Consider the following 54,427-nt stretch of genomic DNA (forward strand, 5'->3'; position numbering starts at 1 on the left):
GTGCCGTGCGACGTCTGCCACGGCAAGCGCTACAACCGCGAGACGCTGGAAATCCGCTACCGCGGCCGCAACATCAGCGAAGTGCTGGACCTGACGGTCGAACAGGCGCTGGAATATTTCGAATCGGTGCCCGCCATTGCGCGCAAGCTGCACACGCTGATCGATGTGGGCCTGTCGTACATCCGGCTGGGGCAAAGCGCTACCACGCTGTCCGGCGGCGAGGCGCAACGGGTCAAGCTGTCGCTGGAACTGTCGCGCCGCAGCACGAGCCGCACCCTGTACATCCTGGACGAGCCGACCACCGGCCTGCACTTCCATGACATCGAGCTCTTGCTCAAGGTCCTCAACCAACTGGTCGACAGCGGCAATACGGTACTGATCATCGAGCACAACCTCGACGTCATCAAGACCGCCGACTGGCTGGTGGATATGGGGCCGGAAGGCGGCGACGGCGGCGGACGCGTGGTCGCGCAGGGCACGCCCGAGCAGGTGGCGGCCAGCCCCGACAGCCACACCGGCCACTACCTGGGGCGGGTATTGCGCAACGGCAAACGGCGCTAGACTAGGTGTGAACTGTCAATAGGTTGTATTCGTCCAGGTTGAGTCTGGAGATGGGTACAGCGCGCCCGATGCCTTGGTGGGGTCGATGCCAGTTGTAGTGGTGTAGCCAGGATTTCATGGCATCGGCTCGGTGTTGGGAGTTCTGGTAGGTGTGAGCGTAAGCCCACTCACGCAAGGCCGACTGGATGAAGCGTTCGGCCTTGCCATTGGTCTGTGGGCGGTAAGGTCGGGTAAAGCGGTGCTTGATGCCCAGCTCATGGCACAGCGCGGCGAAGGCGCGGCTGCGAAAGGCCGAGCCATTGTCGGTGAGCAAGCGCTGGATGGTCACGCCCAGGCGCTGGTAGTAGGCCACTGCGTCCTTGAGGAACTGGACGGCGCTGGGGAAGCGCTCGTCGGGGTGGATGTCGGTGAAGGCCACGCGGGCGTGGTCATCGATGGCCACGAAGACGAAGTCCCAGCCGGCCCCCTCAACGGTATCGCGTCGGTTGCCCGTGACCCGGTGGCCAGGGCGCTGGATACGTCCCAGCTTCTTGATGTCGATGTGCAGCAGATCGCCGGGGGCCTGATGCTCGTAGCGCACCACCGGCTCGGCCGGCTCCAGGTCGGCCAGGTGCGACAGACCGGCGCGGGCCAGGACGCGGCTGACGGTGCTGGCTGACACGCCCAGCGCCTGGGCGATGCGCGCTTGGGTCAGCCGCTTGCGGCGCAGCTCCACGATAGCCAGCGCCTTGGCCGGCGCAATCGCTCGGGGCGAGACCGTCGGGCGCGAGGACGCATCGGCCAAGCCCGCCTGGCCCTGAGCCAGGAAGCGGCCCAGCCATTTGCGCACAGTCGGCGCGGTGACCCCATAGGCGCGGGCCGCTTCAGGCACACAAACTTGATGGGCGATCAATTGCTGGACCATTTCGAGTCGACGTAGGAAGGTCAATCGGGCATGCTTATGGGTGTTCATCCGGCCGGGCTCCTTGAGTGAACTGGGGAGTTGGCGATTTCCAGTTTCTCAAATCCGGTTCGGATGAACCATGCATACAACCTATTGAATCTTCACAACTAGGGCGGCACGGACGCGAACCGCCCGCCCCCCTATCTTGCCGCCAGGCCGCCATGTATACCCTGCTGATCGCCAACAAGAACTACTCGTCCTGGTCCCTGCGCGCCTGGCTGGCGCTGCGCCAGGCCGGCATTCCGTTTGAAGAGCAGAAGCTGGGCCTGCTGACCGAGGCCTTCACGCAACGGCTGCAAGCCATAACGCCGGCCGGCCTGGTGCCGGTGTTGCTCGACGGCGATTTCGCGGTCTGGGATTCACTGGCCATCTGCGAGTACGTGGCCGAACGCCATCCCGACGCGCAGCTGTGGCCGGCCGACCGGCGCGCGCGCGCCCGCGCGCGGTCGCTCGCGGCGCAGATGCACAGCGGGTTTGGCGCCTTGCGCCAGACCATGCCCATGAATATCGAGGCCCGGCTGCCGGGCATCGACCTGAGCGCGGCGCAGGCCGATATTTCGCGTGTGCAGGCCATCTGGCACGACACGCGCGCCGAATTCGGCCAGTCGGGCCCGTTCCTGTTCGGTCGTTTCTCGATTGCCGACGCGTTCTACGCCCCCGTGGTCTCGCGCTTCCAGACCTACGGCGTGGCCGCCGCCGGCGCGGTGCGCGACTACATGGAGGCCGTGCAGGCCCTGCCGGCCATGCAGGCCTGGACCCGCGACGCGCTGGCCGAAGCCACCTTCGTCGCCGACGACGAACCGTACCGCACGCACCGCTGAGCCGCGCTACGCGGACGAAAAAATCCGCCGGCCCCGTTGCCGTCAGCAGATGCCCCTGGACTGCCGCGGAGCCGGCGAATAAAAGCACGGCGAAGTGCTGGCCCTATCCTAGCCCGGCGAGCCCTCGGCCCGCACCCCCCATTTGGGGTAGGCCGCATGGGCGAGGCAGCCCCTCAGCCCATTTCGAACAGCCGCCGATGCTCGCGGATCGCGTAGCGATCGGTCATGCCGGCGATGTAATCCGAGATGGCGCGCGCCTGGTCCTGCGGCTGCTCGCGCCGGTAGTCCGGCGGCAACAGGCGCGGATCGCCCAGGAAGGCCTGGAACAGCTCACGCACGATGCGCTGGGCCTTGGTGGTCATGCGCACCACGCGGTAGTGGCGGTACAGGTTGTCGAACAGGAATTTCTTCAGCTCGTCGGCCTCGCGCCGCACCGCCGCCGAGAACCCCGCCAGCGGCGGCGCCCGGCGCACGTCGTCGGCGCTGGCCGGCGCATGGTCGCGGATGCGCGCCAGCGAGGTGGCGGTCAGGTCGACGATGAGCGTATTGATCATGCGCCGGATCGTCTCCGAGGTGGCGCGGCGCGGCGCCAATTGGGGATAACGGCGCGCCACCTCGGCGTAGTGGCGCGCGAAAATGCCCACCTCCTGCAGCTGCTCCAGGGTGATCAGCCCGGAGCGCAGCCCGTCGTCGACGTCATGATTGTTGTAGGCCACCTCGTCGGCCAGATTGGCCAGCTGGGCCTCCAGCGACGGCTGGGTGCGGTCGAGAAAGCGCTCGCCCACCGCCCCCAGCTGGCGCGCATGCGTGGCCGAGCAATGCTTCAGGATGCCTTCGCGGGTCTCGAAGCACAGGTTCAGGCCGTTGAACTCGGCGTAGCGCTCTTCCAGTTCGTCGACCACGCGCAGGCTCTGCAGATTGTGCTCGAAGCCGCCCGCCTGCGGCGCCAGCTCGCGCATGCAGGCGTTGAGCTCGTCCTGCCCGGCATGGCCGAACGGCGTGTGCCCCAGATCATGCGCCAGCGCGATGGCCTCGGTGAGATCCTCCGAAACCCGCAGGCTGCGCGCCAGCGTGCGCGCGATCTGGGCCACTTCCAGGCTGTGGGTCAGGCGGGTGCGGAACAGGTCGCCTTCGTGGTTGACGAAGACCTGGGTCTTGTATTCCAGGCGCCGGAACGCATTGGAATGGATGATGCGATCCCGGTCGCGCTGGAACTCGGTGCGGTTCTCTGGCGGCGGCTCGCTGTGCCTGCGCCCGCGCGTTTTTGACGGGTCGGATGCATAAGAAGCCAATTCGTTCATAAGCACTACCGTCCCGTCCTTGTTCATCGCGTGGTTCGTTCCAGCGCGGTCCGCACGTCCGCCTCCGGCGCCGCCCGGCTCAAGGCCTGGCCTATGCGCGGCATCAGCACGAAACGGATCTCGCCGCCTTCGGTCTTCTTGTCCACCTGCATCAGCGCCAGCCAGCGCTCGGCGCCCAGGTCCGGCGCCACCGTGGGGCAGCCGATCTCGCGCACCAGATCGCGCACCCGCTGCACATCGGCGGCGGGAAAGCCCGCTGCCAGGGTGGACAGCTCGGCCGCCTGCACCATGCCGCAGCCCACGGCCTCGCCGTGCAGCCACTCGCCGTAACCCAGGCCGGACTCGATCGCATGGCCGAAGGTATGCCCCAGGTTGAGAATGGCGCGCAGGCCGGACTCGCGCTCATCCTGCCCCACCACCTGCGCCTTGAGCTCGCACGAGCGCCGGATCGCATAGGCCAGCGCCCTGGGCTCCAGCGCGCGCAAGGCGCCGACGTTGTCCTCGCACCACTGCCAGAAACCGGCATCCAGGATCAGGCCGTACTTGATCACCTCGGCCAGTCCCGCGGACACTTCCCGCGCCGGCAGCGTGCCCAGCACCTCGGTATCGATCTCCACCGCCACCGGCTGGTAGAAGGCGCCGATCATGTTCTTGCCCAGCGGGTGGTTGACCGCGGTCTTGCCGCCCACCGACGAATCCACCTGCGCCAGCAAGGTGGTCGGCACCTGCACGAAGCGGATCCCGCGCATGTATACGGCGGCCGCGAAACCCGTCATGTCGCCGATCACCCCTCCGCCCAGCGCCACCAGCACGGCGCGCCGGTCCAGGCGGTTTTCCAGCAGGGCGTCGAAAATCAGGTTCAGGGTCTGCCAATCCTTGTGCGCCTCGCCATCGGGCAACTCGATGCGCAGCACCCGCTTGCCGGTGCGCGCCAGGGCCGCCTCGACGCGCGCGCCGTACAGGCCCGCCACGGTCGGGTTGGTGACCACGGCGATGGCCGTCGCGTCGGCCGGAATCGACGCGTCCAGCGCATCCAGGCGTCCGGGGCCGATATGGATGGGATAACTGCCACCGGGCGTGGCGACCTCGACAACGTCCATTATTTCTTCTCGTAGGCTTGCAGCTTGGGCAGCAGGGACTTCACCAGCGTGGCGATGGGCATGCTGCCGGTATCGATGACCAGATCGGCCACCTCGTTATACAGCGGTTCGCGCGCCACCATCAGCTCGCGCAGGGTAGCGCGCGGATCGGCGGTGGCCAGCAAGGGGCGGTTGCGATCGCGGCTGGTACGCCGGAACAGCTCTTCCACGCTGGCGCGCAGGTAGATCACGATGCCGCGCTCGCGCAGGGCCTGCCGGTTCTCCGCGGCCAGCACCGCGCCCCCGCCGGTGGCAAGAATTATCTGCCGGCGTTGGGTACACTCTTGCAATGCGGCAGCTTCCCGCCGGCGAAACCCGGCTTCGCCTTCGATTTCGAAGATGACCGGAACCCGCACGCCGCAACGCGCCTCCAACTCATGGTCGAGATCGATGAATTCGCGCCTCAGCGCACGCGCCAGGCCTCGCCCTATGGTGGTCTTGCCGGCGCCCATCATCCCCACCAGAAAGATCGGCAGGTCGTGCGGCAGGAACGCCGCCGGCTCGTCACCGGCGCAGGCTACAGGGTGGGCGGCCTCCTGGTCGCCCGGTTGCGGGTCGTTGGCGGACGCCGCGCATAAATTAGCGGAAGCATTCATGCCGGCATTATCCCATCGCTGTCAGTTGCCCGCTTACCACACTGAACGATTCTGTTACAGAAACTGCCATGGCCCCAATTGGGACAATGGGAGATAACCGTACAATCGCCGCGATGAGCAAGCGCCAGAATTCAACCAAGCAGGACAAGCCCGCCAAGAGCGGTTCAGCGATTTTGCGGTTCTTCCTGAAGGCCGGCATCTTCTTTGGCGGCCTGGCCCTGTGCGGCGTACTGCTGGCCGGCATGGCCCTGGCGCTGGCCTGGCCCAACCTGCCCGATCTGCACGCCATGACCGACTATCGGCCGCGCGTGCCGCTGCGCGTCTATACGGCCGACCGGGTGCTGATCGGCGAATTCGGCGAAGAGCGCCGCAACGTGCTGCGCTTCAACGAAATCCCCGATGTCATGAAGTCGGCGGTGCTGGCCGCCGAGGACGATCGTTTCTACCAGCACGGCGGGATCGACTGGATGGGCGTCATCCGCGCCGGCCTGACCAACCTGATCAGCATGTCGAAGTCGCAAGGCGCGAGCACCATCACCATGCAGGTGGCGCGCAACTTCTACCTGTCGTCCGAGAAGACCTATTCGCGCAAGTTCTACGAACTGCTGCTCACCTTCAAGATCGAATCGCAGCTCACCAAGGACCAGATCCTCGAGCTGTACATGAACCAGATCTACCTGGGCCATCGCGCCTACGGCTTCGCCGCCGCCTCGCGCACCTATTTCGGCAAGCCGCTGTCGCAGGTCACGCCGTCCGAGGCCGCCATGCTGGCCGGCATTCCCAAGGCGCCGTCGCGCTTCAACCCGATTTCCAACCGCCCGCGCGCCGAACTGCGCCAGCGCTATGTGCTGGGCCGCATGTATTCGCTGGGCTACCTGACCGAGCCCGAATACAAGGAAGCGATGGCGCAGCCCATCGTGATCAAGTCGGCCGAAGGCACGCCGGCCGGCGGCTACGCCATCCATGGCGAATACGTCGCCGAACTGGCGCGCCAGCTGCTCTACAACGTGTACCAGGACAACCTGTATTCGCGCGGCATCAACATCTACACCACCGTCCAGTCGAAGGACCAGGAATCGGCCTATCGCGCGGTGCGCGACGGCGTGCTCGAATACACGCGGCGCGCGCCCTACCCCGGCCCCGAGGAACAGCTGGACATGCCGGCCGGCGTCGAGAACGACCCGCAGGCGCTGGACGAATTCCTCGATGGCGTGTTCGACAAGTTCTCCGACAGCGGCGACCTGCTGACCGCCGTCGTGCTGTCGGCCAGCCCCACCGAGATCAAGCTGGTGCGCAGCTCGCGCGAAGTCATCTCCATCACCGACAAGAAGGCGCTGGGCGTGGTGGCGCGGGCGCTGACGGACAAGGCCAAGCCCGAGATGCGCCTGAAGCGCGGCTCGGTCGTCTACATCCACAAATACAACGACAACTGGGAAGTCATCAACATGCCGGCGGTGCAGGCCGCGTTCGTGGCGCTGTCGCCGCAGGACGGCGCCATCCGCGCCATGGTCGGCGGCTTCGACTTCTACCGCGGCAACTTCAACCGCGTGACGCAGGCATGGCGCCAGCCCGGCTCGAACATCAAGCCGTTCATCTATGCCGCCTCGCTCGAGCGCGGCCTGACGCCGGCCACCCAGATCTCCGACCAGCCGTTCGAACTGTCCGCGGCGCAGACCGGCTCCAAGGCCTGGCATCCGAAGAACTACGGCAACCAGTACGAGCCCATGCTGACCATGCGCCAGGGCCTGTACAAGTCGAAGAACATGGTGTCCATCCGCATCCTGCAGGCCATCGGGCCGCAGTACGCCCAGGACTACCTCACCCGCTTCGGTTTCGACAAGGCGCGCCAGCCCGCCGTGCTGCCGCTGGCGCTGGGCGCCGGCTCGGTCACGCCCTTGCAGCTGGCCGGCGCCTATGCGGTGTTCGCCAACGGCGGCTACCGCATCACGCCCTACCTGATCGATCGCGTCACCGACAGCTCCGGCAAGGTCCTGATGCAATCGCGTCCGGTCATCGCCGGCGATGCGGCCGCGCGCGCCATCGACGCGCGCACCGCCTTCGTCATGGACGATATGCTGCGTGGCGTGGCCACCAGCGGCACCGCCGCCCGCGCCCGCGCCACGCTCAAGCGCAGCGACGTCGCCGGCAAGACCGGCACCACCAACGAATCGGTCGACGCCTGGTTCTCGGGCTATACGCCCAGCCTGGTGGCCACCGCATGGCTGGGCTTCGACCAGCCCAAATCGCTGGGCTCGCGCGAGACCGGCGGCGGCGTGGCCATGCCGATCTGGCTCGACTACATGAAGGATGCGCTCAAGGGCGTGCCCGAAGAGAAGCAGCGGCCGCGTCCCGATGGCCTGCTGGTGGAGAACGGCGAGCTCTATTTCAGCGAGTTCCCGCCCGGCCAGGCGGTGGCGCGCCTGGGCTTGCCCCAGGCCGGCGACGCGCTGGGCGACTTCCTGAACGGGCTGACCGGCGGCAACGACAATTCGATCCGCGTGGCGCCCGGCGTGGGCACGCAAGGGTCGCAGCCCTGGAGCCAGAACATCCCGTTCTGACTCGTTGGCGGCCGGGCCGGGACGCAAGCGTCCCGGCCCGGCTTACACTGATGCAGTCAGAGGCGCACCGAAACCGGCACGCCGGCGGCCTCGGAACAGATCTGCGACAGGGCATCGGGCAGGCGCGGACCCCCACGGGTATCGTTCCAGTGCTGGCCATCGTAGCGATAGTGGAAACCACCGCTGCGCGCGGCGACCCACAGCTCCTGCATGGCGGCCTGCACATTGACGACGACCTGGGTGCCGTCTTCGAACACCAGCGTCAGCACATTGCCGCTGCGGGTGGCTTCGATATCGACATCCAGGCCTGCGGCCCAATCGTCCGCCTGGCTTTCGATACTGTCGAGCACCTGGTCGACCAACGCAAGAAATTCGGTTTCCGTCATAATCCAACCTGCAACAATTATGGAGTTCCCTGTGTTCCATTCGGCACATAACCGTCTGGCTCTACGCATTGTAGCCACGCTGGCCCTCGGCGGGCTGCTTGCCGCCTGCGGCTACAAGGGTCCCCTGTATCTGCCGCCGCCCGAGCCCGGCCAGCCCGCGCCCACGGGGCAGCAAACGCCGCCCTCCTCCATCCCCCCTGCTCCGTCCCTGCCATGACCGCCGTTTCCGTCCAGCCCGACCTGGCTGGCTCGCCCCATTTCCGCTACCAGAACGGCGTGCTGCACGCCGAAGACGTGCCGCTCGACAGCCTGGCCGCCCAGTTGGGCACGCCGCTGTACGTCTATTCCCGCGCCGCGCTGCGCTCGGCCTGGGAGACCTATCGCGACGCCATCGGCGAGCGCCCGGTGCTGGTGTGCTTCGGCATGAAGGCCAACTCCAACCTGGCCGTGCTGAAGGAATTCGCACGCCTGGGCGCCGGCTTCGACATCGTGTCCGGCGGCGAGCTGGCGCGCGTGCTGGCCGTGGGCGGCGACCCCGCCAAGGTCGTGTTCTCCGGCGTGGGCAAGCAGGCCTGGGAAATGCGCGCCGCGCTCGAAGCCGACGTGAAGTGCTTCAACGTCGAGTCCGAGGCCGAACTCGAGCGCCTGTCCGACGTCGCCGTCTCCATGGGCCGGCGCGCGCGCGTATCGCTGCGCGTCAACCCCGACGTCGACGCCCAGACCCATCCCTACATCTCGACGGGCCTGAAGGAAAACAAGTTCGGCATCGCCATCGAGTCCGCGCCGGCGGCATACCGGCTGGCGGCTCGCCTGCCCGGCGTCGAAGTGGTTGGCGTCGATTGCCATATCGGCTCGCAGCTCACCGACATCAGCCCGTACTTCGACGCACTGGAAAAGCTGCTGGACCTGATCGAGCAGCTGGCCGAGAACGGCATCGCCATCAAGCACCTGGACCTCGGCGGCGGCCTGGGCATCCGCTACACGGACGAAATCCCGCCCTCGCCCAAGGCCTTGCTCGACCGGGTGTTCGAGCGCATCAACGCGCGCGGCCTGGGGCACCTGCATATCGTGCTGGAACCCGGCCGCTCGCTGGTCGGCAATGCCGGCGTGCTGCTGACCACGGTGCAATACCTCAAGCACGCCGAGGCGCGCAACTTCGCCATTGTCGACGCGGCCATGAACGACCTGCTGCGCCCGGCCCTGTACGAGGCCTACCACGGCGTGCAGCCGGTCACGCCGCGGGCCGACAAGCGGATCGAGTACGACGTCGTCGGGCCGGTCTGCGAAAGCGCCGACTGGCTGGCGCGCGGCCGCGCCCTGGCGATCCAGGCCGGCGACGTGCTGGCGGTGGAGTCGGCCGGCGCCTACAGCATGGTCATGGCCAGCAACTACAACACCCGGGTGCGCGCGGCCGAAGTCATGGTCGACGGCAACCGCCACTACATCGTGCGCCAGCGCGAAACGCTGGAGTCGCTGTACCAGGGCGAGTCCACGCTGCCCTGACGCACCCGCAAGGCCTGCCAAAGACAATGCCCCGCATCTGCGGGGCATTGTCTTTGAAGGGCGGCGCGGCTCAGAGCTCGCCGTACGAGTGCAGGCCCGACAGGAACATGTTCACGCCCAGGAAGGCGAAACCGGTGATCAGCAGGCCCACCAGGGACCAATACGCCGCCATGGTGCCGCGCAGGCCCTTGATCAGGCGCATATGGAGCCAGGCGGCGTAGTTCAGCCACACGATCAGCGCCCAGGTTTCCTTGGGGTCCCACTGCCAGTAGGCGCCCCAGGCGTCGGCGGCCCACAGCGCCCCCAGCACGGTTGCCACGGTGAAGAACGCGAACCCGATCGCGATGGCCCGATACATGATGTCGTCGAGCACTTCGAGCGACGGCAATGCCTGCGCGATGCGCGCGCGGGCCAGCAGAATGCCGCCCACGATCACCACGCCCGCGCCGCAATAGATCATCCAGGTGGCGGACAGGCCCTCGGTGCGGAAGACGATGGGCTCGACGCACAGGGCCACGCCCAGCACGAACAGCGGCGCCAGCTTCAGCCACGACGTGGTCTGGCCATACTGCTTGACGAGGTAGGCGAAGCCCACCATGGCCGCCAGCGAGAACGTGCCGTAGCCGATGAAGTTGGCAGGCACGTGCAGCTTCATCCACCAGCTCTTGAGCGCCGGCACCAAGGGCTGGATCTGGCCGGCGTCGCGCGTGAACGAGTACCACAGCAGGAAGATCGTGGCCGACGTGATGACCAGCAGGACGAACCCGCCCAGCGCCCGCGTGGCGTACTTGCGCTCGTAGTAAAGGTAGAAAAGCGCCGTGATCAGCGCGAACAGCACGAACACTTCATACAGGTTGCTGACCGGGATATGGCCCAGGTCGGGCCCCATCAGGTGGCCTTCGCGCCAGCGCACCAGCAGGCCGGTCGTGCCGGCGAAGACCGCGCCCCACGTCAGTGCCGTACCCAGCCAGGCTGCCGTCGGGCTCAGGATCCCGATCCAGTAGCACAGCATCGCCAGCACGAACAGCGCGCTCATCCACAGAATGGCCGATTGCGACGACAGCAGGTATTTGAGGAAGAACACCTGCTCGGCGCGCGCCAGGTCGTTCTGGTACAGCAGGAGCGCCAGCCCGGCGGCCAGCGCACAGGCGATCATCAGGTGGCGCAGCGGCCGCCACAGCCACCCCAGCCAGGCCAGCGCCGGCACGGTGCCACAGAGGATCAGCTTCTCGTAGTAATCCATGGCGCCGCTGAAGCGGGTCAGGGCAAAGCCCGCCCCCGCCGCCAGCAGCAGGAAGAACGCGATATCGGTCCAGTCGGGCCGGCCGCGCTGCGCGCGCCCGTCGCCCGTCGGGGAAAAACCGCTCGTCCAGGCCGCGGCGGAATTGCTGGTGGTGGTAGACATGAAAACCCCTTACGGCTTGCTCTGCCGCAATAATGCCTCGCGCAGGCGATCGAACTCTTGATTGAAGTCCAGTGTACGCTTCTGCGAGGTCATGGCTGCCTCGATGCTGCTGCCGGCGCCATCGGCGGGCTTGACCCACACCCATACCCGCCTGTCGCGAATATAGAACATGGCGAAAATGCCCAGGATAAGCAGTACGCAGCCCAGATACACGGCATTCTTGCCGGGCGTGCGGGCCACCTGGAAAACGCTGCCCTGGCGCTCCTGGAAGTCGGTCAGGCTGAACATGACCGGCGCCGGATAGAACGCCAGGTCCGACAGCGCCGCCACCGCCACGCGCGACCATTGCGCCGCCTCGTCGGCCTGCGGGCCGCTTTGCGGCAGTGCCGGCAGGCCGGCCCGGGCGCGGGCGATATCGCGCAGCTCCGCCACGCTGGCGCCCACCAGGCGCACCACGATGCCCGCGGCGCGCTCCAGGTCGTCGGGCGCCGTATTGGCCTGCAGGAAGTCCGCAATGGCCTGCAGGCCGCCTTCGGCGAAGGTGGCCAGGGCCCGCTGCGCCGCGGTCTCCAGGGGCTGGCGATCGGTGCCGCTGGGCGCGTTGCGCTCGGCGAAGCGACGGGCCGCCTCCTGGCGCGCCGCCGGATCGGCCAGCGCCGCGCGCAGGCGCATGAATTCGGCCAGCGAACCCTGGTCATCGGCCGGAATGCGCAGGTACTGGAAATCGTCGGCCGGGTTGTTGCGCACCGCGCTCAGGAATACCGGCACGCCATCGAGCACGACCGGCAGCATGTAATTCTGGAACTCGTGCGCCTGGCCCGCGTCGTCGATCAGCTTGTAGTCGATGCGCGGCCCCACATTGCGCAGGTTTTCGTTCTTCTTGCCCGCGGCGCTGCCGGCCACCGACGCCACGTGCTCGCGCAGGCTGAGATTCTGCGCGCCCGGCTGCCCGCCCGAGAAATCCTCGACGTTGATCACGCGCAGAGCGGTGAACTCGATTTTCATGCTTTTGGGCTGGTCGCCGATACGTGCGCCGATCTCCGACGTCTGGCCCACCACGCCGTCCACCTTGAACGGCGTATCGCCCGCGCCCACCAGCGGATAGCCGGTCAGGCTGACCGAACTGCCGCCGTCATCGAAACTGCTCTGATAGACGGTCACGCCCTTGTAGCGCAGCGGCTCATTGACCTCGATGGTCTGGTCGAACATCTCGCCGGTCTCGGGGTCCGTGACCTCGACCAGGCTGAGGAAGCGGCTGGGCATGCCGGTGGAGTAGTAATCGACCGTGAACTTCTTCAGCCGCAGCGAGAACGGCAGCGGCTGCACCAGCGACCGGTCGTTGACCGCGATGGTGGCCAGGCTCGCGTTGCTGCCCTCCGGAACCCAGAGATTGGCCCGGTAGCTGGGGTTGTTGACCGACAGCAGGGCGCTGTCCGGAATGTCTGCGCGCGCCATTTCGCCGTTGATGGCGATCGGCTGCTTGCCGTCGAACAATACCTGCAGCCGCACCGGCGCCTCGCTGTCGAGCAGGCCGCCGATGCAGATGATGACCATCGCCGAGTGCGCGAAGATGTAGCCCAGGCGGTTGGCGCTGCCTTTCTTGGCCGCCAGCATGATGCCGTCGCCATCGCGGCGCTCGCGCACGGCGTAGCCGAACTGGCCCAGCAGGCCGGTCACGCCCTGTGCCGTCTCGCTGACCGGCTGCGCCACCTCGGTCTGGACGCGGTGCGGGAAGGCCCGCAGGCTGCTGGCGCGCACGTGCTCGCGGAACGAGCGCGCCTCCCGCAGCATCTTGAGGGTATTGCGGATCAGGCACACCGAGGTGGACACCACCAGGAACGTCATGATCAGCAGGAACCACCAGCTGTTGTAGACGTGCCAGATGGAGAACTTGTCGAACACCTCGAACCAGAACGGCCCGAACTGGTCCACGTACACATTGCTGGGACGGTTCTGGGCCAGTACCGTCCCCACGATGCTGGCGATGCAGATAAACATCAGCAGGCTGACGGCGAAACGCATCGAGCCCAGCAGTTCGAAGACGTCGCCGGCCAGGCTGCGCAAGGTATGGCGGGAGGAGGGGGCTGTGGAAGTGGCGTTCATGAAAAAAGGGGGGCCGCGCAATCGGCTTCCCCCCCCCCTCATAGACAACGGGCTCGGCAAACTTGTTCCGGCGCCCGGTTAAATTCTGGCGCGGCACCTGGCCGCGCCCGTCTCAGGCCCGGTCAGCGCAAGCCCGCGGCGTAATCGGCGACAGCCTTGATATCGGCGTCGGACATACGGTCCGCGATGTCGTGCATGGGCACGCTATTGCCACGCTCGCCGCTGCGGAACAGCTTGAGCTGTTCTTCGATGTACGACGAAAACTGTCCCGACAGGCGGGGATACTGGCCCGGAATGCCCGCGCCGGTGGCGCCGTGACAGGCCGCACAGGCCGGCACGTTGCGATCGGCCAGACCGCCGCGCCAGATCTTCTGGCCCAATTCGACCAGATTTTCGTGGCCAGCGGTAGCCGGCTCCTTGAGCGGCTGCTGCGACAGATACAGGGCGACGTTCTGCATGTCCTGCGCCGTCAGGGGCTGGGCCATGGCGGTCATGGGCGTGGGATTGCCTCCCGGCCCCATGCGCAGCGGCAGCTTCTCGCCTTCCTTGACCTTGAATTCCGTCAGTTGCTTGACCAGGTATTCGTGCGGCTGGGCCGCCAGGTTCGGGTTGGCCGGTATGGTGCTGCTACCTGCCGCGCCGTGACAGGACGCACAGGCGATGACGCCACGCGACGCATCGCCCTGATCGTACAGCTGGGCGCCCTTGGCGGCGTCCGGCTTGGCCGGGCCCGCAGCGCCATCGGCGGCGAAACTCATGGAGTGAACCGATGCACCCAGCACCAGTCCGCTTGCTACCAACATCCGGGACAGCACACGCTTCATGAAATCCTCGACGATCGGACTCGATCAAGGCGCCTAAAGCGCCCTCCCATGCCTGCCCGCGCGGCTGCGAGAGTGGACGAAAACGTCTCCGCCCCATCCAGCCCTGGCATCGACGCCGGCCAGCGTCCTCGAACGCAAAAAAGCCAGCCCCGCGCGCGGAGACTAATGTTGCAAACGCCGGATTATACAATAGGGATCGAAACCAACCGTATCGGACTCCACCGTGTCCCTCCTACATCGCGCCTCTTTTTACATTTCGGCAGCCCGTCTGGACCAGTTGCCGCCTGCCGGCGCGCCCGAAGTCTGCTTCGTCGGCCGCTCCAACGCCGGCAAATCCTCGGCCATCAACGTGCTGTGCAACCAGCGGCGCCTGGCGTTTTCGAGCAAGACGCCCGGCCGCACGCGGCTGATCAACATGTTCGGCCTGCCCGATCCCCTCGCACCCGGCGAACAGCTGGGCTTCCTGGTCGACCTGCCCGGCTATGGCTATGCCTCGGTCGCCCATCGCGAGAAGGAAAAATGGGCCGACATCCTGGGCGGCTATTTGCGCGACCGGGCATCGCTGGCCGGCATCGTCCTGCTCATCGACATTCGCCGCGGCGTCACCGACCTCGATCGCCGCCTGACCAATTTCATCGCACCCACCGGCAGGCCAGTGCTGGCCTTGCTGACCAAGGCAGACAAGCTGCCATACGGGCAACGCATGCGCACGGTATTCGCCGTGCGCAAGGACCTGGCCGATATCGGCGCCCTGCATATGGTGCCGTTTTCATCGACCGAACGCATCGGCCTCGAAGAGGCCGGCGCCCACATCGAGAACTGGATCTCTCCCAAGGTAGTGCCATGAAACCGCAGATCATTTCCGCCGCATTCCCGGTATCCCGCCCCCGCCGCCTGCGCCGCGACGATTTCACGCGCCGCCTGGTACGCGAGAACACGCTCACCGCCAACGATCTGATTTACCCGGTCTTCGTGACCGAAGGCAAAGGCATACAGCAGGCCGTGCCCTCGCTGCCCGGCGTGGTGCGCTACTCGCTCGACACGCTGCTGCCCGTGGCCGAGCAATGCGTCAAGCTGGGCATCCCGGTGCTGTCGCTGTTTCCGGCCATCGAGCCGGCCCTCAAGACGCCCGACGGCATCGAGGCGGCCAATCCCGAAGGCCTGATCCCGCGCGTGGTGGGCGAGCTGAAAAAGCGCTTTCCCGAACTCGGCGTGCTCACCGACGTCGCCCTCGACCCGTATACCAGCCACGGGCAGGATGGCGTGATCGACCCCGCCGGCTACGTGCTGAACGAGCCCACCGTCGAAATCCTCATCAAGCAGGCCCTGGTGCAGGCCGCCGCCGGTGTGGACATCGTCGCGCCCAGCGACATGATGGACGGCCGCATCGGCGCGATACGCCAGGCGCTGGAAGACCAGCAGCATATCCACACCCGCATCATGGCCTATTCGGCCAAGTACGCCAGCGCCTTCTACGGCCCGTTCCGCGACGCGGTCGGCTCGGCCAGCAACCTGGGCAAGTCCGACAAAATGGCTTACCAGATGGACCCGGGCAACATCGACGAAGCGCTGCGCGAAGTCGCCGCCGACCTGCAGGAAGGCGCGGACATGGTGATGGTCAAGCCCGGCATGCCCTACCTGGACGTGGTGCGCCGGGTCAAGGACGCGTTCCGCGTGCCGACCTTCGCCTACCAGGTCAGCGGCGAATACGCCATGATCAAGGCCGCCGCCGCCAATGGCTGGCTCGACCACGACAAGGTCATGATGGAGGCCTTGCTCGGCTTCAAGCGTGCCGGCGCCGACGGCGTGCTGACCTACTTCGCCCTCGAGGCCGCCACGCTGCTGCAGCAGCAGCGCTAGGCTCGCCTGGCCCGGGCCGGCCGCGCATCCGCCTGCCCCGCCGCCGGGGCGGGCGCGGTGCGCAGGCCCAGCCAGGTACCCGACAACACGCAGGCCAGTCCGGCGAAGTGCAGCGCCGTAATGCGTTCGCCCAGGAACACCGCGGCGGCCAGCAGCCCGAAGATGGGCAGCCAGTTCACGAACATGGCGGCCCGGCTCATGCCCAGGCGGGCAATGCCGGCATTCCACAGCAGATTGGACACCCCCGACGCAATGACGCTGGAAAACAGCACCACCAGCCATGGCCAGGGCTCGAGCGTCCACGACGACGCCAGGTAGGTAGCGGGCGAGAACGCCGCATGGGCGCTGAGCGTGACCGCGCCTACCAGGTACATGTACCAGAGGATGGTCAGGGGATCGAGGGCGCGGGATACGCGCTGGATGATCAGGCCGCCGATGACGAACACGATCACCGCGCACAGGGCCAGCACGTCGCCCCGGCCAACGCTGGCCAGCACGCCGTCGCCGCCGGCCACCACCAGGGCCACGCCGCCCAGCCCCAGCGCCGCGCCCCCGATGCGCGAGGCGGTCAGGCGCTCGCGGTAGAAAAAAGCCGCCAGCACCACCGAGAACAAGGGGCTGGTCGCCATGATCAACGTCGCATTGGCTGCCGGCGTCAGGCGCAGGGCGTTCACCAGCAGGATCTGGTGCGCGTACACCACCAGCAGCCCGGCGCAGGCCAGCCAGCCGAACTGCCGCAACGAAAGGCGCGGCACGCCATGCAGGCGCCACAGCAGGATCGCCGACACCGCCACGAAGGCCACCACGATGCGCACCGCGGCCACTACCTGCACGTCCATGTGGAACGTCAGGTATTTCACGGCGACGAGATTGACGCCCCAGGCGGCCATGACCAGCAGCAACTGCAGATACACACGGCCGACATTGGCCGGGGACGCGATGGCGGTGGACACGTAATGGGATGAAGGGTGGGAGGCTACCGGATCCCGCCGGCGCGGCTGGTATGGGCAACATCGTACCAGCCTCTCGCCCACGCCATCGCCTCGGGCGCGCCCGAGGCGATACGAAGCAACGTCAGGAGCCTGCTTGCGCCGGGCCCGGCGCGCCGGACCTGTCCGCCACCTGCTCCAGCACGCCGGCAAAGCGCCGCGCGTCCTGGAAACCCACGACCCGGATGTCTTCGATCAGCTTGCCGCCGGGTTCGAAGAACATGATGCCTGGCGGGCCGAACAGGCGGAAGCGCTTGAGCAAGGCGCGGTCATCGGCATTGTTCTTGGTGACGTCAGCCTGCACCAGCAGCATCTGCGACATGCGTGCGGCCACCGTGGGATCGCTGAAGGTGAAGTGCTCCATCTCGCGGCACGACACGCACCAGTCGGCATAGAAATCCAGCATGACGGGCTGCGTGCTCCGGGCCAGCAAGGCATCGAGTTCGGCGTTGCTGCGCACGCGCACGAAACGCGTCTTGTCCACGGCCGCCGGCCCGGCGGCGGCAACGGCCCCGCCCGCCGGCGCGCGCGCCGCCAGGTGCGACAGCGGCGCCAGCACATCGCGTCCGCCGCTCAGGGCGCCGATCAGCCAGGCCGCGCCGGCCAGCGCCAGCAGCAGGCCCAGCCCCTTGGCGAACATGCGCGGCGCGCCCGAACCCGCCGGCAGCGCATCGAAGGCGCGCAACATCACCGCGCCCACCACCGCCAGGAACGACCAGCCCAGCATCTGCACCCAGGTGGGCACCACCGGGATCAGCATCCACCAAGCCGTGCCCAGCAAAAGCATCCCGAACACCCGCTTGACGCTTTCCATCCAGGGGCCGGTACGGGGCAACAGCGTGCCCGCCGACGCGCCCACCAGCAGCAGCGGAATGCCCATGCCCCAGGCCATCGCGAACAGGGCCGCGCCGCCCAGGATCACGTCCCCGGTCTGCGAGATGTACAGCAACGCGCCCGCCAGCGGCGCGGCCACGCAAGGGCCGACGATCAATGCCGACAGCGCCCCCATGACCAGGGCGCCCGTTACACGGCCACCCGGGATCCGGTTGGAACGCTCGCTCAGGCGGGCCTGCAGGCCCGCCGGCATCTGGAAGGTGAAGGCGCCGAACATCGCCAGCGCCAGGACGGCCAGCAGGATGGCGAACAGCGACAGGATCCACGGCGTCTGCAGCCACGCCGCCAGGCCAGCGCCGCTCAGGCCGGCCGCCACGCCCAGCGCGGTATAGACGACCGACATGCCGAACACATAGGCGGCGGCCAGCCCCAGGCCGCGCCGGCGGCTTGGGCGCTGCGCCTGCGCGCCGCCCAGCACGATGGACGAGAGGATCGGCACCATCGGCAATACGCAGGGCGTAAACGCCAGCAGCATGCCCAGCAGCAGGAACACGCCGGCCGTCTTCAGCCACCCGCCGCCGCCGATGAAGTCCGCAAGCCGCGTATCGCCGGCTTCCAGCAAGCTGTCGAACGTGCCGCCGCCTTGCGGTGCGGACGCCGTACCCGCCGCGAGCGCATAGCCACCCGTCACGGGCGTCAGCTGCACCGTATTGTCCATCGGCGGGTAGCACAGGCCGGCGTCGGCGCAGCCCTGGCTGGTGACTGTCAGGGTGAACGGCTGCCCGTTGCCCTGCGACAACGGCACGCGCACCGCCACGGTACCGTAAAAGACCTCCATGTCCTTATCAAAGGTAGGGTCATACTTCACCTTGCCCTGTGGATAGGCCGCCTCGCCCAGCGTCACCGCCTGCGCCGGGCTGGCCGACAGGCCGAAACGCTCGCGGTACATGTAGTACTCGGGCGCGATCCGGTAATTCAGGACCAGCGTAGCCGGGTCGGCCATGGCGGCGCTGAACACGAAAGCCTGCTCGGGCGGCAGGAAGTCGTCTTCGGTCAGGGCGGCTGCGGGGCGGGCGAACAACACCAGCGCCAGGGCCAGCATCCACGCCAGCCAGCGTCCCGCGGCCGCGGCGCGGCCTGTTGCGCTCGCGCCGTGCCCGGTGGCCGACGCGTGTCCGTACTGCATCATTCCTTCCTCTCTATTGCGAGTCGACGCCGCTGCTTTGCTCGCGTACCCAGTCCAGATAGGACGCGATACCGCCGATGACCGGCAAAACGATGATTTCCGGCACTTCGTAGGGGTGCAGTTGTGCCAGCGTCTGCACCACCGCCTGGTGCCGGGCGTATGTGGTCTTGATCCACAGAGGAATCTCGTCGGCGCCCTCTACCTCGCCTTTCCACCTGTACACAGACAGGACCGGGGCGCCAAGGTTCACACAGGCGGCCAGGCCGTCCTCGACCAGCACATGGGCCATGCGCTTGGCCAGCAGCATGTCTGGCGCATTGCTGATCACCAGCACGACGTCGTCATCTCGCAACATGGCGGCTCCTGGGAACGGGCATTGAGGGATACTGTGGGTATTTTATCGATAACGATCGGCGGGTATGTTCCTGCGCCGCGCCCGACCAACAAGGAGACTGCCAGACATGTCGCACGATTGCCTGTTCTGCCGCATTTCCCGCGAGGAGATCCCGGCCCACGTCATCCACCAGGACAGCCGCCTGCTCGCGTTCCTGGACATCCATCCCGTGCGGCCGGGCCATGTTCTGATCATTCCCCGCCAGCACTACCCGTATTTCGAGGACATGCCTGCCGATCTCGCCGGGCATATCCTGAATCTGGGCCAGCGCCTGGCCCGCCACATGAAGCGCCTGTATTCGGTCGAACGGGTCGGTTTCGCCTTCACCGGCATCCACGTGGCGCATGCCCATGCCCACCTGATTCCGATGCACCATCCGCAGGACGTCACGTCCACTCAGTACATCGAACAGAAAGACCTGACCTTCGTCATGCCGCCGCAGTCGCCGCCCGAACAGCTCGCGTCGGTGGCGCAGGATCTGCGCGCCGCCTTGACCAAGGCCTGAAGGCCCCTCGCCCTGCCGCAATCGGCGCCGTTGGCCGCCGCGGCCGGGCCGGCGCAAGACCTGCGCGCGCCGCAAAAAGCAAGGGCGGGTCCGAAGACCCGCCCTTGCCGCTTTCCGCGCTGCCGGATTTACTCGGCGTCGCTGTCCGCTTCGGATGCATCCACTTCCGGACGGTCAACCAGCTCCATGAAAGCCATGGGCGCGTTGTCGCCTTGACGGAAGCCCATCTTCAGCACGCGGGTATAGCCGCCGTTGCGGTTCGCGTAGCGCGGACCGATTTCGGCGAACAGCTTGACCACCGCGTCGCGATCGCGCAGACGGGCAAACGCCAGACGCTTGTTCGCGAGGGTGGGCTCCTTGCCCAGCGTGATCAGGGGTTCGATGACGCGGCGCAGTTCTTTCGCCTTCGGCAGCGTGGTCTTGATCGCTTCGTGCGTGATCAACGAAACGGCCATGTTGCGGAACATGGCAAGACGGTGACTGCTGGTGCGGTTGAGCTTACGCAAGCCATTACCGTGACGCATGATATTTCCTTTGAATCTAAGGACGGCGTTTCCGCCATCGGGTTATCCGGCTCTTCTATCGGCCTGTGACAGGCCGCGGTCCGGTGGAAAAAGTATGCACCTTCCGATGCATGAAAACATCGCGGCGGGCGCATGGCGCGCCCACCGCGCTTGACTGCTTACGGGCGCTCGAGGCCCAGCGGGGGCCAGTTTTCCAGCTTCATGCCAAGGGTCAGGCCGCGTGCGGCCAGCACTTCCTTGATCTCGTTGAGCGACTTGCGGCCCAGGTTCGGGGTCTTGAGCAGTTCGTTCTCGGTACGCTGGATCAGGTCGCCGATGTAGTAGATGTTCTCGGCCTTCAGGCAGTTGGCCGAACGCACCGTCAGTTCCAGATCGTCGACCGGGCGCAGCAGCACCGGATCGATCTGCGGCGTACCGCGCACCGGCGGCTCGTACGCATCGCCCGCGCCTTCCAGCGCCGCGAACACCGAGATCTGGTCCATCAGGATGCGGGCAGCCTGGCGCACCGCTTCCTCGGGCGAGATCACGCCGTTGGTTTCGATGTCCAGCACCAGCTTGTCCAGGTCGGTACGCTGCTCGACGCGAGCGCTTTCGACGGCATAGCTGACACGGCGCACGGGGCTGAACGAAGCGTCCAGCACGATGCGGCCGATCGTGTGCGTGCGATCTTCCGACAGCGCGCGCACGTTGCCCGGCACATAGCCGCGGCCCTTCTCGACCTTGACCTGCATTTCGATCTTGCCGGCATCGGTCAGATTGCAGATCAGGTGATCCGGATTGATGATCTCGACGTCGTGCGGCAGCTCGATATCGCTGGCCACCACGGCGCCGGCGCCATTCTTGCGCAGCACCAGGGTCACTTCGTCGCGGTTGTGCAGCTTGAACACCACGCCCTTGAGGTTCAGCAGGATGTCGACGACATCTTCGCGAACACCGGCAATGGTCGAATATTCGTGCACCACGCCGGTCATCTGCACTTCGGTCGGCGCGTAGCCGGTCATCGACGACAGCAGGATGCGGCGCAGGGCGTTGCCCAGCGTATGGCCGTAGCCGCGCTCGAACGGCTCCATCACGATCTTGGCGTGATGCGCCCCGACCGGTTCGACTTCGATGGAACGCGGCTTCAGAAAACCTTGAGTGGACATGTACTGTTTTCCTTTTCAATACCCTCGGCTCGTTACACCGATAAGGCTGATGGAATTAAGTGAAACTACGCATAAACCGCGGCCCGAAAGCGGCCGCCGTTTCTACCGCAAAGCCCGCCCCGCCAAAATGGCGAAAGCGGGCTGGCGCGGGTGAGGCAAACGGTTCGCACAGCCACCACAGCACCGCCATCCCGAGGGCGGCGGCGCGCGGCGATCAACGCGAGTACAGTTCGACGACCATCGACTCGTTGACGTCGCGGGCGACGTCAGCGCGATCGGGGGCCGACTTGAACGTACCGGTCATCTTGCTGGCGTCGACTTCCACCCACTGGGGCAGGCCGATGCTGGCAGCCAGATCCAGCGATTCGCGGATGCGGCCTTGCTTCTTGGCCTTCTCGCGAATCGAGATCACGTCGCCGGCCTTGACCAGCATCGACGCGATGTCGGCGGTGTGGCCGTTCAGCTCGATGGCGCGGTGGCTCACCAGCTGACGGGCTTCCGCGCGCGTCGAGCCGAAGCCCATGCGGTAGACGACGTTGTCCAGGCGCGATTCGAGCAGCTGGATCAGCGTTTCGCCGGTGTTGCCACGACGGCGCTCGGCTTCAACGAAGTACTTGCGGAACTGCTTTTCCAGAACGCCGTACATGCGCTTGAGCTTCTGCTTCTCGCGCAGCTGCAGACCGTAGTCCGAAGTACGGGCACCCGAGGTGCGGCCATGCTGGCCGGGCTTGGAATCCAGCTTGCACTTGGAATCCAGCGAGCGGCGCGCGCTCTTCAGGAACAGGTCGGTACCCTCGCGGCGCGAGAGCTTGCATTTGGGTCCAATATAACGTGCCATGTGGATTCCCTTTAGATACGACGACGCTTCGGCGGACGGCAGCCGTTGTGCGGAACGGGCGTGATGTCGGCGATGCTCGAAATCTTGATGCCCAGCGCATTGAGCGCGCGCACCGACGATTCGCGGCCGGGGCCGGGGCCCTTGATACGCACTTCGAGGGTCTTGATGCCATATTCCATGGCAACGCGACCAGCCGTCTCAGCGGCGACCTGCGCGGCGAACGGCGTCGACTTGCGCGAGCCCTTGAAGCCTGCGCCACCCGACGTCGCCCACGACAGGGCATTGCCCTGGCGGTCGGTGATGGTGATGATGGTGTTGTTGAACGAAGCGTGAACGTGCGCGATGCCGTCCGAGACGTTCTTCTTGACCTTTTTGCGTACGCGCGAAGCGCCGCTGGTGGAAGCTTTCGCCATAATCTAGATCCTCGATTATTTCTTCAGGGACGCAGCAGCACGACGCGGGCCCTTGCGGGTGCGGGCGTTGGTGCGGGTGCGCTGGCCGCGCACGGGCAGGCCACGCTTGTGGCGCATGCCGCGGTAGGTTCCCAGGTCGATCAAACGCTTGATCGAGAGCTGAACTTCACGACGCAGGTCGCCTTCAACCGCGAACACGCCAATGTGTTCACGGATGCGCTCCAGCTCGGCGTCGGTCAGATCCTTGACCTTTTTGGTAACGGGCACACCAGCAGCTTCGCAGATCTTGCGGGCGCGCGTACGACCGATGCCAAAAATGGCGGTCAGGCCGATCTCGGCGTGCTGTTGCGGCGGAATGTTAATGCCAGCAATACGGGCCATGACTGTTCCTTGAATAAATCCGTTGCGTACCGCTAACTGGGTTAGCCTTGACGCTGCTTGTGACGCGGGTCGGTGCAGATGACACGCACCACGCCGTGACGTTTGATAACTTTGCAGTTGCGGCAGATCCGCTTAACCGATGCCATTACTTTCATGGTTGACTCCTAATTTTCCGTAATCCGGTCCGCTTCACTTGGAGCGGAAAACAATTCTGGCTCGCGTGAGGTCATAGGGCGTGAGCTCCACTGTGACCTTGTCGCCGGGCAGAATCCGGATGTAATGCATACGCATCTTGCCGGAAATATGGCCCAACACCACGTGGCCGTTTTCGAGCTTGACGCGGAAGGTCGCGTTGGGGAGGTTCTCAAGAACCTCTCCTTGCATCTGGATGACGTCGTCCTTAGACATTCTCTTTGCTTACCGCATCGGCAAACCCGAGCCCTTGAAGTTCGCCTTCTTGAGCAGCGAGTCGTATTGGTGAGACATCATGTAGGCCTGTACTTGCGCCATGAAATCCATCGTCACCACGACAATAATCAACAGGGACGTACCACCGAAGTAGAACGGCACATTCCAACGCATCACCAGGAATTCCGGCAGCAAGCACACCAGCGTGATGTAAATCGCACCAGCCAGCGTCAAGCGCATCAGAATCTTGTCAATGTAACGCGCGGTCTGCTCGCCCGGACGGATGCCCGGAACGAAAGCGCCGCTCTTCTTCAGGTTGTCTGCAGTTTCGCGGCTGTTGAACACCAGGGCCGTGTAGAAAAAGCAGAAGAAAATGATCGCGACCGAATACAGCGTGATGTACAGCGGTTGACGAGGCTCGAGCGCGGCAGCAAGGTCACGCAGCCAGGCCATGCGTTCGCCGCTCGAGAACCAGCTGGTGATCGTGGCCGGGAACAGAATGATCGACGACGCGAAGATCGGCGGAATCACCCCGGCCATGTTCAGCTTGAGCGGCAGATGCGAGCTCTGGCCCCCATACACCTTGTTGCCCACCTGGCGCTTGGCATAGTTCACCGTGATCTTGCGCTGTCCGCGTTCCACGAACACCACGAAGGCGGTAACCAGCACGACCAGGGCCACGATGAACAGCGCCGACAGCACCGACATCGAGTTCGTCCGCACCAGGTCCAGCAGCCCCGCCAGCGCCGAGGGCAAGCCCGCGACGATACCGGCGAAGATCAGGATCGAGATGCCATTGCCCAGCCCGCGCTCGGTGATCTGCTCGCCCAGCCACATGACGAACATGGTGCCGGTAACCAGCGTGACCACTGTCGTGAAGCGGAACAACATGCCCGGATCGATGACCAGCCCCGGCTGGGACTCCAGCGCCACCGAAATGCCCACCGCCTGCACCAGCGCCAGCACGACCGTGCCGTAGCGGGTGTACTGGGTAATCTTCCGACGGCCGGCCTCGCCCTCTTTCTTGAGCGCTTCCAGCGACGGCACCACCACCGACATCAACTGCATGATGATGGATGCCGAAATGTACGGCATGATCCCCAGGGCGAAGATGGAAAAACGCGACAGCGCTCCACCCGAGAACATGTTGAACAGGCCCAGGATCCCACCCTCGTGCTGGCGGAACAGGTCCGCCAGCGCGTCCGGGTTGATGCCCGGCACGGGGATGTGGGTACCGAGGCGGTAAACCACCAAGGCGAGCACCAGGAACACGAGACGGCGTTTCAGATCGCCGTACCGTGCACCGGTTTTGCCCAGAGCCTGCGCTTTAGCCACTCGTCACCTCGCGTTCAAGCAAGCGAGCCGCCCGCGGCTTCGATGGCGGCGCGAGCGCCGGCCGTCGCGGTAATGCCGCGAAGCACCACCTTGCGCGAGAGTTCACCCGACTTGATGACCTTGGCGTAACGCACGCTTTGGCCAACCACACCGGCTGCCTTGAGCGCCTGGACGTCGATTTCCTCGGCTTCCATCAATTGCAGCTCGGACAGGCGCACTTCAGCGTACAGGTGCTGACCCAGCGGCGTGAAGCCGCGCTTGGGCAAGCGACGCTGCAACGGCATCTGGCCGCCTTCGAAGCCAACCTTGTGGAAGCCGCCCGAACGCGACTTCTGGCCCTTGTGGCCACGGCCGGCGGTCTTGCCCAGGCCCGAGCCGATGCCACGGCCGACGCGGCGCTTGGCGTGCTTGCTGCCCTCGGCGGGCTTCAGCGTATTGAGTTGAATATCCGACATCGTGATTCCTTAGGCTTCCGAGACGGAGACGAGGTAACCCACCTTGTGGATCATCCCGCGCACCTCGGGCGTGTCGACCAGCACGCGGCTGCTGTTGATACGGCGCAGGCCCAGGCCGCGAATGGTGTCGCGGTGGGATTGCTTGGTGCCGATCACGGAGCGCACGAGCGTAACTTTGATCTGCTTCTGAGCCATGATTTACCCCAGGATCTCTTCGACGGACTTGCCGCGCTTGGCAGCAACTTCCGCCGGGGTCAGGGAAGCGCGCAGACCATTCAACGTGGCGCGAACCAGGTTGTAGGGGTTGCTCGAGCCCAGGCTCTTGGCAACCACGTTACGCACACCCATCACTTCGAAAATAGCGCGCATCGGACCGCCGGCAATCACGCCGGTACCTTCAGCGGCCGGCGAAATCAGCACCGTCGAGGCGCCGTGCTTGCCCACCACGGTATGGTGCAGCGTGCCGTTCTTCAGGGCGACCTTGAACATGCCGCGGCGGGCCTGTTCCATTGCCTTCTGAACCGACACCGGCACTTCACGCGCCTTGCCCTTGCCCATGCCGATACGGCCATCGCCATCGCCCACCACGGACAACGCGGCAAAGCTCATGGTGCGACCACCCTTGACCACTTTGCTCACGCGGTTGACCGCGATCATCTTCTCGCGCAGACCGTCGTCGTTCTCTTTTTCCGCGGCGTGCTTGCCTTGTACTTTAGTAGCCATTTGACAGATCCTCGCTTAGAACTTCAGGCCGGCTTCGCGCGCGGCTTCGGCCAACGCTTTCACGCGGCCATGGTAACGAAAGCCCGAGCGATCAAAGGCAACCAGCTCGATGCCGGCGGCCTTGGCCTTCTCGGCAACACGCTTGCCCACCAGCGCGGCGGCGGTGGCGTTGCCACCCTTGCCGGCGCCGCCCAGCTGCGCGCGAACTTCGGCTTCCAGCGTCGAGGCGCTGACCAGCACGCGATCGCCTTCCGGCGAAATGATGTTGGCGTAGATGTGCAGGTTCGAGCGGAAAACCGACAGGCGATGCACTCGCAGCTGCGCAATCTTCCGGCGGGTCGGAACCGCACGACGCAAACGGGAAACTTTTTTGTCCATGATTCGTCCTTGCGTGCGCCGTTATTTCTTCTTGGTTTCTTTGATGACGACGCGTTCGTCCGCGTAGCGCACACCCTTGCCCTTGTAGGGCTCAGGTTCACGGTACTTGCGAATTTCAGCGGCCACCTGACCGACGACTTGCTTGTTCGGGCCCTTGATGACGATTTCCGTCTGGGTGGGGCATTCGGCCTTGACGCCGGCGGGCAGCTGGTGCACAACATCGTGCGAAAAACCCAGCTGCAGCTTGACCGCGTCGCCTTGAATCTGGGCGCGGTAACCCACGCCGACCAGGTTCAGCTTGCGTTCGAAGCCCTTGCTCACGCCGGTCACCATGTTGGCGACCAGGGCGCGCAAGGTGCCCGACATCGCGTTGGCATGGCGGCTGTCGTTGGCAACGACAAAGGTCAGCTTGCCGTCTTCCTGGGCGACGTTGACGTCGCCAGTCAGCGATTGCACCAAGATACCCAGCGGGCCCTTGACGGTAATCTGGTCCGGCTGGATGCTGGCTTCAACACCCTTGGGCAGTTCTACCGGGTATTTAGCGATACGTGACATTCGACTCTCCTTAGGCCACGTAGCACAGGACTTCGCCGCCCACGCCATTGGCGCGAGCCTTGCGGTCGGTCATCACGCCGCGCGAGGTCGAAACGATAGCCACGCCCAGGCCGTTCATGACCTGAGGAATGCTGGTGCGGCCCTTGTAGATACGCAGACCGGGGCGCGAGACGCGTTCGATGCGCTCGATGACCGGACGGCCGGCGTAGTACTTCAGGGTGATCTCGAGCTCAGGCTTGGCCTGGGTGCCCTTGACCGAATAGCCATCGATGTAACCTTCGTCTTTCAGCACGGTGGCAATGGCCACTTTCAGCTTCGAGGCGGGCATGGTCACCGTGGTTTTGTCAACTTGCTGCGCATTGCGAATGCGAGTCAGCATATCGGCGATGGGATCGCTCATGCTCATATTCGTTCTCCTACCAGCTGGCCTTGGTCATGCCGGGAACTTCGCCCTTCATCGCCATTTCACGCAATTTGTGGCGGGTCAGGCCGAACTTGCGGAACACGCCGCGCGGACGACCGGTAACCACGCAACGATTGCGTTGGCGAGTGGGGTTGGCATTGCGCGGCAGCTGTTGCAGCTTGAGCCGAGCTTGGTAACGTTCTTCGTCGGTCTTCGACTGGTCGTCGATGATCGCCTTCAATTCGGCGCGCTTGGCGGCATACTTGTCAGCCAGCTTGGCGCGCTTGATATCACGATTGATGAGGGAGAGTTTAGCCACGTCATCAGCCCCTTAGTTACGGAACGGGAAGCTGAAGGCCGTCAACAGCGCCTTGGCTTCGTCGTCAGTCTTGGCGGTGGTGGTGATGCTGATGTTCAGCCCACGCAGCGCGTCGATCTTGTCGTATTCGATTTCGGGGAAGATGATTTGCTCTTTCACCCCGATGTTGTAGTTGCCACGGCCGTCGAACGCACGACCCGAGATGCCGCGGAAGTCACGCACGCGCGGCAGCGCGACCGCAACCAGGCGATCCAGGAATTCGTACATGCGCTGACCACGCAGCGTGACCATGCAACCGATCGGATAGTTTTCGCGGATCTTGAACCCGGCAATAGCCTTGCGGGTCTTGGTCACCACGGGCTTCTGGCCGGAGATCTTGGTCAGGTCGGAAACAGCGTGCTCGATGACCTTCTTGTCGGCGACCGCTTCCGAGACACCCATGTTCAGGGTGATCTTGGTGATGCGGGGCACTTCCATCACGCACTTGTAGCCGAACTTGGCCTGCAGGTCGGCAACGACCTTGCTCTTGTAAAACTCTTGCAAACGAGACATGTCTGTCGCCCCTTACGCCTTGGCGCCGACCACGGCGCCATTGGAACGGAACACGCGAACCTTGCGACCGTCCACTTCCTGCACGCCGACGCGGTCGCCCTTGCCGGTGGCCGGGTTGAACAGCGCCACGTTCGAAACGTGGATGGGCATGGTCTTTTCGACGATGCCGCCAGGATTGTTGGCCATCGGGTTGGCCTTGACGTGCTTCTTCACGACGTTCACGCCTTCGACCAGCACATGGTCGGCGTCAACGCGGGCCAGCACGGTGCCGCGACGCTTCTTGTCGCGGCCGGTCAGGACGATGACTTCGTCGCCTTTACGGATGTTGTTCATCGCGGGCTCCTTACAGCACTTCCGGGGCCAGCGACACGATCTTCATGAACCGCTCGGTACGCAGTTCACGCGTAACGGGTCCGAAGATGCGGGTGCCGATCGGCTCCAGCTTGGCATTGAGCAACACGGCGGCATTGCCACCGAAACGGATCAGCGAACCGTCTTTGCGGCGCACGCCCTTGGCGGTACGCACCACCACAGCGTTGTAGATTTCGCCTTTCTTGACGCGTCCGCGCGGAGCCGCATCTTTGACGCTCACCTTGATGATGTCGCCGATACCGGCATAACGGCGCTTGGAGCCACCGAGCACCTTGATGCACATGACAGCACGCGCACCAGTGTTGTCGGCCACGTCCAGCGTGGTCTGCATTTGGATCATGATTTTTCCTGTTCCAACTTAACTGAAAACACGCCCTTCCCAGGTTCGCATTTCCTGCCAGTTTTGGTCCCGTCAGGTCCGTGCGCAGCCTGCTGGCAACGAACGACCCTGGGTTGAAATCCTGCGGAAATTTCCCTCTTGCCAGCTGATCTGGCCGCCGAATCAGGAGCTTGCAAACACCGGTTGCCCGATACCCTGCCCGCTCCGCGCTTCTGCCGCCTGCCTGTCGCTTGGCCCTGCCTGGCTATGCCAGGCCCGAAGGCTCATTCCACCCAGGTCGTTTCGTTTAACCCAAGCCTAGAACCCCGGAAAGTCCAACCAAAACCGGCCCAATCGAACCAACAATTTGGGAAAGCTGGTAATTCTACCCCGCCAAACGAATCTATGCAAGGCCCTTGCACATTTGCCCCGCACTGTCGGCTTAATCCAACGCCCACGGCCGCGGCAGGCGGCGCACTGATGTGGCCCTGTTTTGGTCCATGGCACCGGCGCTCCCAGGCATCTGCGGCACGATCAGGGCCAGATGCAGGCGCAGCACGCCATTGTACGGGCCACGCTGCAAGGGGATGCGCGTGCCGGGTTCGAGAATGGAGACAAGAACGCCTTGGGCAATCCGGAAATGCGCAGCAGGGCCTGCGCGGTCCGGGGACAGCGTGCCAGGTTGCAGGCCGAGCGCATCCCATACCCCACGAACACGAAGGTCTTCCACTGATGGTCGTTGGTGATCATGCCCACGTCCGGCGAGATTTCGTGAAATGCGGGCAACCGCTCGCGCGCGCCGGCATCATTGGCTCCCTGGTCCCGGCTCCTAGTGGCCCCCCCGCGACGAGGCAAGCTGGTTTAGACTGGCAAAAAACACCACCACCCCATAAATTCGCGAGGACTGACAAGCATGTATGAACAGTTGGCACTGTATATCGATGGCGAGTTCCTGACGGGCGACGGCAGGCGCACGCAGGACGTCGTCAATCCGGCCACGCTCGAGGTGCTTGGCCAGTTGCCGCACGCCTCCGAAGCCGACCTGGACCGCGCCCTGGCCGCCGCGCAACGTGCCTTCGAAACCTGGAAGCGCACCTCGCCCATGGAACGCGCGGCCATCCTGCGCAAGGTCGGCCAGCTCTCGCGCGACCGCGCCCAGGAAATCGGCCGCAACATGACGCTGGACCAGGGCAAGCCCTTGGCCGAAGCAGTGGGCGAAGTGGCTTCCTGCTCCGAGCACGCCGACTGGCATGCCGAAGAATGCCGCCGCATCTACGGCCGCGTGATCCCGCCGCGCAATCCGGATGTCCGCCAGTTCGTGGTGCGCGAACCCATCGGCGTATGCGCCGCGTTCACGCCCTGGAACTTCCCGTACAACCAGGCCATCCGCAAGATCGCCGCCGCGCTGGGCGCCGGCTGCACGGTGGTGCTCAAGGGGCCGGAAGATTCCCCCAGCGCCGTAATGGCGATCGCCCGCATGTTCCACGAAGCCGGCCTGCCCAAGGGCTGCCTGAACATCGTCTGGGGCGAACCGGCCAAGATCTCCGACTACCTGATCCGCTCGCCCATCGTGCGCAAGGTGTCGTTCACGGGTTCCGTGCCTGTCGGCAAGCAACTGGCCGCCCTGGCCGGCGCGCACATGAAGCGCGTCACCATGGAGCTCGGCGGCCATTCGCCGGTGCTGGTGTTCGACGATGCCGACGTCGACCGGGCCGCCGAAATGCTGGCGCGCTTCAAGGTCCGCAACGCCGGCCAGGTATGCGTGTCGCCCACCCGCTTCTATGTGCAGAACGGCGCCTACGAGCAGTTCCTGGCCCGCTTTACCGAGGTGCTCAAGAACATCAAGGTCGGCGACGGCCTGGAGAAAGGCACCGACATGGGTCCGCTGGCGCACGAACGCCGCGTTCCCGCCATGAGCACCTTCGTCGACGATGCGCTCAAGCACGGCGGCAAGGTGGTGCTTGGCGGCGACGCGCCGGACCGCAAGGGCTACTTCTTCAGCCCGACCGTGGTCACCGAGCTGCCCGACAACGCCATGCTGATGACCGAAGAACCCTTCGGCCCGCTGGCGCCTGTGGTGCGCTTCACCGACACCGACGAAGTGCTGCGACGCGCCAACAGCCTGCCGTTCGGCCTGTCTTCGTATGTGTTCACCAACTCGCTGAAGACGGCAACCAAGGTCTCCAATGCCCTGGAGGCCGGCATGGTCAACATCAATCACTTCGGCAGCGCGCTGGCCGAGACGCCCTTCGGCGGCATCAAGGACAGCGGCATCGGCAGCGAAGGCGGCCTGGAAACCTTCGACGGCTACCTGGTCACGAAGTACATCACGCACATCTGATCCCGGCTTCCGGGCTCAGGCCAACCCCGCCGCGATCCGGCGGGGTTTTTCATGGCCGGCCAGCCGGCGCAACCGGGGAAAAGACCATGTCCTGCCAACATCTGCCTGCATCGCACTACGCGCGGTGCGCCGGACGCGAGCTGCACTATGTCGAATGGGGCCGCCGCGATGCGCCACCGCTGGTCATGTGGCACGGGCTGGCGCGCACCGGCCGCGACTTCGACGACCTGGCACAGGCCCTGGCCGACCGGTATCGCATCATCTGCCCCGATACGATAGGCCGGGGCCTGTCGCAATGGAGCCCCCGGCCGGCGCAGGAGTACTGCCTGGATTTCTATGCCACGCTGGCGTGCGAGCTGCTCGACCGGCTGGGCCTGTCCGGGGTGCGCTGGATCGGCACTTCGATGGGAGGCGCCATCGGCATGCACGGCGCCGCCACCGCGCTGCGCGGACGCATCACGCACCTGGTGCTCAACGATATCGGCCCCACGCTTCCCGCGCCGGCCATCGAGCGCATCCTGGCCTACGCGGGCGCACCGCCCGCGTTCGACACCGTCGGTGAACTGGAAGCATGGCTGCGTTCGGCCTATCGGCCCTACGGGTGGTTAAGCGATGCGCAATGGCGCCGCATGGCGGAAACCTCGATACGCCGCTTGCCCGACGGACGGGTCACCACGCACTACGATCCGGCCATCGTCGGCCAGTTTCGCCATCACCCCACCGACTACGAGCGCTGGTCCGAATACGACTCGCTGCGCATACCCGTATTGCTGCTGCGCGGCGCCGACTCCGACCTGCTGTTGCCGGAGGTCGCGCACGCCATGACGCGGCGCGGGCCACGCGCCCGGCGTATCGATTTTCCTGACTGCGGCCACGCCCCGGCGCTCAACGTCACGGCGCAGATACAGGCGATCGCCGATTTTCTCGCGGCACCCGCCGCGCTCGCCTGACGCGCATCAGCGTTCTGGCGTGTGGCGAGGAGCCTGCCCCGGCGGGGACAGGCTCCCGGCCGCCCCATTTGCCGCGGCAATGCTCGATGAACAAAAAAACGGCAAGAGCCAGGCTCTTGCCGTTTCATGCCGGAGCGGCGAGCCGCTCCGGTATCCTGCGTGCAACTTAGATGACGCGCGCCGCTTCGACCAGACGCACCACACGCCACGCTTTGGAGCGCGAGATGGGGCGGCCTTCCGCGATTTCGACGGTATCGCCTTCGTTGTATTGGTTCGACTCGTCATGCGCCTTGTACTTGGCCGAACGCATGATGATCTTGCCAAAGATGGGGTGCTTGACGCGGCGTTCGACCAGAACGACGACCGTCTTGTCCATCTTGTTGCTGACAACCTTGCCGACCAGCGTACGCTGGCGCTTGGCAACCTGAGTGTTTTGAGTTTCGCTCATATTATTTCCCTGCCTTCTCGGTCAGCAAGGTACGCACGCGCGCGATGTCGCGGCGCACGTTGCGCAGCTGGCTGGTATTGGCAAGCTGCTGCGTGGCCTTCTGCATACGCAGACCGAATTGTGCCTTCAGCAGGCTCTCGAGCTCTTTGCCGAGCTCGGCGGCGTCTTTGGAACGGAGTTCGCTGGCTTTCATTTAGTACTCCTTAAGCACCGATATGACGCGCGACGAACGTGGTCGAGATCGGCAGCTTGGCAGCGGCCAGGCGGAACGCCTCGCGCGCCAGTTCTTCACTGACCCCTTCCATTTCGTAGAGCACCTTGCCCGGCTGGATCTCGGCGACCCAGTACTCGGGGTTGCCCTTGCCGTTACCCATACGGACTTCGGCCGGCTTTTGCGAGATCGGCTTGTCCGGGAAAATACGGATCCAGATACGGCCGCCACGCTTGATGTGACGGTTGATGGCGCGACGAGCGGCTTCGATCTGACGCGCGGTCAGGCGGCCACGGCCGGTGGCCTTCAGGCCGAACTCGCCGAACGAAACGTGCGTGCCGCGCGAAGCCAGGCCCGTGTTACGGCCTTTCTGCTCTTTGCGGTACTTCCTGCGAGAGGGTTGCAGCATGGTTATTCTCCTTCAGGCGCCGGAGCCGCGTCCGCCTTGCGGGGACCACGGCCACGACCACCCGGACGACCGGTACGGGCACCGTCCGGACGATCGCCACGCGGGGCGCGGCGCGGACGACGCTCTTCTTCACGCGGGGTGGCGGCTTCGGGAGGCAGCTCGCCATTGGCCAGCATATCGCCCTTGTAGACCCACACCTTGATGCCAATCACACCATAGGTGGTGTGGGCTTCCGAGGTGCCGTAGTCGATGTTCGCCTTCAGCGTGTGAAGCGGTACACGGCCTTCGCGGTACCATTCGGTGCGCGCGATTTCGATGCCGTTCAGACGGCCCGAGCTCATGATCTTGATGCCTTGAGCACCCAGGCGCATGGCGTTCTGCATGGCGCGCTTCATCGCGCGGCGGAACATGATGCGCTTTTCGAGCTGCTGCGAGATCGAGTCGGCGATCAGCTGGGCGTCGGTTTCCGGCTTGCGGATTTCCTCGATGTTGACGTGCACGGGCACGCCCATCAGACGCTGCAGATCGGCCTTCAGGTTCTCGATGTCCTCGCCGCGCTTGCCGATCACCACACCCGGACGGGCCGAGTAAACGGTGATGCGGGCGTTCTTGGCGGGACGCTCGATGATGACGCGACCGACGGAAGCGCTCTTCAGCTTCTTCTTCAGGTACTCGCGAACGCGGATGTCTTCGGCCAGCATGGTGCCGAAAGCCTTGTCGTCGGCGAACCAACGCGAGGTCCAATTACGGGTGACCGCGAGACGGAACCCAGTGGGGTGAATTTTCTGACCCATCGTGACTCCTTAAGCTCCGACCTTGACCGTGATATGGCAGGTCTGCTTCTCGATACGGTTACCGCGGCCCTTGGCGCGAGCCGAGAAACGCTTCATCGATTGAGCCTTGTCCACAAAAATGGTGGTGACCTTCAACTCGTCGATATCGGCGCCGTCGTTGTGCTCGGCGTTGGCGATAGCCGACTCGACAGCCTTCTTCAGGATGACGGCGGCCTTCTTGGGCGAGAAGGTGAGGATGTTCAGGGCTTGAGCCACCGACTTGCCGCGGATCAGGTCCGCAACCAGACGGGTCTTCTGAGCCGAGATGTGAACACCACGGATAATGGCAGTAGTTTCCATCGCTTACCTCTTCGACTTCTTGTCCGCGGCGTGACCCTTGAACGTACGGGTCAGCGCGAACTCGCCCAGCTTGTGACCGACCATGTTCTCGTTGATGTAAATGGGAACGTGCTGGCGGCCGTTGTGGACGGCAATCGTCAGGCCGATGAATTCCGGCAGGACCGTGGAACGACGCGACCAGGTTTTGATCGGCTTCTTGTCTTTGCCCGCGACAGCCGCATCCACCTTTTTGATCAGGTGCGCGTCGACAAACGGGCCTTTCTTGATCGAACGTGACATAGTGTTCGCCTCTTACTTGCGCTTGCGCCGTTGGACGATCATATTGTTCGTCCGCTTGTTGCGGCGGGTCTTGAAACCCTTCGCCGGAGTACCCCACGGGCTCACCGGTTCGCGAGCTTCGCCGGTACGGCCTTCACCACCACCGTGCGGGTGATCGATCGGGTTCATGGCAACGCCACGAACCGTCGGACGAACACCACGCCAGCGCATGGCGCCGGCCTTGCCAATCTGGCGCAGGCTATGTTCTTCGTTGCCGACTTCGCCAATGGTGGCGCGGCATTGGATGTGCACGCGGCGCACTTCGCCGGAGCGCAGGCGCACCTGGGCGTACGTGCCTTCACGGGCCATCAGGACGGCGGAAGCGCCGGCCGAACGGGCCATCTGGGCACCCTTGCCAGGGATCATTTCGATGCAGTGGATCGTCGTGCCCACCGGAATGTTGCGGATCGGCAGGGTGTTGCCGGCGCGGATCGGGGCTTCGATGCCCGAGATCAGCGTGGCGCCCACTTCCAGGCCGCGCGGCGCGATGATGTAGCGACGCTCGCCGTCGGCATAGCACAGCAGTGCGATATGCGCGGTACGGTTGGGGTCGTATTCCAGGCGCTCGACCTTGGCCGGGATGCCATCCTTGTTGCGACGGAAGTCGACAACGCGGTAGTGCTGCTTGTGACCGCCGCCACGATGGCGAACCGTGATGTGGCCGTTGTTGTTACGGCCCGAACCACGGGTCTTCTTCTCGAGCAGCGCAGCGTGAGGCGCACCCTTGTGCAGCTTCGGGCTGACGACCTTCACCATGCCACGGCGGCCAGCCGAGGTCGGTTTGACTTTAACGAGGGCCATTTACTTCACCTCCGCAAAGTCGATTTCCTGGCCGTCCTTGAGCGCGACGTAGGCCTTGCGCTCATTGCGGCGGCGACCAACGAAGCGGCCAAAGCGCTTGACTTTGCCCTTACGGTTGAGGACCTGCACGGATTCGACCTGCACCTTGAACAGCAGTTCGACGGCAGCCTTGATTTCCGGCTTGGTAGCGTCAGCCACGACACGGAAAGCGACTTGCTGATTTTTCTCGGCAACGAAGGTGGCCTTTTCGGTCACGATCGGCGCCAGAATGACTTGCATCAAGCGTTCGGCATTCATCCCAGCATCTCCTCGAGTTGCGCGATGGCCGGCTTGGTGATCAGCACTTTCTTGTAGTGGATCAGCGACAACGGATCGGCATAGCGGGGCTCAACCACGGCAACGTACGGCAGGTTGCGGGTGGCGAGATAAACATTCTCATCGACGTTGTCGGTGATGATCAGGACCGAATCCAGGCCCAGGCTCTTCAGCTTGGCGGCAGCCAGCTTGGTCTTGGGCGATTCGAGCGTGAACGTATCGACGACGGCGACGCGGTCTTCACGGGCCAACTGCGACAGAATCGAGCGGATCCCGGCGCGGTACATCTTCTTGTTGACCTTCTGGCTGAAGTTTTCTTCAGGCGAGTTCGGGAACGCGCGACCACCCCCACGCCACAGCGGCGACGAGGTCATACCGGCGCGAGCGCGGCCGGTACCCTTCTGGCGCCAGGGCTTCTTGGTGGAGTGCTTGACTTCGGCGCGGTCCTTCTGAGCGCGGTTGCCGCTGCGGGCATTGGCCTGGAAGGCCACCACGATCTGGTGAACCAGCGCTTCGTTGAAGTCGCGACCGAAGATGGTGTCGGGTGCGCTGAACGTAGCGGCCTGACCTTGGTCATTCAGGAGCTTGAGATCCATTTACTTACGCCCCCTTCTTGGCCGGCGCCTTGACAGCCGGACGCACGATGACATCACCGCCGGCGTGGCCCGGGACAGCGCCCTTGACCATCAGCAGGCCGCGTTCGGCATCGACGCGAACCACGTCGAGGTTTTGAACGGTGCGGGTGACATCACCCATATGGCCGGACATGCGCTTGCCGGGGAAAATGCGACCCGGGTCCTGTGCCTGGCCGATCGAGCCAGGAACGCGGTGCGAGCGCGAGTTACCGTGCGAGGCGCGCTGCGAACCGAAGTTGTGGCGCTTGATCGTACCGGCGAAACCCTTACCGATGCTCGTGCCCGTCACGTCGACCTGCTGGCCGGCTTCGAACACGGATTCCACGGCGATGACCGCACCAGCCGCGAATTCGGCGGCGCGAGCGGGGTCGAGGCGGAATTCCTTCAGGATGCTACCGGCTTCCGCGCCAGCCTTGGCGTAGTGACCGGCTTGCGGCTTGACCACGCGCGTGGCGCGGCGGGTGCCATAAGTCACTTGGATGGCGGCGTAGCCGTCGGATTCCAGGGACTTGACTTGGGTCACACGGTTGTTCGACACGTCCAGCACCGTCACAGGGATGGACTCGCCATCCTCCGTGAAAATACGGGTCATGCCGACCTTGCGACCCACCAGACCCAGCCGATGGGCGGCGGGCGTGGGCGTCGAATTCGACATTGTTTTCTCCATTCCCGACTGCGATTGGTCGGGGCTAATCAGGCGCAGGGTAACGGCCAGCGCCCTACAGGACTAAGTAACCTGGTACGCCGCATCAAACCCCGGCTGGCCGACAAGCCAGCTGGCGGCCTATTGCGCGCGCCCATAGTTTCTCTCGCCACAAAATGGCAAGTCTCGCATATTAGCATGCTTTTTCCTGGCAACACAAGCACCTAGCCAAACAGGCCCGTGCCGCAGGCAAACTGTGGCGCCGACGCCGCGACGGAGCTGTCGCGCCAAAGCAAAATGGCCGCACTCCCGGGGGAATGCGGCCATTTTTCACGAGCTGCGCCACAGGGGCGCCAACCCGCACACGTCTTACTGCAACGCGATCTCGACGTCGACGCCAGCCGGCAGGTCCAGACGCATCAGCGCGTCAACGGTCTTGTCGGTGGGATCCACGATGTCCATCAGGCGCTGATGGGTACGGATCTCGAACTGGTCGCGCGACGTCTTGTTGACGTGGGGCGAACGCAGCACGTCGTAACGACGGATACGCGTGGGCAGCGGAACCGGACCGCGCACGACAGCGCCGGTACGCTTGGCGGTGTCGACAATCTCCGCTGCGGACTGATCGATCAGCTTGTAATCGAAAGCCTTCAGACGGATGCGGATCTTTTGGTTTTTCATGGCGTTTCCTAAAGAACGAAAAGCGAAGGCGGCGACTACCGCCCTCACTGGTTGGGTACTGCTTTACTTGATGATCTTGGCGACGACGCCGGCGCCGACGGTACGACCGCCTTCACGGATGGCGAAACGCAGACCTTCTTCCATGGCGATCGGGGCCAGCAGCTTGACGGTCATCGACACGTTGTCGCCCGGCAGCACCATTTCCTTGTCCGCCGGCAGGTCGATCGTGCCGGTCACGTCCGTCGTGCGGAAGTAGAACTGCGGACGATAGCCGTTGAAGAACGGCGTGTGACGGCCACCCTCTTCCTTGGACAGAATGTACACCTCGGCCGTGAAGTCCGTGTGCGGGTTGATCGAACCCGGCTTGGCCAGCACCTGGCCACGCTCGACGTCTTCACGCTTGGTGCCGCGCAGCAAGATACCCACGTTGTCGCCCGCCTGGCCCTGGTCCAGCAGCTTGCGGAACATCTCCACGCCCGTGCAGGTCGTCTTCACCGTCGGCTTGATGCCCACGATTTCGATTTCCTCGCCAACCTTCACCACGCCGCGCTCGATACGGCCAGTCACCACCGTGCCACGGCCCGAGATCGAGAACACGTCTTCCACCGGCATCAGGAACGCACCGTCGACCGCGCGCTCCGGCGTCGGAATGTACGTGTCCAGCGCTTGCGCCAGCGACAGAATCGCCTGCTCGCCCAGTTCGCCCTTGTCGCCTTCCAGCGCCAGCTTGGCCGAACCCTTCACGATCGGCGTGTCATCGCCCGGGAAATCGTACTTGCTCAGCAGTTCGCGGACTTCCATCTCCACCAGCTCGAGCAGCTCCGCGTCATCAACCATGTCCGCCTTGTTCAGGAACACGATGATGTACGGCACGCCAACCTGGCGCGACAGCAAAATGTGCTCGCGCGTCTGCGGCATCGGGCCGTCTGCGGCCGACACCACCAGGATCGCGCCGTCCATCTGCGCAGCACCCGTGATCATGTTCTTCACGTAGTCAGCGTGACCCGGGCAATCAACGTGCGCGTAGTGACGCGTCTCCGTCTCGTACTCAACGTGCGAGGTGTTGATCGTGATCCCACGCGCCTTCTCTTCCGGCGCCGCGTCAATCTGGTCGTAGCCGCGAGCCTCGCCGCCGAACTTGTTCGACAGCACCGTCGTGATCGCCGCCGTCAACGTCGTTTTGCCGTGGTCAACGTGACCAATCGTACCCACGTTCACGTGCGGCTTGGTACGTTCAAACTTGCCTTTTGCCATGATTTCTATCCTTTGACTTTCAAGGAAACTTGGTTGTTGTGCCGCGCTTCCAACCTGAAAGCGCGGCGACGGTTACTTACTTGCCCCGAGCGGCGATGACTTCGTCAGCGACGTTCTTGGGCGCTTCGGCGTAATGCTTGAATTCCATCGTGTAGGTGGCGCGACCTTGCGTGAGCGAACGCAGGTTGGTGGCGTACCCGAACATCTCGGCCAGGGGAACCTCGGCCTTGATGGTCTTGCCGCCGCCGACAATGTCGTCCATGCCCTGCACCATACCGCGGCGGGACGACAGGTCGCCCATCACGGTACCGGCGTAGTCTTCCGGCGTTTCCACTTCCACAGCCATCATCGGCTCCAGCAGGACCGGGCTGGCGCGACGCATGCCTTCCTTGAAGGCCATCGAAGCAGCCATCTTGAACGCGTTTTCGTTCGAGTCCACATCGTGGTACGAACCGAAGAACAGCGTCGCCTTCACGTCCACGACCGGGTAGCCGGCCAGGATGCCTGCGGGCAGCGTTTCCTGGATGCCCTTGTCGACCGCCGGGATGTATTCGCGCGGCACCACGCCGCCCTTGATGGCATCCACGAATTCGTAGCCGCCGCCCGGGGGCAGGGGTTCCAGCTTGAGCACCACGTGGCCGTACTGGCCGCGGCCGCCCGACTGCTTGACGAACTTGCCTTCCACTTCGTCGCAGTTCTTGCGGATGGTTTCGCGGTAGGCCACCTGCGGCTTGCCGACGTTGGCTTCCACGCCGAATTCACGACGCATGCGATCGACCAGGATTTCCAGGTGCAGTTCGCCCATGCCGGAAATGATGGTCTGGCCGGATTCTTCGTCGCTGCGCACGCGGAACGACGGATCTTCCTGCGCCAGGCGCGACAGCGCCAGGCCCATCTTTTCCTGGTCGGCCTTCGACTTGGGTTCGACGGCCTGCGAAATCACGGGCTCGGGGAACTCCATGCGCTCGAGCAGGATGTGCGAATCGATATCGCACAGCGTCTCGCCGGTGGTGACGTCCTTCAGGCCCACCACGGCGGCGATGTCGCCGGCCAGCACTTCCTTGATCTCTTCGCGGTTGTTCGCATGCATCTGCAGCAGACGACCGATACGCTCTTTCTTGCCCTTGATGGGGTTGTAGACGGTATCGCCCGACTTCAGCACGCCCGAATACACGCGCACGAAGGTCAGCTGACCCACGAACGGATCGCTCATCAGCTTGAACGCCAGCGCGGAGAACTTCTCGGCATCGTCGGCGCTGCGCTTGATGGGATTGCCATCGTCGTCCTGGCCGTCGACCGGGGGAATGTCCGCCGGCGAAGGCAGATAGTCGATCACGGCGTCGAGCATGCGCTGCACGCCCTTGTTCTTGAACGCGGTGCCGCACAGCATCGGCTGGATTTCACCAGCGATGGTGCGCTGGCGCAGCGCGACGTTGATGTCGTCTTCGTCCAGCGAGCCGGTCTCGAGGTACTTGTTCATCAGTTCCTCGGACGACTCGGCGGCGGCTTCCACCAGCTTCTCGCGCCACTCGTTGGCCGTGCCTTCCAGCTCGGCCGGAATGTCGCCGTATTCGAACTTGGTGCCCTGGCTGGCCTCATCCCAGATGATCGCTTTCATCTTGACCAGGTCGACCACGCCGGTGAACGAGTCTTCGGCGCCGATCGGGATCACGATGGGCACGGGGTTGGCGCGCAGGCGCGTCTTCAGCTGGTCATAGACCTTGAAGAAGTTGGCGCCGGTGCGGTCCATCTTGTTGACGAAGGCCAGGCGGGGCACGCCATACTTGTTGGCCTGGCGCCACACGGTTTCGGACTGCGGCTGCACGCCGCCCACCGCGCAGTACACCATGCAGGCACCGTCCAGGACGCGCATGGAACGCTCCACCTCGATGGTGAAGTCCACGTGTCCCGGGGTGTCGATGATGTTGATGCGGTGTTCGGGATAGTTGCCGGCCATGCCACGCCAAAACGCCGTCGTAGCAGCCGACGTAATGGTGATGCCACGCTCTTGCTCTTGCTCCATCCAGTCCATAGTGGCCGAGCCGTCATGGGTTTCGCCAAGTTTGTGGTTGACGCCGGTGTAGAACAGGATGCGTTCGGTGGTGGTGGTTTTCCCTGCATCGATGTGCGCAGAGATACCAATGTTGCGATAGCGCTCGATCGGGGTTTTGCGGGCCATGGTAGGTAGTCCTTAATTTACCAGCGGAAATGGCTGAAGGCCTTGTTGGCCTCGGCCATCTTGTGCGTGTCTTCGCGTTTCTTCATCGCGGCGCCACGACCTTCGGAGGCGTCGATGAGTTCTCCAGCCAAACGCAGATCCATCGATTTCTCGCCACGCTTCTTGGCGGCTTCACGGAGCCAACGCATAGCCAGGGCCAGGCGGCGCACGGGGCGCACTTCAACCGGCACCTGATAGTTGGCACCGCCCACGCGGCGGCTCTTCACTTCGACGATCGGCTTGATGTTGTTGATGGCCAGGTTGAAGACTTCGATGGCATCCTTGCCGGTCTTGACCTGAACTTGCTCGAGGGCACCATAGATGATGCGCTCGGCGACGGCCTTCTTGCCGTCCAGCATCACAACGTTCATGAATTTGGCGAGTTCGACGCTGCCGAACTTGGGATCGGGCAGAATCTCGCGCTTGGGTACTTCGCGACGACGGGGCATTTTTGCTTCCTTGTGTCTGTTCAGTTGAACCGCGTCTCGTGACACGGCCATGGCCGCCTAGAAGGACGACCCCTTACATGCTGCGCTGGCTTCGCAATGTGAAGGACGCAGCTGCACTTTCCGGGCCGCGGACATCCGCAACCTGGGGTACTGCATATAGAGCTTAGGCCTTCTTCGGACGCTTGGCGCCGTACTTCGAACGAGCCTGTTTGCGATCCTTGACGCCTTGCAGGTCGAGGGAACCGCGCACGATGTGATAACGCACACCGGGCAAGTCCTTGACACGACCGCCACGCACCAGAACCACCGAGTGCTCCTGCAGGTTGTGGCCTTCACCGCCGATGTACGAAATGACTTCGTAACCGTTGGTCAGACGCACCTTGGCAACCTTACGCAGCGCGGAGTTCGGCTTCTTGGGGGTGGTGGTGTAGACGCGAGTGCAAACGCCGCGACGCTGCGGGCAGTTCTCGAGCGCGGGGCTCTTGCTCTTGATGATGCTGACTTCGCGCGGCTTGCGCACGAGCTGGCTAATGGTAGGCATGACCTTTGAAATCCCTTTTACGTACCACTGGTAAGTACTTACGTACTCGCACCCTCCCAGCATTCGGCGACCAATCTGGCCCCAAGCGAGGGGGAGGCAGTTCACGCAAAACCGCCTCAAACGTTCGTTTACGTAAAAGAGCGGGTCTTGCAGACAAATAATGCGTACAACACTGCATGGCCAGGCCGGCGGTGCCTTACAACGATCGATGCATCCAGGATAGAGGGCTCGTGACGCACCCCGGCCCGAAATACCTGCAACATGCTTCCGGGAGCTGGCGCAAGCCTTTGCCGACCCTCATGGGTTGGCGGGCTTCAGACCGATCGGTGTATGGGCATTACCGGCTTGAACCTGCCATGCCGAAATTGCACGCAGATAAAGCAGTAAGCCCTTCAGCTTAACTTAGTTATCCATGGCTGTCAAAGGCAAGCAGTCGAATTTTGCATTGCCGCAAGGTGGCGGCAAGGTCTGTGGCCCTGGCGCGACGCGCGGCGTCGCGGGAAAACATGGCAACGCACGCGGGCGCCCTGGTAATTGCCCGTGGAGTCACGGCCAGCCAGATACGGGAACGCGTGTCGTCGATCCACGAAGTCAGGCACCTGACGGTGGAACTGGCGCCGGCATAGCGGCCGGCCTAGCACGAGGCCCTTCAGCGCTAGGTGTGAAGATTCAATAGGTTGTATGCATGGTTCATCCGAACCGGATTTGAGAAACTGGAAATCGCCAACCCCCCAGTTCACTCAAGGAGCCCGGCCGGATGAACACCCATAAGCATGCCCGATTGACCTTCCTACGTCGACTCGAAATGGTCCAGCAATTGATCGCCCATCAAGTTTGTGTGCCTGAAGCGGCCCGCGCCTATGGGGTCACCGCGCCGACTGTGCGCAAATGGCTGGGCCGCTTCCTGGCTCAGGGCCAGGCGGGCTTGGCCGATGCGTCCTCGCGCCCGACGGTCTCGCCCCGAGCGATTGCGCCGGCCAAGGCGCTGGCTATCGTGGAGCTGCGCCGCAAGCGGCTGACCCAAGCGCGCATCGCCCAGGCGCTGGGCGTGTCAGCCAGCACCGTCAGCCGCGTCCTGGCCCGCGCCGGTCTGTCGCACCTGGCCGACCTGGAGCCGGCCGAGCCGGTGGTGCGCTACGAGCATCAGGCCCCCGGCGATCTGCTGCACATCGACATCAAGAAGCTGGGACGTATCCAGCGCCCTGGCCACCGGGTCACGGGCAACCGACGCGATACCGTTGAGGGGGCCGGCTGGGACTTCGTCTTCGTGGCCATCGATGACCACGCCCGCGTGGCCTTCACCGACATCCACCCCGACGAGCGCTTCCCCAGCGCCGTCCAGTTCCTCAAGGACGCAGTGGCCTACTACCAGCGCCTGGGCGTGACCATCCAGCGCTTGCTCACCGACAATGGCTCGGCCTTTCGCAGCCGCGCCTTCGCCGCGCTGTGCCATGAGCTGGGCATCAAGCACCGCTTTACCCGACCTTACCGCCCACAGACCAATGGCAAGGCCGAACGCTTCATCCAGTCGGCCTTGCGTGAGTGGGCTTACGCTCACACCTACCAGAACTCCCAACACCGAGCCGATGCCATGAAATCCTGGCTACACCACTACAACTGGCATCGACCCCACCAAGGCATCGGGCGCGCTGTACCCATCTCCAGACTCAACCTGGACGAATACAACCTATTGACAGTTCACAGCTAGCAGTGTGCCTGTCCCAGCGGGGACAGGCACACTGCACGGACAGACGCCAGTTCCCATGCGGGACAGGCGCCTCGCGTATCGGAACGGGGCGGGCGCCCGTGCGGTCAGCTCTCCCGCCTTCCGAACCAGCCCCCCACGGTATAGCGGACGCGCGCCCACATGGCGCGCATGCCTATGCCCAGCATGTTGAGCTCGGCGCTGGGCGCGGCGGCCCGCGACGGCGCGCCGCCGGCCGGGCGCGCCAGGCTGGCCTGAGCCATGGCCAGCACGGCCTGCGCCTGGCTCAGCACGGCCTGCGCCTGCAGCAACACAGCCTGCGCATCCGGGCTGACCACGCTGCCCGCGGGCGCGGCCGCGGCTACAGGCGCCGCGGACCCGGGCCGCGCAGGCATGGCGCCAGCCGGTTGCGCCGGGTCCTGCTGCGCCTCGCCGCTGAGCGAGCGCGCCAGGTTCTGCTCGAACTGTCCCAGGATCTGCGCGGCCACTTCCGCGATCATGCCGCTGCCGCGCCCATATTGCGCCACCGCCCCCGACAGCGCCAGCTGGGTATTGACCGTGACGTCCGTGCCGCCATGGGCGGCCGGCGTCAACGCGAAGCTGAACTCGGACTTGGCCGAGCCGCGCCCCTTCGGATCCATGCCCGAGCCCTGCAGCCAGGCAGTGTGCGTGGCTTCGTCCTTGCGCACCAGTTCGGCCTGGCCTTCGAAGCCCAGCTTGATCGGCCCCAGGCGCACCGTCACCGAACCCTGGTATTTGTCCGGACCCAGCACTTCGGTCAGGCGCGCGCCGGGCAGGCAGGGCATGATGCGCGGCACATCCAGCATCAACTGCCATGCCTCGTCCAGCGGCAAGGACACATGGAAGGTGTTAGTGAACTCCATCGACAAACTCCCCTGAATCAGTAGGCGCGGCGGCGCGCGCTTCGGCCTGCGTCAGCAGCTCCAGCAGTCGCACCGGCGTAAGCGGAAACTCGGTCACGCGCACCCCGCAATGGGCCACGGCGTGCTCCACGGCGCCGACCACGGCCACGGCCACCGGAATGGTGGCGCACTCTCCCACGCCCTTGACGCCCAGCGGGTTCAAGGGGGTGGGAGAGGGCTGGAACACCACCTCGATGGGCGGCACTTCCGGCGCGGTGGGCAGCAGGTATTCGGCAAACGTAGTGCTCAGGGGCTGGCCGGCGGCGTCATAGCCCATCCACTCGAACAAGGCATTGCCGATGCCGTGCACGACCCCGCCGTGCACCTGGCCCTCGGCCAGCTGCGGATTGATGATGCGGCCGCTGTCCTGCGCCGCCACATAGCGCACGATCTCTATGGCCCCGGTGGCGGGGTCGACCTCGACCTCGCATACATGCGAGGCGCCGGCGTAGGTCTGCGCGTCGCAGTGGAAGTACGCGGTGGCGTCCAGCCCGGGATCGCCCGGGCTGACCAGCGCATAGCCCGGCACCCCTTTGCGCAGCATGGCAAGCCGCGCCAGCGACACCGACTGTCCGTCGGGCGCGCGCACTTCGCCATCGGCCAGTTCCAGCGTTTCGGCCTCGGCCTTGAGCACCGCCGCCGCCGTCTCCAGCGCCTGCCGCCGCACCTGGGCGGCGGCCTGGTCGACCGCCGAACCGGCCATGATGGCCTGGCGGCTGGCGAAACCGCCCATGCCGTAGCCCACGTAGGCGGTATCGCCGGCCTGCACCTCGACCGCCGCGACCGGCACGCCCAGGTGCCCGGCGCAGATCTGCGCCAGCGTCGTCTTGATGCCCTGGCCCATGGCCAGGGCGCCGGTGTAGATCGACACCTGGCCCGACGGCTGGACGCGCACGCGCGCCACCTCGAACGGGCCGCGCCCGGTGGGCTCGACGCTGTTGGCCACCGCGATGCCGCGCCAGCGGCCGCGCGCCAGGGCCGCATCGCGCCGCACCGCGAAGCCGTCATAATCGGACGCCTGCAGCGCGCATGCCTGCAGGGCGGGAAAATCGCCGCTGTCTATGGTCAGCGGCATTCCCGCGCGCGACTTCAACGGCTTGGTGTAGGGAATCTTGGCCGGGCCGATCAGGTTGCGGCGGCGGCATTCGCCCGGGTCGATGCCCAACTCGGCCGCCACCCTGTCCATCATGCGCTCCATGACGAAGGCCGCCTGCGGATATCCCGCGCCGCGCACCGTGGCCACCGGCACCTTGTTGGTATAGGCCACGCTCACATCGAGCGAGAACGCCGGCACCACGTAGGGGCCGGTCATGGACGAGGCGGCGTTGTACGGCACATTGGTGCCCTGCGGCGTATACGCGCCGTTGTCGTGCACGAAGTTGCCGCGTATGCCGAGCACATGGCCCTGGTCGTCGATGGCCATCGCCACCTTCCAGTACTGGTCGCGCTCCTGGATCGAGGTCGTGAAATGCTCGCGCCGGTCCTCCACCCACTTGACCGGGCGGCCCAGCTTGCGCGCGGCGGCGGGAATCGCCATTTCCTCGGGATAAATCATGAACTTGGCGCCGAACCCGCCGCCCACGTCGGGCGTCACCACGCGCAGGCGGTCCTCGGGCTGGCCCAGCATCAGGGCCAGCGTGTAATGCAGTTCGTGGGCCATCTGGGTCGAGGACCACACGGTCAGCGTGTCGGTGGCGCGGTCCATGCGCGCCAGCACGCCGCGCCCTTCCATGGGATGCGCGCAGCCCCGATGCACCCAGAAATCGTCTTCCAGCACCCGGTGCGCCTGCGCGAAAGCCGTCTCGCAGTCGCCATAGGCCAGCGTGTACTGCTGCAGAATGTTCGACGCGAGCTCGCCGCGCACCAGCGGCGCATCGGGCCGCAACGCATCGCGGCAATCCACCACCGCGCCCAGCACTTCATATTCGATCGCCACCCGCGCCGCCGCGTCCTCGGCGATGTGGCGGCTGTCGGCCACCACCACCGCGATGGCCTCGCCGACGAACGCCACCTCGCGCTCGGCCAGCACGAACGGCGTCGTGTCATCGGGCAGCGCCGCCAGCGGGAACCCCAGCGGCATGCGCCAGGACGTCAACTGGCCGAACAGGTCGCGCGCCCCATAGACCGCGGCCACGCCCGGCACCGCGCGGGCGGCCGACAGGTCGATCGAGACAAGGCGCGCATGGGCATGCGGGCTACGCACGAAGCAGGCATGCAGCACTCCCTCGACCTCGATATCGTCCAGGAAGCGCGCCTGGCCGCGCAGCAGCGCATCGTCCTCGATACGGGGCGCGCTGCGGCCCAGTCCGGGGCTTGTCGCATCAGTCATGACCGGCCTCCGCGCGCATCAGCTGCGCCGCGCGCAGCACCGCGGCCACGATGTTCTGATACCCGGTGCAGCGGCACAGGTGGCCCGAGAGCACGTCGCGCACCTGCGCCTCATCGGGATCAGGGTTGGCCGCCAGCAGCTCGGCCACCGACATCAGGATGCCCGGCGTGCAATAACCGCATTGCAGCGCATGCAGTTCATGGAACGCCTGCTGGATCGGATGCAACGCGTCGTCTTCGCCGGCCAGTCCCTCGATGGTATCGATCCGGCTGTCCTGCGCCTGCACCGCCAGCATCAGGCAACTGCGCGTCGAATAGCCATCGACCAGCACGGTACAGGCGCCGCACACCCCGTGCTCGCAACCGATGTGCGTGCCGGTCAGCCCCAGCTCGCCGCGCAGGAAATCGGCCAGATGCATGCGCGGCTCGGCGCAACCGCCGCATGCGCGCCCGTTGACCGTCAACGAAACGTGCTGCGCGGTGGATTCGGTGATATCGCTCATTCGCTTTCCTTGGCGCGCGCCACCGCCTGCGTGAGGGCGCGCTCGGTCAACACGCGCGCCAGCCGCTGGCGGTACCACGACGGCACATAAACTGTCGGCCTTGGCGTCGATGGCGGCGCACAGCGCCGCCGCCCGCGCCAGCGTGGCGGGCTCGGCCGGCTGCCCCAGCAGCGCGGCTTCGGCCTGCGCCATGCGCACGGGCGTGGCCGCCACCCCGCCTAGGTGTGAACTGTCAATAGGTTGTATTCGTCCAGGTTGAGTCTGGAGATGGGTACAGCGCGCCCGATGCCTTGGTGGGGTCGATGCCAGTTGTAGTGGTGTAGCCAGGATTTCATGGCATCGGCTCGGTGTTGGGAGTTCTGGTAGGTGTGAGCGTAAGCCCACTCACGCAAGGCCGACTGGATGAAGCGTTCGGCCTTGCCATTGGTCTGTGGGCGGTAAGGTCGGGTAAAGCGGTGCTTGATGCCCAGCTCATGGCACAGCGCGGCGAAGGCGCGGCTGCGAAAGGCCGAGCCATTGTCGGTGAGCAAGCGCTGGATGGTCACGCCCAGGCGCTGGTAGTAGGCCACTGCGTCCTTGAGGAACTGGACGGCGCTGGGGAAGCGCTCGTCGGGGTGGATGTCGGTGAAGGCCACGCGGGCGTGGTCATCGATGGCCACGAAGACGAAGTCCCAGCCGGCCCCCTCAACGGTATCGCGTCGGTTGCCCGTGACCCGGTGGCCAGGGCGCTGGATACGTCCCAGCTTCTTGATGTCGATGTGCAGCAGATCGCCGGGGGCCTGATGCTCGTAGCGCACCACCGGCTCGGCCGGCTCCAGGTCGGCCAGGTGCGACAGACCGGCGCGGGCCAGGACGCGGCTGACGGTGCTGGCTGACACGCCCAGCGCCTGGGCGATGCGCGCTTGGGTCAGCCGCTTGCGGCGCAGCTCCACGATAGCCAGCGCCTTGGCCGGCGCAATCGCTCGGGGCGAGACCGTCGGGCGCGAGGACGCATCGGCCAAGCCCGCCTGGCCCTGAGCCAGGAAGCGGCCCAGCCATTTGCGCACAGTCGGCGCGGTGACCCCATAGGCGCGGGCCGCTTCAGGCACACAAACTTGATGGGCGATCAATTGCTGGACCATTTCGAGTCGACGTAGGAAGGTCAATCGGGCATGCTTATGGGTGTTCATCCGGCCGGGCTCCTTGAGTGAACTGGGGGATCGGCGATTTCCAGTTTCTCAAATCCGGTTCGGATGAACCATGCATACAACCTATTGAATCTTCACACCTAGGGTGATCGAGGCGCGCGCCACGCAGCCGGCGTCGTCGAGCAGCAGCAGCACCGCCACCGACACAATGGCGAAATCGCCATGGCGGCGCGCGAACTCCACGAAGGCATGGCCATGGCCGGCCGGCCATGGCGTCACCGCCAGGCCGACCAGCATTTCATCGGGTTCGAGCGCCGGCGTCATGTAGCCGGCCGGAAAATCCGCCATCGCCAGGGTGCGCGTGCCGCGTACGCTGGCCACCGACAGGGTCGCGTCCATGGCCAGCGCCACGGTCGGGATCTCCGCCGACGGATCCAGCTGGCACAGGCTGCCGCCCACCGTGCCGCGGTTACGGGTCTGGCGATGGCCGACCTGCAGCGCCGCCTCGCGCCACAGCGGCAAATGCTGCGCCACCAGCGGCGAGAACTCGATCTCGCGCTGGCGCGTCATCGCGCCAATGCAGACCGCGCCCTGCTCGTGGCGGATGTACGCCAGCTCGGGAACCCGGTTGATGTCGATCAGGCAGTCCGGGAACGCGAACCGCATGTTCAGCATCGCCACCAGCGACTGGCCGCCGGCCAGCACGCGCGCATTGTCGTGCTCGCTGAGCAACTGCAGGGCCTGCGGCAACGAAGCAGGCGCGTGATACTGCAAGGCCGGCGCTTTCATGGTTCGGACAGCCTCTCAGATCTTGGACAAGTCCAGCGAAGAGGCCGCGAACAGCTCCTCGGGCTTGACCAGGCGGCGCGACAGGCCCTGGCCGTAGTGATAGCGCGCGAAGGTCTCTATCACATGGCGATTGGCATCCAGCCCGTACGGCCAGTAATCGTCGCCCATCAGTTCGCGCGCCGCGTTGTAGTGGTGCACCATCCAAGGCAGCGTCACCGCCAGGTGGCAGATCTCGTTGAGCTCCTTGACCGCCAGCATCTTGGCCTTGAGGAAGGCCTTGTAGACGCTGACCGGCAGCCAGGGATTCTGCTCGACCAGGGACCTGCGGATGCCCACCATATGCATGATGGGGAAGATGCGGGTCTCGCGGAAGTAATCCTGCTCGGTCTTCAGGTAGTCGTTGAACAGGCGCCCCACGTTGGGCGCGCCGCGCAGAAAGCACGAGGGAGCCCGCGCACCGATATAGCCATCGATCTCGCCCGCCTCCAGCATGTCCGACAGCGTCTTGTCGTCGGGAATCTGCTGCAGGTCGATACCGTCGGGCAGCTCGATCGGCGCCCGCTCGCCGCGGCCCGGCTCTTCGATGCCGCCCCGGCGCCACTTGATGTCTTGCGGCTTGACGCCATAGGCGTCTTCCAGGATGCCGCGGATCCACACGTTGGCGGTGATCTGGTACTCGGGCACGCCGATGGTCTTGCCGCGCAGGTCCTGCGGCTTGTCGATGTCGCGGTCCGTGCGCACATAAATGCCCGAATGGCGGAACACGCGCGACAGGAACGCCGGAATGGCGATGTATTCGTTGTCGCCGCGAGCCGTGGTCATCATATGACTGCTCATCGAGATCTCGGTGACGTCGTACTCGTGGTAGCGGAAGGCCCGATGAAACGCCTCCTCCGGCTCCAGCGGCACGGCCGTGACCTCGCAGCCCTCGATGGGCGCGCGCCCGTCGAACAAGGCGCGCGTGCGATCGTAGTCGCCGCAGGAAAGGCTGATCTTCAGTTTGCTGCTCATGCTTGCATCTCCCAGGGGTCAGTCCACTTTCAGGCCGATCTGCTTGGTCAGCGCCGAAAAGCGGTCGATATCGGTTTCCACCATTTTCTGGAACACTTCCGGGCCGTCGCTGGCGGTGCTGTAGCCCAGGTCGGCCAGTTTCTTCTGCACGTCATCGCGCTGCATCACCTTGGCGATGCCGTCGTACAGCTTCTGGCGCACCGCCATCGGCGTGGCGCCCGGCACCAGCAGGCCGTGCCACTGGTTCAGCTCGTACCCGGCCACGCCCTGCTCGGCCACCGTGGGCACCTCGGGCAGCAGCGCCGAGCGCTCCTTGGAGGTCACCGCCAGGGCCTGCAGCTTGCCTGCCTTGATGAAGGGAATCGCGCTCGAGGCGGTCACCACGGCCAGGCCGATCTGGCTGCCCAGCACGTCGTTGAGCGCCGGTCCGCAACCCTTGTACGGCACGTGCACCATATGCGTCTTGGCGCTGACGTTGAGCAGCTCGCCGGCCAGATGCTGCGGCGTGCCGTTGCCGCACGAGCCGTAGGTGACCTGGGTGTTGGTCTGCTTGGCCGCGGCCATCAGCTCACCCAGCGTCTTGTACTTGGAACCGGCCGGCACCACGAACACCGACGGCACATAGGCCACATTGATGACGGCGGCGAAGTCCTTCTTCGGGTCGAACGGCAGATTGCGGAACACGCCCGGATTGACGGCGAACGAGCTGTTGACCATCAGCAGCGAGTAGCCGTCCGGCGCACGGTCGGCCACCAGGCGCGCGCCCACGTTGCCGCTGGCGCCCGGCCGGTTCTCGACCACCGCGGTCTGCCCCAGGCTCTCGGTGAGATAGTTGCCGATCAAACGCGCCAGCATGTCGGTCCCCCCGCCAGGCGGAAAGGTGACGATGATGTCGAGCGGCTTGTTCGGGAAGTCGCCGGTGGCGGCGAAGGAACTGGTCGCGGCACAGGCGCTGACGCCGACAGCGGCGGCGATGTGGGCGACTTTGGCTAGAAAACTACGGCGTTGCATCTGTATTCCCCTTGTGGCCACCGCCCGCAGAATGCGGGCGGCTGGATCTTGACCGGAACAACAAACAGCCTTGGTGCTTCTATGCTTCTACTTAGTACACTGAGTTAATTGCGCATAGTACTGAATAATTGTCCGGTGTCAATATCGGGGGATTCCCTGCCGCGGCTGCCTGCGGCCGTACGCAAAGAAGCCTGCCCCATCGGGGCAGGCTTCAGGTACAGGCAGGCGAAGGCGGATGCGCTACATGCCGGCCCAGTGCGGGCCGGGCACTTCGATGTCGAACAGTTCGAGCACGCGCGCCACGGTGTGGTCGACCATTTCTTCGATGGAGGCCGGGCGATGGTAGAACGCGGGCAGCGGCGGAAAGATGATGCCGCCCATTTCGGTGACGGCGGTCATATTGCGCAAGTGGGCCAGGTTGAACGGCGTTTCGCGCACCATCATGACCAGCCGGCGGCGCTCCTTGAGCGTGACGTCGGCGGCGCGGGTGATGAGATTATCGGACAGGCCGTGCGCCACGGCCGCCAGCGTGCGCATCGAGCACGGCACGATCACCATGCCGGCGGTCTGGAACGCGCCGCTGGCCAGCGTGGCGCCGACATCGCGCACGCTGTGCACGTGGTCGGCCAGCGCCTGGACATCGTGCCGGCCCACGTCCAGTTCGTGCTTGATATTGAGCACGCCCGAGGCCGACACGATCAGGTGCGACTCGACGTCGGACACGCCACGCAGCGCCTGCAGCAGGCGCACGGCGTAGATGGCGCCGGTGGCGCCCGTGATGCCGACGACCAGCCGCCGCATGGACTCAGGCCGTCGCGCCGGAGTCATCGAGCAGCTGCTTGAGCTCGCCGCTTTCGTTCATCTCGGACATGATGTCCGAACCGCCGATGAATTCGCCGCCGACGTACAGCTGCGGAATCGTCGGCCAGTTGGAAAACGTCTTGATGGCCTGGCGGACTTCGTCGTCTTCCAGCACATTGACGGTCACCAGCTTCTTGACGCCGCAGCCTTTCAGGATCTGGATGGCGCGGCCCGAAAAGCCGCATTGCGGAAACTGGGTAGTGCCCTTCATGAACAGCACGACGGGGTGCTGCGTCACGGTTTCGCGGATGAATTCTTGCACGTCGCTCATAGGGGGCTCGCAAAGGGAAGTAGCTCAACAGCTCAATTATAGGTATCCACCGGAAATCCGCTCGATCCCGGCCAGATCGCGCCGGCTGTGCACCTCGCGCAGCCCGGCCTGGCGCATCAGCGCCCGTGCCGCCTCGGCCTGGTCCCAGCCGTGTTCCATCCAGATGGCGCCGCCAGGCAGAAGGCGCCCGGGCGCCCCGCCGGCGATGCGCGCCAGCGCCGCCAGCCCATCGTTTTCGTCGGTCAGCGCGCCGCGCGGCTCGAAACGCAGGTCGCCCTGCGCCAGATGCGCGTCCTCGCGCGCGATATAGGGAGGGTTGGAGACGATCAGGTCGTAGCGGTCCTGCGCCGGCAAGGCCTCGTACCAGTCGCCCGCCAGGCAGCGCACCCGCGCGCCCAGCCGCTGCGCGTTACCCTCGGCCACCGCCAGCGCGGCCGCGCTCAGGTCGGTGGCCGTCACCTCGGCCTGCGGGCAACCCAGCGCCACCGACACGGCGATGGCGCCGCTGCCGGTGCCCAGGTCCAGCACGCGCGGCGCAGCGCGGCCTTGCAGCCAATGCAGCGCCGTCTCCACCAGCAGCTCGGTATCCGGGCGCGGAATCAGCACATCCGGCGTCAGCGCGTACCAATGCCCCATGAACTCGCGCCCGCCCAGCAGATAGGCCATGGGCTCGCCAGCCAGGCGGCGCGCCGCCAGCTGCCGCCAGGCCGCCTCGTGCGCGGGCTCGACCGGGTCGGTATCGTGCGCCAGCAGCCAGGCGCGCGAGCGGCCCAGCACGTGCTCGGCGAGCATGCGCGCCTCCAGCCGGGGCAGGCCCGGGTCGGCCAGCAGGTCCTTGAGCAAGGTCATCGCCCGCGCATCACAGATCGTGGCCCAGCGCCGCCAGTTGCTCGGCCTGGTGCTCGGCCAGCAGCGCGCCGGTCAGCTCGTCCAGGTCGCCTTCCATGATCTGCTGCAGCTTGTACAGCGTCAGGTTGATGCGATGGTCGGTCACGCGGCCCTGCGGATAGTTATAGGTGCGGATGCGCTCGGAGCGGTCGCCCGAGCCGATCAGGCTCTTGCGCTCGGCGGCCTCCTTGCTCTGGCGTTCGCGCATTTCCTTGTCCTTCAGGCGCGCGGCCAGCACCTGCATGGCCTTGTCCTTGTTGCGATGCTGCGAGCGGTCGTCCTGGCACTCCACCACCAGGCCGGTCGGCACGTGCGTGATGCGCACCGCCGAATCGGTCTTGTTGATGTGCTGCCCGCCCGCCCCGCTGGCGCGGAACGTATCGATGCGCAGATCGCTGGGGTTGATCACGATGTCGGACATCGCGTCGGCCTCGGGCATCACCGCCACCGTGCATGCCGAGGTATGGATGCGGCCCTGCGCCTCGGTGGCCGGCACGCGCTGCACGCGATGCGCGCCGGACTCGAACTTCAGCCGGCCATAGGCGCCGTCGCCATCGATGCGCGCGATCACTTCCTTGTAGCCGCCCAGCTCCGACTCGCTCTCCGACATGATCTCCACGCGCCAACCCCGCGTT

At 65.1% G+C, this 54,427-nt stretch carries 66 protein-coding genes and 1 pseudogene (2 of these 67 cut by a window edge); 11 read left to right on the plus strand and 56 right to left on the minus strand.

What is annotated here, in order from left to right; genetic code table 11:
• Positions 1–561, plus strand: partial view of an excinuclease ABC subunit UvrA gene (gene uvrA, locus BN118_RS15240; protein ID WP_014905998.1) — the final stretch only. It extends 2,298 nt beyond the left edge of the window; only the last 561 of its 2,859 coding nucleotides appear in the window; the start codon falls outside the window, past its left edge; the stop codon is at positions 559–561.
• 1 nt (position 562) lies between these two features.
• Here uvrA and BN118_RS15245 read toward each other — a convergent pair whose 3' ends face one another.
• Complete coding sequence (locus tag BN118_RS15245; protein ID WP_005013747.1) at positions 563–1,513, minus strand: IS481-like element IS481 family transposase; 951 nt, start codon at positions 1,511–1,513, stop codon at positions 563–565.
• A gap of 152 nt (positions 1,514–1,665) precedes the next feature.
• Here BN118_RS15245 and BN118_RS15250 point away from each other — a divergent pair, with 152 nt between their 5' ends.
• The gene (locus tag BN118_RS15250) at positions 1,666–2,325 is read left to right on the plus strand and encodes a glutathione S-transferase family protein (RefSeq protein WP_010925693.1); all 660 of its coding nucleotides are present in this window, start codon (positions 1,666–1,668) and stop codon (positions 2,323–2,325) included.
• Between the two features lie 173 nt (positions 2,326–2,498).
• Here the strand turns inward: BN118_RS15250 and BN118_RS15255 are convergent, their stop codons facing one another.
• From BN118_RS15255 to BN118_RS15265, 3 genes are read right to left on the minus strand one after another with little or no spacing between them, the layout of a single operon-like run.
• Complete coding sequence (locus tag BN118_RS15255) at positions 2,499–3,653, minus strand: deoxyguanosinetriphosphate triphosphohydrolase (protein ID WP_003806949.1); 1,155 nt, start codon at positions 3,651–3,653, stop codon at positions 2,499–2,501.
• Positions 3,650–4,726 (minus strand): 3-dehydroquinate synthase, encoded by a 1,077-nt coding sequence (gene aroB, locus BN118_RS15260; RefSeq protein ID WP_003806948.1) that lies wholly within the window; start codon positions 4,724–4,726, stop codon positions 3,650–3,652. Before aroB ends, BN118_RS15255 begins: the two co-directional genes overlap by 4 nt.
• Positions 4,726–5,361, minus strand: coding sequence for a shikimate kinase (locus BN118_RS15265; RefSeq protein WP_003806947.1), 636 nt, complete (start codon positions 5,359–5,361; stop codon positions 4,726–4,728). Before BN118_RS15265 ends, aroB begins: the two co-directional genes overlap by 1 nt.
• A gap of 113 nt (positions 5,362–5,474) precedes the next feature.
• Between BN118_RS15265 and BN118_RS15270 the strand changes: the two genes are divergently transcribed.
• On the plus strand, positions 5,475–7,919 hold the full coding sequence (locus BN118_RS15270) for a penicillin-binding protein 1A (protein WP_003806946.1): 2,445 nt from the start codon (positions 5,475–5,477) through the stop codon (positions 7,917–7,919).
• A gap of 56 nt (positions 7,920–7,975) precedes the next feature.
• On the opposite strand, the gene cyaY is transcribed toward BN118_RS15270, so the two are convergent.
• The gene (gene cyaY / locus BN118_RS15275) at positions 7,976–8,305 is read right to left on the minus strand and encodes an iron donor protein CyaY (protein WP_010931575.1); all 330 of its coding nucleotides are present in this window, start codon (positions 8,303–8,305) and stop codon (positions 7,976–7,978) included.
• 19 nt (positions 8,306–8,324) lie between these two features.
• Here cyaY and lptM point away from each other — a divergent pair, with 19 nt between their 5' ends.
• Together lptM and lysA are read left to right on the plus strand one after the other, a co-directional pair.
• Entirely contained in the window at positions 8,325–8,522 is a 198-nt protein-coding gene (lptM, locus tag BN118_RS20900; protein WP_085964340.1) for an LPS translocon maturation chaperone LptM, read from the plus strand.
• Positions 8,519–9,808 carry a diaminopimelate decarboxylase gene (lysA, locus tag BN118_RS15280; protein ID WP_003806944.1) on the plus strand — a complete coding sequence of 430 codons (1,290 nt, stop codon included), beginning with the start codon at positions 8,519–8,521 and terminating at the stop codon, positions 9,806–9,808. The genes lptM and lysA overlap by 4 nt, the downstream gene beginning before the upstream one ends.
• A 70-nt stretch (positions 9,809–9,878) precedes the next feature.
• Here the strand turns inward: lysA and ccsB are convergent, their stop codons facing one another.
• The 3 genes from ccsB to BN118_RS15295 form a co-directional block, all read right to left on the minus strand.
• Positions 9,879–11,213, minus strand: a complete 1,335-nt coding sequence (gene ccsB, locus BN118_RS15285) for a c-type cytochrome biogenesis protein CcsB (protein WP_014905999.1) — start codon at positions 11,211–11,213, stop codon at positions 9,879–9,881.
• A gap of 9 nt (positions 11,214–11,222) precedes the next feature.
• A complete protein-coding gene (locus BN118_RS15290) occupies positions 11,223–13,316 on the minus strand; it encodes a cytochrome c biogenesis protein ResB (RefSeq protein ID WP_010931572.1) in 2,094 nt (697 codons plus the stop codon).
• 122 nt (positions 13,317–13,438) lie between these two features.
• A complete protein-coding gene (locus BN118_RS15295) occupies positions 13,439–14,140 on the minus strand; it encodes a c-type cytochrome (protein ID WP_003806941.1) in 702 nt (233 codons plus the stop codon).
• A gap of 223 nt (positions 14,141–14,363) precedes the next feature.
• On the opposite strand from BN118_RS15295, the gene yihA reads away from it, so the two are divergent.
• Positions 14,364–14,987, plus strand: coding sequence for a ribosome biogenesis GTP-binding protein YihA/YsxC (gene yihA / locus BN118_RS15300; RefSeq protein ID WP_003806940.1), 624 nt, complete (start codon positions 14,364–14,366; stop codon positions 14,985–14,987).
• Complete coding sequence (gene hemB / locus BN118_RS15305) at positions 14,984–16,000, plus strand: porphobilinogen synthase (RefSeq protein ID WP_003806939.1); 1,017 nt, start codon at positions 14,984–14,986, stop codon at positions 15,998–16,000. Before yihA ends, hemB begins: the two co-directional genes overlap by 4 nt.
• Here hemB and BN118_RS15310 read toward each other — a convergent pair.
• Genes BN118_RS15310 through cutA form a run of 3 tightly spaced genes read right to left on the minus strand, consistent with a single transcriptional unit; the run spans position 15,997 to position 19,364 of the window.
• Positions 15,997–17,034 (minus strand): DMT family transporter, encoded by a 1,038-nt coding sequence (locus BN118_RS15310; RefSeq protein ID WP_010925691.1) that lies wholly within the window; start codon positions 17,032–17,034, stop codon positions 15,997–15,999. The genes hemB and BN118_RS15310 overlap by 4 nt on opposite strands.
• Before the next feature lie 40 nt (positions 17,035–17,074).
• Positions 17,075–19,012: a protein-disulfide reductase DsbD gene (gene dsbD / locus BN118_RS15315; protein WP_014906000.1), complete on the minus strand. Its 1,938-nt coding sequence runs from the start codon at positions 19,010–19,012 to the stop codon at positions 17,075–17,077.
• A gap of 10 nt (positions 19,013–19,022) precedes the next feature.
• Positions 19,023–19,364 carry a divalent-cation tolerance protein CutA gene (gene cutA / locus BN118_RS15320; protein WP_003806936.1) on the minus strand — a complete coding sequence of 114 codons (342 nt, stop codon included), beginning with the start codon at positions 19,362–19,364 and terminating at the stop codon, positions 19,023–19,025.
• A gap of 64 nt (positions 19,365–19,428) precedes the next feature.
• Here cutA and BN118_RS15325 point away from each other — a divergent pair, with 64 nt between their 5' ends.
• Positions 19,429–19,908, plus strand: a complete 480-nt coding sequence (locus tag BN118_RS15325; RefSeq protein ID WP_255288054.1) for an HIT family protein — start codon at positions 19,429–19,431, stop codon at positions 19,906–19,908.
• A gap of 128 nt (positions 19,909–20,036) precedes the next feature.
• On the opposite strand, the gene rplQ is transcribed toward BN118_RS15325, so the two are convergent.
• The 19 genes and pseudogenes from rplQ to BN118_RS19680 form a co-directional block, all read right to left on the minus strand.
• Positions 20,037–20,432: a 50S ribosomal protein L17 gene (gene rplQ / locus BN118_RS15330; protein ID WP_003806934.1), complete on the minus strand. Its 396-nt coding sequence runs from the start codon at positions 20,430–20,432 to the stop codon at positions 20,037–20,039.
• Positions 20,433–20,590: 158 nt separating this feature from the next.
• Positions 20,591–21,577 carry a DNA-directed RNA polymerase subunit alpha gene (locus tag BN118_RS15335; protein WP_003806932.1) on the minus strand — a complete coding sequence of 329 codons (987 nt, stop codon included), beginning with the start codon at positions 21,575–21,577 and terminating at the stop codon, positions 20,591–20,593.
• Between the two features lie 214 nt (positions 21,578–21,791).
• The gene (rpsD, locus tag BN118_RS15340; protein WP_003806931.1) at positions 21,792–22,415 is read right to left on the minus strand and encodes a 30S ribosomal protein S4; all 624 of its coding nucleotides are present in this window, start codon (positions 22,413–22,415) and stop codon (positions 21,792–21,794) included.
• Positions 22,416–22,426: 11 nt separating this feature from the next.
• A complete protein-coding gene (gene rpsK, locus BN118_RS15345) occupies positions 22,427–22,828 on the minus strand; it encodes a 30S ribosomal protein S11 (RefSeq protein ID WP_003806930.1) in 402 nt (133 codons plus the stop codon).
• A gap of 15 nt (positions 22,829–22,843) precedes the next feature.
• Positions 22,844–23,209, minus strand: coding sequence for a 30S ribosomal protein S13 (gene rpsM / locus BN118_RS15350; protein WP_003806929.1), 366 nt, complete (start codon positions 23,207–23,209; stop codon positions 22,844–22,846).
• Between the two features lie 41 nt (positions 23,210–23,250).
• On the minus strand, positions 23,251–23,364 hold the full coding sequence (gene rpmJ, locus BN118_RS15355; protein WP_003806928.1) for a 50S ribosomal protein L36: 114 nt from the start codon (positions 23,362–23,364) through the stop codon (positions 23,251–23,253).
• Positions 23,365–23,398: 34 nt separating this feature from the next.
• Positions 23,399–23,617 carry a translation initiation factor IF-1 gene (gene infA, locus BN118_RS15360; protein ID WP_003806927.1) on the minus strand — a complete coding sequence of 73 codons (219 nt, stop codon included), beginning with the start codon at positions 23,615–23,617 and terminating at the stop codon, positions 23,399–23,401.
• Positions 23,618–23,626: 9 nt separating this feature from the next.
• Entirely contained in the window at positions 23,627–24,952 is a 1,326-nt protein-coding gene (gene secY, locus BN118_RS15365) for a preprotein translocase subunit SecY (RefSeq protein WP_003806926.1), read from the minus strand.
• 14 nt (positions 24,953–24,966) lie between these two features.
• Positions 24,967–25,407 carry a 50S ribosomal protein L15 gene (gene rplO, locus BN118_RS15370; RefSeq protein ID WP_003806925.1) on the minus strand — a complete coding sequence of 147 codons (441 nt, stop codon included), beginning with the start codon at positions 25,405–25,407 and terminating at the stop codon, positions 24,967–24,969.
• Between the two features lie 9 nt (positions 25,408–25,416).
• The gene (gene rpmD / locus BN118_RS15375) at positions 25,417–25,602 is read right to left on the minus strand and encodes a 50S ribosomal protein L30 (protein ID WP_003806924.1); all 186 of its coding nucleotides are present in this window, start codon (positions 25,600–25,602) and stop codon (positions 25,417–25,419) included.
• 3 nt (positions 25,603–25,605) lie between these two features.
• The gene (gene rpsE / locus BN118_RS15380) at positions 25,606–26,130 is read right to left on the minus strand and encodes a 30S ribosomal protein S5 (protein WP_003806923.1); all 525 of its coding nucleotides are present in this window, start codon (positions 26,128–26,130) and stop codon (positions 25,606–25,608) included.
• 15 nt (positions 26,131–26,145) lie between these two features.
• Positions 26,146–26,508 carry a 50S ribosomal protein L18 gene (gene rplR, locus BN118_RS15385; RefSeq protein ID WP_003806922.1) on the minus strand — a complete coding sequence of 121 codons (363 nt, stop codon included), beginning with the start codon at positions 26,506–26,508 and terminating at the stop codon, positions 26,146–26,148.
• Positions 26,509–26,529: 21 nt separating this feature from the next.
• On the minus strand, positions 26,530–27,063 hold the full coding sequence (rplF, locus tag BN118_RS15390; protein ID WP_010931568.1) for a 50S ribosomal protein L6: 534 nt from the start codon (positions 27,061–27,063) through the stop codon (positions 26,530–26,532).
• Positions 27,064–27,073: 10 nt separating this feature from the next.
• On the minus strand, positions 27,074–27,469 hold the full coding sequence (gene rpsH / locus BN118_RS15395; protein ID WP_003806920.1) for a 30S ribosomal protein S8: 396 nt from the start codon (positions 27,467–27,469) through the stop codon (positions 27,074–27,076).
• Positions 27,470–27,479: 10 nt separating this feature from the next.
• A complete protein-coding gene (gene rpsN / locus BN118_RS15400; protein ID WP_003806919.1) occupies positions 27,480–27,785 on the minus strand; it encodes a 30S ribosomal protein S14 in 306 nt (101 codons plus the stop codon).
• 12 nt (positions 27,786–27,797) lie between these two features.
• Complete coding sequence (gene rplE, locus BN118_RS15405) at positions 27,798–28,337, minus strand: 50S ribosomal protein L5 (protein WP_003806918.1); 540 nt, start codon at positions 28,335–28,337, stop codon at positions 27,798–27,800.
• Between the two features lie 12 nt (positions 28,338–28,349).
• The gene (rplX, locus tag BN118_RS15410) at positions 28,350–28,670 is read right to left on the minus strand and encodes a 50S ribosomal protein L24 (RefSeq protein ID WP_003806917.1); all 321 of its coding nucleotides are present in this window, start codon (positions 28,668–28,670) and stop codon (positions 28,350–28,352) included.
• Between the two features lie 10 nt (positions 28,671–28,680).
• The gene (rplN, locus tag BN118_RS15415; RefSeq protein ID WP_003806916.1) at positions 28,681–29,049 is read right to left on the minus strand and encodes a 50S ribosomal protein L14; all 369 of its coding nucleotides are present in this window, start codon (positions 29,047–29,049) and stop codon (positions 28,681–28,683) included.
• Between the two features lie 502 nt (positions 29,050–29,551).
• Positions 29,552–29,823, minus strand: a pseudogene (locus BN118_RS19680) (aspartyl/asparaginyl beta-hydroxylase domain-containing protein); the annotation flags it as partial.
• 118 nt (positions 29,824–29,941) lie between these two features.
• On the opposite strand from BN118_RS19680, the gene BN118_RS15425 reads away from it, so the two are divergent.
• Together BN118_RS15425 and BN118_RS15430 are read left to right on the plus strand one after the other, a co-directional pair.
• Complete coding sequence (locus tag BN118_RS15425; protein WP_003806915.1) at positions 29,942–31,369, plus strand: NAD-dependent succinate-semialdehyde dehydrogenase; 1,428 nt, start codon at positions 29,942–29,944, stop codon at positions 31,367–31,369.
• Between the two features lie 86 nt (positions 31,370–31,455).
• Positions 31,456–32,319: an alpha/beta fold hydrolase gene (locus BN118_RS15430; protein WP_014906001.1), complete on the plus strand. Its 864-nt coding sequence runs from the start codon at positions 31,456–31,458 to the stop codon at positions 32,317–32,319.
• Between the two features lie 166 nt (positions 32,320–32,485).
• Here the strand turns inward: BN118_RS15430 and rpsQ are convergent, their stop codons facing one another.
• The 15 genes from rpsQ to rpsL all read right to left on the minus strand — a co-directional run bounded on the left by rpsQ (position 32,486) and on the right by rpsL (position 42,375).
• Positions 32,486–32,767: a 30S ribosomal protein S17 gene (rpsQ, locus tag BN118_RS15435; protein WP_003806913.1), complete on the minus strand. Its 282-nt coding sequence runs from the start codon at positions 32,765–32,767 to the stop codon at positions 32,486–32,488.
• A 1-nt stretch (position 32,768) separates the two neighbouring features.
• Entirely contained in the window at positions 32,769–32,960 is a 192-nt protein-coding gene (rpmC, locus tag BN118_RS15440; protein ID WP_003806912.1) for a 50S ribosomal protein L29, read from the minus strand.
• 10 nt (positions 32,961–32,970) lie between these two features.
• Positions 32,971–33,387, minus strand: a complete 417-nt coding sequence (rplP, locus tag BN118_RS15445; protein ID WP_003806911.1) for a 50S ribosomal protein L16 — start codon at positions 33,385–33,387, stop codon at positions 32,971–32,973.
• 2 nt (positions 33,388–33,389) lie between these two features.
• A complete protein-coding gene (rpsC, locus tag BN118_RS15450) occupies positions 33,390–34,181 on the minus strand; it encodes a 30S ribosomal protein S3 (RefSeq protein ID WP_003806910.1) in 792 nt (263 codons plus the stop codon).
• A 9-nt stretch (positions 34,182–34,190) separates the two neighbouring features.
• Complete coding sequence (rplV, locus tag BN118_RS15455) at positions 34,191–34,520, minus strand: 50S ribosomal protein L22 (RefSeq protein WP_010925688.1); 330 nt, start codon at positions 34,518–34,520, stop codon at positions 34,191–34,193.
• Positions 34,521–34,523: 3 nt separating this feature from the next.
• Positions 34,524–34,799, minus strand: coding sequence for a 30S ribosomal protein S19 (gene rpsS / locus BN118_RS15460; protein ID WP_010931566.1), 276 nt, complete (start codon positions 34,797–34,799; stop codon positions 34,524–34,526).
• A gap of 12 nt (positions 34,800–34,811) precedes the next feature.
• Positions 34,812–35,639, minus strand: coding sequence for a 50S ribosomal protein L2 (gene rplB / locus BN118_RS15465; protein WP_003806907.1), 828 nt, complete (start codon positions 35,637–35,639; stop codon positions 34,812–34,814).
• A complete protein-coding gene (rplW, locus tag BN118_RS15470; RefSeq protein ID WP_003806906.1) occupies positions 35,640–35,936 on the minus strand; it encodes a 50S ribosomal protein L23 in 297 nt (98 codons plus the stop codon).
• Entirely contained in the window at positions 35,933–36,550 is a 618-nt protein-coding gene (rplD, locus tag BN118_RS15475; RefSeq protein WP_010931565.1) for a 50S ribosomal protein L4, read from the minus strand. Before rplD ends, rplW begins: the two co-directional genes overlap by 4 nt.
• A 4-nt stretch (positions 36,551–36,554) precedes the next feature.
• Positions 36,555–37,244: a 50S ribosomal protein L3 gene (rplC, locus tag BN118_RS15480; protein ID WP_010925687.1), complete on the minus strand. Its 690-nt coding sequence runs from the start codon at positions 37,242–37,244 to the stop codon at positions 36,555–36,557.
• A gap of 357 nt (positions 37,245–37,601) precedes the next feature.
• On the minus strand, positions 37,602–37,913 hold the full coding sequence (gene rpsJ, locus BN118_RS15485) for a 30S ribosomal protein S10 (protein ID WP_003806903.1): 312 nt from the start codon (positions 37,911–37,913) through the stop codon (positions 37,602–37,604).
• Positions 37,914–37,976: 63 nt separating this feature from the next.
• Positions 37,977–39,167, minus strand: coding sequence for an elongation factor Tu (gene tuf / locus BN118_RS15490; RefSeq protein WP_003806883.1), 1,191 nt, complete (start codon positions 39,165–39,167; stop codon positions 37,977–37,979).
• A 76-nt stretch (positions 39,168–39,243) separates the two neighbouring features.
• Positions 39,244–41,346: an elongation factor G gene (gene fusA / locus BN118_RS15495; RefSeq protein WP_003806902.1), complete on the minus strand. Its 2,103-nt coding sequence runs from the start codon at positions 41,344–41,346 to the stop codon at positions 39,244–39,246.
• A 17-nt stretch (positions 41,347–41,363) separates the two neighbouring features.
• Entirely contained in the window at positions 41,364–41,834 is a 471-nt protein-coding gene (gene rpsG, locus BN118_RS15500; protein WP_003806901.1) for a 30S ribosomal protein S7, read from the minus strand.
• Between the two features lie 163 nt (positions 41,835–41,997).
• Positions 41,998–42,375, minus strand: coding sequence for a 30S ribosomal protein S12 (gene rpsL / locus BN118_RS15505; RefSeq protein ID WP_005017264.1), 378 nt, complete (start codon positions 42,373–42,375; stop codon positions 41,998–42,000).
• Between the two features lie 757 nt (positions 42,376–43,132).
• Here rpsL and BN118_RS15510 point away from each other — a divergent pair.
• A complete protein-coding gene (locus BN118_RS15510) occupies positions 43,133–44,083 on the plus strand; it encodes an IS481-like element IS481 family transposase (protein WP_005012067.1) in 951 nt (316 codons plus the stop codon).
• A gap of 104 nt (positions 44,084–44,187) precedes the next feature.
• On the opposite strand, the gene BN118_RS15515 is transcribed toward BN118_RS15510, so the two are convergent.
• The 11 genes from BN118_RS15515 to prfA all read right to left on the minus strand — a co-directional run.
• Complete coding sequence (locus BN118_RS15515; RefSeq protein WP_080019449.1) at positions 44,188–44,964, minus strand: SRPBCC family protein; 777 nt, start codon at positions 44,962–44,964, stop codon at positions 44,188–44,190.
• Complete coding sequence (locus BN118_RS15520) at positions 44,951–47,332, minus strand: xanthine dehydrogenase family protein molybdopterin-binding subunit (protein ID WP_010929962.1); 2,382 nt, start codon at positions 47,330–47,332, stop codon at positions 44,951–44,953. Before BN118_RS15520 ends, BN118_RS15515 begins: the two co-directional genes overlap by 14 nt.
• Positions 47,325–47,834 (minus strand): (2Fe-2S)-binding protein, encoded by a 510-nt coding sequence (locus BN118_RS15525; RefSeq protein ID WP_014906004.1) that lies wholly within the window; start codon positions 47,832–47,834, stop codon positions 47,325–47,327. Before BN118_RS15525 ends, BN118_RS15520 begins: the two co-directional genes overlap by 8 nt.
• Positions 47,835–48,052: 218 nt before the next feature.
• A complete protein-coding gene (locus BN118_RS15530) occupies positions 48,053–49,003 on the minus strand; it encodes an IS481-like element IS481 family transposase (RefSeq protein ID WP_005013747.1) in 951 nt (316 codons plus the stop codon).
• 81 nt (positions 49,004–49,084) lie between these two features.
• Entirely contained in the window at positions 49,085–49,750 is a 666-nt protein-coding gene (locus BN118_RS15535; RefSeq protein ID WP_227914958.1) for an FAD binding domain-containing protein, read from the minus strand.
• Between the two features lie 15 nt (positions 49,751–49,765).
• Positions 49,766–50,761, minus strand: a complete 996-nt coding sequence (locus tag BN118_RS15540) for an ABC transporter substrate-binding protein (protein WP_010929960.1) — start codon at positions 50,759–50,761, stop codon at positions 49,766–49,768.
• 18 nt (positions 50,762–50,779) lie between these two features.
• Positions 50,780–51,772, minus strand: coding sequence for a tripartite tricarboxylate transporter substrate binding protein (locus BN118_RS15545; protein WP_003819054.1), 993 nt, complete (start codon positions 51,770–51,772; stop codon positions 50,780–50,782).
• A 240-nt stretch (positions 51,773–52,012) separates the two neighbouring features.
• On the minus strand, positions 52,013–52,573 hold the full coding sequence (locus tag BN118_RS15550; protein WP_003807624.1) for a UbiX family flavin prenyltransferase: 561 nt from the start codon (positions 52,571–52,573) through the stop codon (positions 52,013–52,015).
• A gap of 4 nt (positions 52,574–52,577) precedes the next feature.
• Positions 52,578–52,904, minus strand: a complete 327-nt coding sequence (gene grxD, locus BN118_RS15555; protein WP_010929959.1) for a Grx4 family monothiol glutaredoxin — start codon at positions 52,902–52,904, stop codon at positions 52,578–52,580.
• Between the two features lie 36 nt (positions 52,905–52,940).
• Complete coding sequence (prmC, locus tag BN118_RS15560; protein ID WP_014906005.1) at positions 52,941–53,753, minus strand: peptide chain release factor N(5)-glutamine methyltransferase; 813 nt, start codon at positions 53,751–53,753, stop codon at positions 52,941–52,943.
• A gap of 10 nt (positions 53,754–53,763) precedes the next feature.
• Positions 53,764–54,427, minus strand: the 3' portion of a protein-coding gene (gene prfA / locus BN118_RS15565) for a peptide chain release factor 1 (protein WP_003807618.1). It continues 419 nt past the right edge of the window; only the last 664 of its 1,083 coding nucleotides appear in the window; the start codon falls outside the window, past its right edge — the gene reads right to left on this strand; it ends in the stop codon at positions 53,764–53,766.

This window comes from Bordetella pertussis 18323 (genome assembly GCF_000306945.1).
Lineage (GTDB): Bacteria > Pseudomonadota > Gammaproteobacteria > Burkholderiales > Burkholderiaceae_B > Bordetella > Bordetella pertussis.

Coding starts and splice junctions, on each gene's coding strand:
- BN118_RS15245 (WP_005013747.1), bottom strand. CDS start 1,513: ATGAACACCCATAAGCATGCCCGATTGACCTTCCTACGTCGACTCGAA.
- BN118_RS15250 (WP_010925693.1), top strand. CDS start 1,666: ATGTATACCCTGCTGATCGCCAACAAGAACTACTCGTCCTGGTCCCTG.
- BN118_RS15255 (WP_003806949.1), bottom strand. CDS start 3,653: ATGAACAAGGACGGGACGGTAGTGCTTATGAACGAATTGGCTTCTTAT.
- aroB (WP_003806948.1), bottom strand. CDS start 4,726: ATGGACGTTGTCGAGGTCGCCACGCCCGGTGGCAGTTATCCCATCCAT.
- BN118_RS15265 (WP_003806947.1), bottom strand. CDS start 5,361: ATGAATGCTTCCGCTAATTTATGCGCGGCGTCCGCCAACGACCCGCAA.
- BN118_RS15270 (WP_003806946.1), top strand. CDS start 5,475: ATGAGCAAGCGCCAGAATTCAACCAAGCAGGACAAGCCCGCCAAGAGC.
- cyaY (WP_010931575.1), bottom strand. CDS start 8,305: ATGACGGAAACCGAATTTCTTGCGTTGGTCGACCAGGTGCTCGACAGT.
- lptM (WP_085964340.1), top strand. CDS start 8,325: ATGGAGTTCCCTGTGTTCCATTCGGCACATAACCGTCTGGCTCTACGC.
- lysA (WP_003806944.1), top strand. CDS start 8,519: ATGACCGCCGTTTCCGTCCAGCCCGACCTGGCTGGCTCGCCCCATTTC.
- ccsB (WP_014905999.1), bottom strand. CDS start 11,213: ATGTCTACCACCACCAGCAATTCCGCCGCGGCCTGGACGAGCGGTTTT.
- BN118_RS15290 (WP_010931572.1), bottom strand. CDS start 13,316: ATGAACGCCACTTCCACAGCCCCCTCCTCCCGCCATACCTTGCGCAGC.
- BN118_RS15295 (WP_003806941.1), bottom strand. CDS start 14,140: ATGAAGCGTGTGCTGTCCCGGATGTTGGTAGCAAGCGGACTGGTGCTG.
- hemB (WP_003806939.1), top strand. CDS start 14,984: ATGAAACCGCAGATCATTTCCGCCGCATTCCCGGTATCCCGCCCCCGC.
- dsbD (WP_014906000.1), bottom strand. CDS start 19,012: ATGATGCAGTACGGACACGCGTCGGCCACCGGGCACGGCGCGAGCGCA.
- cutA (WP_003806936.1), bottom strand. CDS start 19,364: ATGTTGCGAGATGACGACGTCGTGCTGGTGATCAGCAATGCGCCAGAC.
- BN118_RS15325 (WP_255288054.1), top strand. CDS start 19,429: ATGTTCCTGCGCCGCGCCCGACCAACAAGGAGACTGCCAGACATGTCG.
- rplQ (WP_003806934.1), bottom strand. CDS start 20,432: ATGCGTCACGGTAATGGCTTGCGTAAGCTCAACCGCACCAGCAGTCAC.
- BN118_RS15335 (WP_003806932.1), bottom strand. CDS start 21,577: ATGTCCACTCAAGGTTTTCTGAAGCCGCGTTCCATCGAAGTCGAACCG.
- rpsD (WP_003806931.1), bottom strand. CDS start 22,415: ATGGCACGTTATATTGGACCCAAATGCAAGCTCTCGCGCCGCGAGGGT.
- rpsK (WP_003806930.1), bottom strand. CDS start 22,828: ATGGCGAAAGCTTCCACCAGCGGCGCTTCGCGCGTACGCAAAAAGGTC.
- rpsM (WP_003806929.1), bottom strand. CDS start 23,209: ATGGCCCGTATTGCTGGCATTAACATTCCGCCGCAACAGCACGCCGAG.
- rpmJ (WP_003806928.1), bottom strand. CDS start 23,364: ATGAAAGTAATGGCATCGGTTAAGCGGATCTGCCGCAACTGCAAAGTT.
- infA (WP_003806927.1), bottom strand. CDS start 23,617: ATGTCTAAGGACGACGTCATCCAGATGCAAGGAGAGGTTCTTGAGAAC.
- rplO (WP_003806925.1), bottom strand. CDS start 25,407: ATGTCGGATATTCAACTCAATACGCTGAAGCCCGCCGAGGGCAGCAAG.
- rpmD (WP_003806924.1), bottom strand. CDS start 25,602: ATGGCTCAGAAGCAGATCAAAGTTACGCTCGTGCGCTCCGTGATCGGC.
- rpsE (WP_003806923.1), bottom strand. CDS start 26,130: ATGGCTACTAAAGTACAAGGCAAGCACGCCGCGGAAAAAGAGAACGAC.
- rplR (WP_003806922.1), bottom strand. CDS start 26,508: ATGGACAAAAAAGTTTCCCGTTTGCGTCGTGCGGTTCCGACCCGCCGG.
- rplF (WP_010931568.1), bottom strand. CDS start 27,063: ATGTCACGTATCGCTAAATACCCGGTAGAACTGCCCAAGGGTGTTGAA.
- rpsH (WP_003806920.1), bottom strand. CDS start 27,469: ATGAGCATGAGCGATCCCATCGCCGATATGCTGACTCGCATTCGCAAT.
- rplE (WP_003806918.1), bottom strand. CDS start 28,337: ATGTCTCGTTTGCAAGAGTTTTACAAGAGCAAGGTCGTTGCCGACCTG.
- rplX (WP_003806917.1), bottom strand. CDS start 28,670: ATGAACAACATCCGTAAAGGCGACGAAGTCATCGTCCTGACCGGCCGC.
- rplN (WP_003806916.1), bottom strand. CDS start 29,049: ATGATCCAAATGCAGACCACGCTGGACGTGGCCGACAACACTGGTGCG.
- BN118_RS15425 (WP_003806915.1), top strand. CDS start 29,942: ATGTATGAACAGTTGGCACTGTATATCGATGGCGAGTTCCTGACGGGC.
- BN118_RS15430 (WP_014906001.1), top strand. CDS start 31,456: ATGTCCTGCCAACATCTGCCTGCATCGCACTACGCGCGGTGCGCCGGA.
- rpsQ (WP_003806913.1), bottom strand. CDS start 32,767: ATGAGCGAAACTCAAAACACTCAGGTTGCCAAGCGCCAGCGTACGCTG.
- rpmC (WP_003806912.1), bottom strand. CDS start 32,960: ATGAAAGCCAGCGAACTCCGTTCCAAAGACGCCGCCGAGCTCGGCAAA.
- rplP (WP_003806911.1), bottom strand. CDS start 33,387: ATGCTGCAACCCTCTCGCAGGAAGTACCGCAAAGAGCAGAAAGGCCGT.
- rpsC (WP_003806910.1), bottom strand. CDS start 34,181: ATGGGTCAGAAAATTCACCCCACTGGGTTCCGTCTCGCGGTCACCCGT.
- rplV (WP_010925688.1), bottom strand. CDS start 34,520: ATGGAAACTACTGCCATTATCCGTGGTGTTCACATCTCGGCTCAGAAG.
- rpsS (WP_010931566.1), bottom strand. CDS start 34,799: ATGTCACGTTCGATCAAGAAAGGCCCGTTTGTCGACGCGCACCTGATC.
- rplB (WP_003806907.1), bottom strand. CDS start 35,639: ATGGCCCTCGTTAAAGTCAAACCGACCTCGGCTGGCCGCCGTGGCATG.
- rplW (WP_003806906.1), bottom strand. CDS start 35,936: ATGAATGCCGAACGCTTGATGCAAGTCATTCTGGCGCCGATCGTGACC.
- rplD (WP_010931565.1), bottom strand. CDS start 36,550: ATGGATCTCAAGCTCCTGAATGACCAAGGTCAGGCCGCTACGTTCAGC.
- rplC (WP_010925687.1), bottom strand. CDS start 37,244: ATGTCGAATTCGACGCCCACGCCCGCCGCCCATCGGCTGGGTCTGGTG.
- rpsJ (WP_003806903.1), bottom strand. CDS start 37,913: ATGAAAAACCAAAAGATCCGCATCCGTCTGAAGGCTTTCGATTACAAG.
- tuf (WP_003806883.1), bottom strand. CDS start 39,167: ATGGCAAAAGGCAAGTTTGAACGTACCAAGCCGCACGTGAACGTGGGT.
- fusA (WP_003806902.1), bottom strand. CDS start 41,346: ATGGCCCGCAAAACCCCGATCGAGCGCTATCGCAACATTGGTATCTCT.
- rpsG (WP_003806901.1), bottom strand. CDS start 41,834: ATGCCCCGTCGTCGCGAAGTACCCAAGCGCGAGATTCTGCCCGATCCC.
- rpsL (WP_005017264.1), bottom strand. CDS start 42,375: ATGCCTACCATTAGCCAGCTCGTGCGCAAGCCGCGCGAAGTCAGCATC.
- BN118_RS15510 (WP_005012067.1), top strand. CDS start 43,133: ATGAACACCCATAAGCATGCCCGATTGACCTTCCTACGTCGACTCGAA.
- BN118_RS15515 (WP_080019449.1), bottom strand. CDS start 44,964: ATGGAGTTCACTAACACCTTCCATGTGTCCTTGCCGCTGGACGAGGCA.
- BN118_RS15520 (WP_010929962.1), bottom strand. CDS start 47,332: ATGACTGATGCGACAAGCCCCGGACTGGGCCGCAGCGCGCCCCGTATC.
- BN118_RS15525 (WP_014906004.1), bottom strand. CDS start 47,834: ATGAGCGATATCACCGAATCCACCGCGCAGCACGTTTCGTTGACGGTC.
- BN118_RS15530 (WP_005013747.1), bottom strand. CDS start 49,003: ATGAACACCCATAAGCATGCCCGATTGACCTTCCTACGTCGACTCGAA.
- BN118_RS15535 (WP_227914958.1), bottom strand. CDS start 49,750: ATGAAAGCGCCGGCCTTGCAGTATCACGCGCCTGCTTCGTTGCCGCAG.
- BN118_RS15540 (WP_010929960.1), bottom strand. CDS start 50,761: ATGAGCAGCAAACTGAAGATCAGCCTTTCCTGCGGCGACTACGATCGC.
- BN118_RS15545 (WP_003819054.1), bottom strand. CDS start 51,772: ATGCAACGCCGTAGTTTTCTAGCCAAAGTCGCCCACATCGCCGCCGCT.
- BN118_RS15550 (WP_003807624.1), bottom strand. CDS start 52,573: ATGCGGCGGCTGGTCGTCGGCATCACGGGCGCCACCGGCGCCATCTAC.
- grxD (WP_010929959.1), bottom strand. CDS start 52,904: ATGAGCGACGTGCAAGAATTCATCCGCGAAACCGTGACGCAGCACCCC.
- prmC (WP_014906005.1), bottom strand. CDS start 53,753: ATGACCTTGCTCAAGGACCTGCTGGCCGACCCGGGCCTGCCCCGGCTG.